Below are 57,671 nucleotides of genomic sequence, written 5' to 3'. Positions count from 1 at the left end.
AAAAGTTAGTGCTATTGGTCACGAAACTTTTGATACGGATGCAGCAGCTGATTTTCGTAAAAACGGTAAGTTAGATGGCGAATATTTTGTGCTTGAGCAAGATACTTACCAAATTGAGCTTATGACAAATTTGGATAAGTTACCTCCTAAAGGTGCTGTTATTTTCAATATTGTACCAAAACCTGAAAAGGCCTCTGGATTCCCTGTGCGTTCATTTGCAATAGTGCCTTAAAAATAGCAATAGGTCTGAATCAATCCATGATAGGTATTGATTCAGACCCTTTTTATTTAGGTGAATTCCTTTTTTTAAAAATAAAATAAACGATCAAAATTATTATGATGAACAATGCTATAAGATACATACTGTAGCGGGATAAATATAACCCAACATAACGCCATTCCTCCCCAAGTACTTCTCCTAAGGTAATAAAAGTAAATGTCCATATAATTGCTCCCGTATAAGCAAAGAAAGCAAACTTTTTAAAAGGATAATTATTAATAGCCGCAATATATGCTGTTAGATGACGTACACCAGGAATAAAATACCCGACTACTAATAATATCGGTCCTATTTTTGCAAATAATTTTTTAGTAACGTCAATTTTCTGTTCAGTAATATGGATTTTTGGACCGTATTTTCGCAATAATGGTAGCCCGAATCTATAGCCTATATAGTAGCTTAAGGTAATTCCCCCTGCCGCACCTACCACAGCGCTGATTAGAGCTGGAATATGCGAGAGAGTTTCTCGATATACGCTATACCCTACATAGGTTAAAAATATCTCATCAGGAAGTGGCAGCCCGACAATCCCTCCAATTAGGATAAGAATAATGCCAAAATACCCGTAATGTTCAATAAGAGATTGCACATGATGCGCCATAAATCCATCCCACCTAAAGCATAATGTTTTCTTTTCAATGTTAGCTTTATAATAACTCAAAGTAGACAATATTATGAGTATTATAACGTTCATAAAGTTTTCTCCAACGTATAGTGGCTAGTCCATGCTATAAATATAGTTTTCTTAAACTATTATTTGTAGCTCACGTAGAGCAAACTCAATACCACCATCAGTTGATTTCTTCGTTATAAAATCAGCGACATTTTTTAAGGCTTCACTACCATTGCCCATGGCAATACCAAAGCCAACCTGTTCCAGCATGTCGATATCATTATCTCCATCCCCAAAAGCAAGTGCTTCCTTAGGACTCAAGTTGAAATAATCTAGTACAGCTTGAACAGCAATCGATTTGGAAACATCTTGCTGCAAAACATTTGTAATGTACGGATGCCATCTTTTAAACAATAACTGAGGAAATTGTGATGCATATCTTCTCTCTATCTCCTCATCGGCATATAGACACATTAAATATACCTCTTGCGTTAAAATATCTTCATTAATAACGGGAAACTCTAGCAAAGATAATGTCTCTTGCATAGCTGTTAATGTCTCTTTCTCTTGGACGTTATTCATCGATAATTGTTCTGTAAAAAACGAGAGACTTTGTTTATGTTCTTCAGCAAAAGCCTTAACTACTTGGACAATTTCTTTTGCAATAGGTATTTTATGTATTACTTGATCTTGATGCTTAACATACGCGCCATTAGCCGTAATAAACGTCTCTATTCCTATGTTTCTTAACTGTTGGCACATCGATAAAGGTCTTCCTGTAGCAGCAACAATACGAATTCCTTTGTTTATTAATTGTTGTATAGCCTTCCTTGTACTTTCTTCAATACAGCCATCTTCATAATTAACAAGCGTTCCATCTACGTCAAAGAATACAATTTTATAATCCATCGTTCGCTCCTTATCGTTTTATATAATTTTTAACCGGGTGTGTAAATTTATTATCCATTTCCATTAATCAGAGGATCATCAACATAACGTGTGGTTGATTTCCGTTCCGACTGGGCGCTTTGTAGCTGTCGCTTTGCTTTCGCTACAGATAAAACATTTGCCGCTGACGCTTCGCTTTCGCGCAGATAAAACATTTGTTGTTGCTGTCGTTGCACTTTCGCACAGATAAAACATTGTTGCTGTCGTTGCACTTTCGCACAGTTAAAACATTGTTGCTGCCGCTTCGCTTTCGCACAGACAAAACCCAGTTGCTGCAGCTACGTTAGCACTACGCTTTCGCACAGAGCAAAGCTTCCTGGGGGCGTCCGATGAGCCGCTTCGCTGCGCTCCAGGGTCTCGGGGCAACAGGATGTTGGTCACGAAGGCGTTATCACAGGACGTGATGCTCTTAGCCTTCGTTCCTCTATCGCTAATCCCCAAGGAGTCGCCCAGTCTCCACTCCAATCAACTTATATACATGGCATACGCTTCCCTACTTTTGTTGATGATTCCAATTAGAAAATGCAAGACAAGTTCAAGCTGCTTCATTGTCACTGTCTCTTCACTTAAGAATCCTTTTTTAGTAAAAAACATCCCTATATTTACCTAATCAGCATACCTCTAATTTTACATGAATAATTGAAAAGAAGGCATTTTTCTTCTTACATTATAGATAGTTAATTTAACCTATATAAGCTATTGTAAAATATAACAATTAGCAGCAATTTAGTTGAACAGTTGTACATAATATGACAAAAAGAAAATAAAGGTATAACTTATTTTAACTACACCGATTAATACTATTAAGGATACATATCGACTTTTCAATTACCTAAAAAGTAATGATGATTTTTATTTTAATAATTCTAAAGGAGTATACCAAAGAACACAGAATTGTTAATATAGAAGATAGTTAATTAAACATATTGAACGATATAATCATCGTATACATAGAACAAAAGAAATAATAACCTAATTGGATGTAAAGGAGTTGATTCTTATGGCATTTAACATTTACTACTATGAAAGTAGTGTGGATTGCAAGTTTTGTAAAAAGCATTTTACCACATATAAAGTACGTCCCAATCGTTATAAAGTAGTCGAAGAGCAAACAGACTTCATGCCAGTCTATGAAGGTTTAAATCCGCTGTTATATGAAGTTGCTGTTTGTCCGCATTGTGGGTATGCCTACCACAAATCTATGACAAGAACTTATGGACCTTTTATGCTTCTTATTGATGAGCTGTACATAAAAGAACTCCAAAAACCTATGGATATATGTAAGGAACGTACTATCGATGATGCCATTATAAGCTTTAAATTAGCTTATCTTGTATCAAGAGCATCAATGGAAGAATCACTTCTTATGGCCAATTTCGCACTGAAAATAGCCTGGCTCTATCGCTTAAAAAATGATTATGCATCAGAAATGCACTACCTCTTTGCTGCTAGAGACTTTTACAGTAAATCTTTTGCTTCCAATCAAGAGGGCGGAGAGCGAATTCAATTTTTGCATGCTGAATTAAGCCTCCGACTCAGTGATATTACTGAAGCGAAAAAAGGATTCTCTCGATTAATTGCGGACCGAAATGTTTCCAATAAATATCGAAAAATAGCACGTAATCGTTGGGAAAACTATAAATATGACGAGCAGCCTATTAATGTTAATGAAGGTGTAAGCGAAATCATCTGAAGTAAACGAGGAGAGGAATAGACATGCAGCTATTTACAAAAAGAATTGATGTGAGAGAAGAAGATATTTTTTCAGAATTACATCATTTTTTACTAAGAAAAAATAATCGCTATTTAACGAATGATGAAGTAGTTGCAATAACAGGGGTTTCATCCGAGCTACTTTATAAATGGGTGAAATCAGGGAAATTAAAAAAATCAATTTTTCCTAATTTAGGCGCACCTTGTGAACGATGTGGACAGATTACTCAAGCAAAAATCTGTGTTAGCTGCTCGTCAACCATCGTTAATACATTACAGCAAGAGGAAAAGGATCGTGCATGGTTCAACCAAATACAACGAAATAATGTAAGAGCTAGCACGTATCACTATAAATAATAAATAGCATCTCCATAGCGTGATCTACCATCCTTATCTTGCACATATGGAAGTGCTCTATCATTGCACTTACTTAATAGATTTAAGAATGGTAATCAACCCAAAATTAGGCTCATCACCAAAAGTTGTGGATGACATTTGTTAAAACATATACTATGTAAATAAGTTGATTGGAGTGGAGGCTGGGTGACTCCTTGGGGATCAGCGTCACAGATGAGACCCTGGAGCGAGCAACGCGAGTGAAGCGGCTCATCGGACGCCCCCAGGAAAGCGCCCAGTCGGAACGGAAATCAACCACACGTTTTGGTGATGAACCCAAAATTATCACAACAAACAAAATTTAAACAAAATTTAAACAAATACCCCCTTTACTTTAAACTTACCTACTTATAATTAGTCTTAACATAAAGAGAAGGACTGATAAAAAGTGTCAAAAGGGAAGAAGCGTAAGGTTTTATTATCATTAAGTATTGCGTTAACAAGCTTTGCAGCGTTCAACGGCGTATCAAATGCATCAACAGCAGTTCCGGCATTAGAAGAGCGTGTAGCCGTAGAGAACAATTCGGAAGTAAAGCAAGCCCGCACATCCAATGAGACATTACAAGATTGGAAAAAGTGGACAAACGACCATGCCTATAGCTTAACATCTATTCAGCCTGAAACAGTTGGTCAACAAAAAATTCCATCAGATAAATTTGAAGATTTAGAAATGCTTAAGCCTTTATTACACGATAAACGTATCGTTTTTTTAGGGGAAAGTTCTCACGGTGTGGCTGAATTTAACCTAGCAAAAACACGTATTATTCAATTTTTACACCAAGAAATGGGCTATAACGTTCTTGCCTTTGAAAGTGGTATGGGGAATGCCATGAATGCCCAAGGTCAAATTGATAAACAAACAGCGCAACAAACGATGAAGGATTCTATTTTCCCCGTATGGTGGTCGAAAGAAACACTACCGTTATTTGAATATACTAAAAAAACACAGAATACAGATCAACCATTAAAATTAGCAGGCTTCGATATTCAACAGCAAAATCCATTTACGAACGGTGACTGGCTACAAAATAGTCAGCTTGCGAAACAGTTCAGTGAAGCAGAGAAGCAACTTGCAGAATGGAGCTTCGGTAAGGATTTAAAGGGCTATCAAAAGGCAAAACCAAGCATTATCGAAGTATATAAACAAGTAAAATCACAAGTACCGCTTAAAGAAAAAGAGTTAAAAGCGGCTTATCCGAGCGAGCCTCATATTGTAAAGCTTATGGAACGTACTTTAGCTGACCGTATCCGTTTAGCAGACGAATATGTAGAACTATCCATTCAATCAAATATTGATCTAGAACAATATAACCCTGAGTCTTTTTATAAGACAATGGAATGGCGTGACCAAGCAATGATGGAAAACTTACTTTGGTTAGCAGAGGAGGTTTATCCAACTGAAAAGTTTATCGTCTGGGCGCATAATGATCATATTCGTAAAGCACAATCCGAAGTAATGGGTTCTCCTTATCCGGTAAAATTAATGGGTGAGCGTCTACCAGATATCTACAAGAAATATAGCTATGTGCTTGGTCTTTATATGGCTGGTGGCGAAACAGCAAACAATCTGGGTGAACCTATGGCCGTTTTACCGCCAGTGAAAGGATCTATCGAGGATATTCTTTCATCGACAAATAAACCATACACATTTATCGACTTACGCAATCGTCAAAATGAACGAGGAAACTCATGGATGTTTGAGCCACGCTTATCGTATAGCTGGGGATCTATGCAAGAAAGCCTTGTTCCACGCGATCAATATGATGGCATTCTTCTGATTGATAAAGTAAGTAAACCAAATTATATAAAGTAAAACTTGAATCAGTGGGGTTCTCTTCATCCCCACTGATTATTAGTCTTTACCAATCGGGCTTTTACGGGCAGTCCTTTCTTTGCCTTCATTGATTTGGAGGTGCAGTCTTGTACCCGACGTTTCGCTTTCGGTACAGACAAATTACTGCCCGTTAATGCGGGACAAAATAAGAATATAAAAATAGCAAACTAGTTCATTCTTCTAGTTTGCTATTTTTTTAAAATTTAAGTATCCATCGAAATTGTATCCCAAGCTTCATCGCGATGCCCTATCATCCAGAACAAGCCTCTGCGTCTTTCCATGACAATACTTTCGTTCATACCAGTAGGAGCTGTCTGTTCTTGTATACGACTATCTACACAAGCCCAATGGTATCTGTAAATTTTGTCGGCCTCATCCAAAATCTCTTCCTGATTTCGCATTGTAGTTTCTTGATAAAATTGTTCAAACGTCTCGTAGTTAGAAACAACTTGGATGGCATGCTCGCAATCACATACTTCATCAGGAACATCCAGCTTTTCAACAAAGCCAAGTGCCCAAATAAGCGTCCAATAAGCCTCATATTGCCATGAAATATTAATGGCTTCTTGCGCATCTGGTTTAGAAGCTTGTAAAAAGTCTCTTTCATTGTTAGTTAGATCGTCTTCCACTTCATATTTACGTAACATATTGATGAAAAAGTCTCGCGATTCTTCCACGTTTCCACCTTGCGCCACATCACAAGCAAATTGAATGACAATTAACAAGGCTACAGCTCTTCTAGCAATGTCTTCTTGGGTTTTAAACTGACAAGCCTCTATTGGTGGAAGCTGAGGAAGAGACGCTGCATATGGGATCGCGTTTTCTTTTAGAAACGCTATCGTTTTATTTTTTCTTTGCTCGCCTTCTTCTGATGACACCGCTTGTCCCATTATCTTTCGTGTACAAGCGTGGGGTCTAAAGTCAGATGGTCCTGATTGCCCGTCAGGATAAACAATTACTACCCCCTCATCATCCAATAATGTGCCATTCGGTAAAAAGCCAATGCCACCTATAGTTGATAACAACCTCGAAAATAACAGCAACTGTTCTTCAGTTATCTCTTTTTCTGATTCAATAGCAATCACTGTATTTAAAACGGATATTTGAGTCAACACTAATTCTTTTAAATTGTCATCTTCAAAAGGAATATTATCGTAGTAGCCCATCATTCCAGGAATGTTTTTAGTGAAGTAATCTGGATTCGTATCTTCAGACATAACCCTAATGATAAATTTATGTTTTTTAAACAATGCTTTGGATTTTATCGAATACTCATTTTCACTTTTAACAATAGCAAAGCCCTTTGCAAAGGCGTCTGAAATTTTTAACTCGACATCCTCTATGTCGTTCTTAGAAGCAAATATCGTGAAATGGTTCAATCTTCTCTCTCCTTTACAATGAATTATCCAAACCTTCGAGAGCTTGGCTAAATAGCTGTTTATTTTTTCTTAGTATTTCATTTTCTTTCCAAAAGCTAAGCAATTGTCGCCATTGCTCCTGGCTACAAGAGTATTACTAATATTTATAGACTCTCTACTATATCGTCAGGAAATCATTCACTTATTAGGATTAGACTTCAATTTGCTTTAAAACACTAGGATTTTACTTCCATCAATGCTCAATATACATGCTAAATTGCTTACCTTTACTAGTTCTTTTCTAATTGTTTAGAGTGACTCTTTCTAATAGTAAGTTGTTGATAAGCAAAAACCTTATCAACAACCCTTTTTAATTTCCACCATAATTTTCGCTACATATTCCTCCTCACGATTTTTAATAACGGCGTCATAAATATATTCCTCATAAACGTACTGCCCTAATTCGTAACCTTTTTCTCGCATTACTTTAAATAATCGCTCGTATGTTTCACCAAGTGTAGTGGCCAGTCCTACGTGATAACCAACGATAAAATCTCCTTCAATCGCTTTAAAATATGGATGGCCCTCTCTCGGCTGTGGCTGCTCTATATATAAGTAACTATAATTATCATAGTTTCCGGCTAATACTTGTTCTCTTCTTGTCATACCCCCAATAGGATAACCTGTGTCTAATTGAGAACGATCTAACTCATCTATAAAATCTGAAACAGCCTTCGTAAACTGTTCTTCCGTCGAATCCTCGATATTTTTACTTAAATATAATGTGGCCTCTGGTAGGTGCTCAATCGTAATGCTATCAAAATCAAGGTGTAAGGCTTCCTCTGTTAAATCGATTTTTACATCGATAATGTTTTCAATCATCTCAAGCTCTCGACGTTTTTTCGCTACAATGTCCTTTTGCTGTCGCATCAAGTCTAAGAAATTTTCAGGTGATTTTTCTGCCATATATGTTTGAATATCCTTTAAAGACATACCTACCGCCTTCAATAGCTCTATCACACTAAAAAATTCATATTGCGCAATGGAATAATAACGATAGTCCTTACCATCCTTCATGATTGGTGATAATAAACCAATTTGGTCGTAGTAAATGAGTGTTTGTTTATTCACCTTACAAATTTTAGCGAATTCACCAGTTGTAAAATATTTTACATTTTTATTAAACATTTTTAAGTTTCCCTTCCTTGACTATATAGTTACTATATACATTAAATTGTAGCTATTCACAACCAATTATGCCACGGCAAAATTGCGCCCAGAATCGTCTATTTCAGCGGAATTCTAGACATCTGCTGAAAGAAATTAATAACAGAAAGGTTTTGACATTATGTTCACGGAAATTCGTGACATTACAGCTTTAAACAAAAAGGAAATTTTATCATTACGCATTGCAGATAATCAGCAGGATTTTATTGAGAGTACCGTGCAATGCTTGGCGGAGGCAGAAACTGATACACGTTTTATTCCAGTCGGATTGTATAGAGAGGACATTGCAGTTGGCTTCGCCATGTATGGTCTGTTCCCATATAAGAACAATGCGCAGCGTGTTTGGTTAGATCGCTACTTCATTGATGAACGCTATCAGCACCAAGGATTGGGAAAATACTTCTTACAGCAACTTATTAAATATTTAGTGGCTAACTTCAGCTGCCAAAAAATATATTTAAGCGTTTATGACCACAATATAGTAGCCATTCAGCTATATGAAAAATTTGGGTTCGTTTTTAATGGTGAACTAGATGAAAACGGTGAAAAGGTAATGCTATTGGAGGTACATGCCCATGACAACCATTAATCCTATTGAAACAAGACCGCTGAAGCCGTTATTTTTATCATACTTATTCCCAGCGATGATTGGCATGTTGCTGATGTCGGTCAATATTTTAGTAGATGGTATTTTCGTAAGCCACGGAGTTGGAACAACCGCTCTAGCTGGAGTAAATATCGCCGTACCAATTTTCTCTATATTACTATCCATTTCCCTTTGGATTGGTATGGGTGGGGCTACACTATTTTCAATTTCTCTTGGTGAGGGCAATAAAAAACGGGCGCATCAGCTCTTTACATTAGCATTTACAACCATGGTCATTGTGGTTATGACGATCGTCCTATTACTTTTATTAAATTTAAAGGAAGTTTCCTATATATTCGGGGCAAGTGATGCAACCTATCCTTATGTCCAAGAGTACCTACATGTTATTTTAGTATTCGGTGTATTTTATACGATTGAAAACCTATTAAGCATTTTTATTCGAAATGATGGCAATCCAAAGCTCGCCATGATGGGCTTAATTACTACATCTGTTTTAAACATTATTTTAAACTATATCTTTATTTTCGTGTTCAATTACGGCGTAACAGGCTGTGCCCTAGCTACAGCACTCTCCACAATGATCGGTATGTCCGTGCTATGCCTTCATTTCTTCAGAAAGCAATCCGAATTAAAATTTGTGCGTAATTTTTTCAGCCTATCTGATTTAAAGAAAATATTTGCTATTGGGCTACCAAGCTTTATCGTTGAAGCCTCTGTCGCTGTAATGGTCATTTTATATAACGTGACATTTTTACATTATTTAGGACCAAATGGAGTTACTGCATACGCCATGATTAACTATATTCATACGGTACTGTTAATGGTATTCCTTGGTATTGGTATGGCTCTACAACCTCTAGTTAGTTATCACCACGGGGCAAGATTAACAGAGAGGTTAACAGCGCTGTTGAAAATCGGTATTGCCACTGCCCTTATTTTAGGTTTAACTACTGCCATCATCGCTATGTTATTTCCTACACAGCTAATAGCACTATTTGGTGATAGCACGCTGGAAATCCGCAACATGGCGGCGCAGGGCTTTGCATACTTTGCAATTGGCTATGTATTCCTTGGTATGAATATGGTGTTTGCAGAATTCTTCCAATCGATTGAAAAAATCCGACTTGCAACTACCATTATGTTATTACGGAGCATTATACTATTTATCCCTACGCTCATACTGTTACCTAAATTGCTTGGCCCACAAGCTATTTGGTGGACCTTCCCTGTCGCAGAAGGCATTACTGCATTGCTCATTTTTATCTTTATGAAGAGAAAATCACATACGATTTTCTCAGAGACAAGCAGCTTAAATTAGAGCTATAAACGAAGAAGAAAACCCCTTTCGATTTTGTTTCGAAGGGGTTTATATTGTTTAACTTCTATTTTTCACAAGCCCATCCATCTTTATCTCTGTCAAGCTTATCTTGATAGGCAGGATGATCTTTTTTCACACCTTTAGGGTATTTTTTGTTTAATTCTTTACAGTTTTTAAATGTCTCTTTCGCTTGTACATCAGCATTAAATGATGTGACTGAGAATACTAAAGTTACTGTTAATAAAGTTATAAGTAGTTTTTTCACTATAACACCTCCTAATGGATAATATTACAGAATATAGAATACAGAAACAATACTAAAGTAATAGACTTACTGAAAGAAAATTCAAAAAGGACCTTAAATAGGCCCCTTTTATATTATTATAAATATTTGATGACGGCCATTTCTTTACCAAAGCGATCACCATAATCTTTAAATCCCAAGCTTGAATATAAATAATGTGCACCTTTATTTTCTGGATGATAACCTACTATAATTTTTTGCGCATTTGGTAATTTAGCTATTTCTGCAATCATTAGCTCAGTAGCTACTTTCCCTATACCCTTACCTTGAAAATGCTTATCTATCATAATTCTATATATCCAATAGCCATCAAGCTCTTCTATTACAGAATTAAACATTAAGAAACCTACTACTCGCTCTTCAAAATAAATAACGTATGGTTTTAATGTTGGCTCAAACTTTGATTGTGCTATTGAAATAGCGTTTGGTTCAATATAATCTCTTTGCTCTTCTGATATTTGTAATAGGCAACACTCATACCAATTTTCTGCATTGACTTCTACAATTTTCACAGCATTCTTACTCATACATTTTTCCCCTTCCGAATTCAGGGAAACGCTTCATATCATTGTTAATTATGCGTTATCCCCCAGTATTTCATTATAAAAACAGTTTTGTTTGTCATAATGACCGCCCCCTTTAACAAATATTCACCATAATATCATATCATATTTTTCCATATATTATCACTTTTTATTAAAACTGGTTTATCACCAAAACGTGTGGTTGATTTCCGTTCCGACTGGGCGCTTTCCTGGGGGCGTCCGATGAGCCGCTTCACTCGCGTTGCTCGCTCCAGGGTCTCGGGCCTACACGATGTGGGTCACGAAGGCGTTATCACAGGACGTGATGCTCTTAGCCTTCGTTCCTCTACCGCTGATCCCCAAGGAGTCACCCAGCCTCCACTCCAATCAACTTATTTACATAGTATATGTTTTAACAAATGTCATCCACAACTTTTGGTGATGGGCTTTAAAACTTCAAACAAAAGCCATAACTACCTAAAGATAGATATGAAAGCCAGATTTAATAACATAATTGTTCTTCATATATTGACAGCAAGAGGTCTCCAAACCACGGATCTAAATAAGTACCTCGGTAATTTGGTGGAGTAATTCTATATACTTGAACATAACAAAAAAGCACCTTCAAAAGAGAGATGAATTTTCTCATTTAAGGCTGCTTTGTTAAGATTCCTATTTTAAAATTCCTTGTTTTCTTCAATATTACCATCCTGCAAAAACTACCTTCGTAAAAATCTTTTAATAGTTCTTTTTTAATTCCATATATTCATCTCGAAGTATACTCATAATAATCTCATCAGAATACTTCCCGTTCATAAGTAAGGACTGTCTTAATACGCCTTCTTTTTTGAAGCCCACTTTCTCGTAGGATTTCATTCCACGGATATTATGAGAGTAAACCTGTAATTCTAAACGATTAAGCTGTAGCTCCTCGAACGTAAATTTTTGAACAAGCTGAACCGCTTCGGCCCCATACCCTCTCCCACAGTTTTCTATACTGTGCAAAGCTATGCGAAACATTGCCTTTTGATTGTCTAAGTCTATTTCCATGATAGCTAAATCACCAATAATACGGCTATTCTCTACTAAGCAAATGGCAAAATCATAACGTGTGGAATCTTCGCTAAATCGATTCAAAGCCTCATTAATCTGATCTTTCGTTAAAAGGTTACGAGTGCCCGTCATATACATAATTTCTTCATTTTGAAAGCACATGAATATACTATCTACATCATTTTCAGTAATTGGTCTTAAAAATACATCTTGTCCTGTAATTATCATTAAAAACCCTCCCTTTAACTATATTAAACAGGATTTATATTAGAAAGAATATGCCTAGTTCCTTTAAGAAACGTTTTAGACATACGAAAAGCACCAACATTTCAGCTGTTAGTGCTTCTATGAGTTACCTTGTATAAACAATTTTTTTAATCGTTTCTACCGCTAGATGATGCTGGGTAGATAGTTTTTCAATTGAAGTTCCATTCTTAAACGCTTCTTTTATCGACTTATTTCTACCTTCAATATATTTCTTTGTGCCTGAACGTGCACCCCACTCTAAATAAGTGTTTTCTATTTTAGGAATATAAATCATTTCACCTTGAACATATTTTTGGATTTCTAGTAAAAGCTCTTTCGGTAAGATAACTGAAGCCTTCTTATAAGCCATATTGCCAACCCCTCATTTTTATTTTGAAAATAAAATAAGGTAGCAAAGCTAATTTTATAAGAAATACTTCGAGGCAAATAATCAATTATGCCTCACCACCTATAGAAGTGGGAGACTTTTGCTGAAAGAAGTTAAAATTTACCCCATGCAAAGTATTGCCATATTAAAATTAAGCTTTGCATGGGCTGCTTCCGTATCTAGGAACTTACTATATTCACTCACTTCTATCCCCCCTTACATTGTAAATTTATTCAAGTTTATCTTAGCATATATATTTTTTTCAATTAACAAAGACAAAAAGGAATCATACACACTAGATTCCTTTTTGAACAAAAACTTTATTCACTTTACTTACCTGGCACTGCCGTGGCATGTTGCTCTTCACCCTCTGAGGACGTAACCCCCAGAATATCGAGTAAGAACATAAATAATGGGATACCGATAATTAAGCCCCACACACCGAAGAAATGCTCTGAGAAGAGAATAACGATAAATGTATAGAAAATCGGTAAATCTGTCTTCGCCGACATAAGCTTTGGATTTAAGAAGTATGCCTCTATTGCATGTAAAATCATAACAATAATCAAGATATAAAAAATGTACATGAAACCACCGATACTGTATGCAATGATACTTAGAGGAATCAAAGACATAATGACCCCTGCGACAGGCACTAATCCTAGTATAAAGAGCATAATCCCTAATGCAATCAAATGTGGGAAGCCCATAATATATAGGGCAATAACAGATAAAACACAATTGACGGCTGCAATTATAAATTGTGCCTCAATCACTTTACCAAAAGAACGAATGAATATTCTTGAGAAATATTGTAACTCATAGTAAAGGTGACTCACTTTGCTATCCTTAAATTTCGCTGTAAATTCCGTAATACGTTTCTTCTCAAGTAAAATAAACAAGCTTAAAATTAGGGCGATGAACACATGTAAGATGATTTTACCAATATTCGTAATATTTTTAAGAGTTAGGTCCACACCCTGCTCTAAATATTTGCCAAGTTCAATTTTCTCAAAAGTTGGAGCTAAATACCTTGTAATCTCGTTATCATCTGGATCGAGACTAAAGCTAGCAATAAGGTCAAAAAGCTGCGTAATTTGTTGGGTTACGACAGGCAAATACTTATAGATAACAGCCACAATCCCTGCAACAAGTAAAAGATAGAGGGTAACTGTCACGGCTTTCTCGTTCATTGGTACATACTTTCTAATCTCTTTTGTTGTCTTTGTGGTAAGCTGATTCATCAAGTAAGTAATAATGAACGTGAGAAGAACAAGATTAATCATACTTCGCATCAAATATAGTGCAACAGCGATCCCGACTAGAATTATAAATCGTTTAAATCCATTACTTCGAAAGAAATTACTCATGTATTCACTCCTTCTACAATACGGCTTCGCTGTCTTTACTGCCTGGGTGTCGCTATCAAATGAACATAAGCAAGTAAAAAATTGATGTAAAACATTACGTATCATCCTTATGTAAATCCCCTCCTTCATTGGAATATTATTTCCATTACCACTTAAATGCATGCGCTTTTTAAGTCTTATTAGAAAATAATTAATCCAAGGAGCGAAAAGAATTGTATGCCTTATCATAATAAAAATTAATGACACTACTTTTGTACTTTATTGAAAGCTGTATCAGCGTTATAAGCCTTGATTCTATTATTCTATTATAACCTTTTGAACCATCATATCCAATGTAAGTTCTTATATGATGGTAGTAAAATTAGAATTAGTTTTAGTATGATATTCTCATTACAATTTTCACCATAATAGAAAGGATTGATTATATGAAAGTTGCAAGAAACCCGGAGGACATTCATCTACCAGTTGCTCCTTATGTACATCAGATTGAGGTGACAGGACCACAGAGATGGTTAACATTATCTGGACAAATAGGAATGGAGAAAGACGGGACTGTACCTGAAGAGCCATTAGCTCAAATGAAGTTAGCATTAGAAAATATCCGAAAGAATCTTGAAAGTGCAAATATGGAAATTCATGATTTAACGAAGCTAGTCTTTTATTGCGTTGGGGAAATGAATGCGGATCAAAGAAAACAAATAATAAGTGATTTTCTTGGTGATCACCTTCCATGTACGACATTAATTTACGTAGTAGCACTTGCTGCCCCTACCCTAAAGGTTGAGATTGATGCCTGGGCATGTAAGGAAGTTTAAACTTAGAATATGTTGGTATGAACAAGAATGTGCGTCCAGCTCTGTATGTAAGTTAGTTATAGAAACACCCCTTTAGAACCAAAGGGGTGTATGTCACATTTATAGATTTTCATTTTTAGCGTTCATTTTAGCATGTTTGTATCCATAGGCAAAATAAATAACTAAACCTATTGCCAACCATAGCAAAAAGCGTAGTATCGTAAATAATGGGAGACTAAAAATTAATACAAGACATCCTCCAACACCTACAGTTGCTACAAGCCATAACGCTGGTACTTTGAATACACGTGGTTGATCTGGTCGTGTATAGCGAAGAACAACAACACTAACTGTTGTTAAAGCAAAAGCAGTTAAACCGCCTATATTAGCAAATTCCGCTAATTCTCCGATCGATAAAAATCCTGATAAGAGAATTCCTGTTCCAACCACAATTAAAGTTGATAATACAGGTACTCCTGTTTTCTTATTTGTTTGTGCAATACGTTCTGGTAGAAGTCCATCACGGCTCATTGCAAACAGCACGCGTGTCGCACTAGTTGTATTGGCAATCATCGTAGCAAGCAATCCAAAAATAACTGATACTGCAATGATAGCACCTCCCCATTGAATACCAACAGATTGTAGTGCATATACAGTAGGATTTGGAACATCTAACTCAGGGGATGGTACAATACCTGTTAATACTAGTGCAACAAGTGCATAAATAAGCGTTAATACACTTAAACCACCAATTAAAGCTTTTGGTATTGTTTTTTGCGGATTTTTTACTTCTTCCAGAACAGTTGTTACACCATCAAATCCAGTAAAAGCAAAGAACACTAATGCTGCTCCCGCCATTACACCTGACCAGCCAAATGGTGTAAATGGTGTCCAGTTTATAGGGTTAACGTGAAAAGCCCCAATAGCAAGGAATAAGATAATCGCGCCAACCTTTGCAGCTGTAAATAACATATTTGATCGGCCCACATTTTTAATTCCGCTTAGTGCAATCCAAGCCACAATAAGCCAACCAGCCACAGCAGGTAGATTCACAATCCCACCATGAGCAATATCCTTTGTTAAAACTCCTGGCAAGTGAATTCCCACAGATTGTAAAAACGAATTGACGTATCCACTCCAACCAACTGCAACTGTACTAGAAATAACGATAAACTCTAATAGTAAGTCCCAACCGATTATCCAAGCAATAATTTCACCTAATGCAATATAAGAATAAGTATAAGCGCTCCCGGCGACAGGTACCATCGCTGCGAATTCGACATAAGCAAGTCCAACTGCAATTGTTACAAGCCCCCCAATTAAGAAAGAAACAACGACACCAGGACCTGCATGTAAAGCAGCTGTAGTTCCTGGCAGTACAAAAATCCCCGCTCCAATTGTGGCTCCTAGTACATACAGCAATAATTGCAACGATCCCAGTTCACGTTTAAGTTTAAAGCGTTCAACTTCAGTTATTTTATTGGCTTGCTCGATTGACTTTGTTCGTAAAAAATTTGCCATAATAACCACTCCATATTCAATAAAGATAGTAAACATACTATTTATACATTTTTTTAAATAATTATTATATTATCTATCTTTTAGAATAGAGTCAATAATAAGATTATTTACTCTATTTAAACCTTGCTAAAAACCGAGCTACTCGACACATTCTTTTATATGGAATTTTCCAATCTCAGATTACTAATTTACAGGGAAGCACGACGATAGAAGATGATTCAATTTCCATATGTGAGGTTTTCTAAAATAACTTAATCTGTACGTGTGAATTATTAATAGTTACATTTTTACACTAATGTCGCATTGATTTTAATTGAATTTTCTGTTTTCTATTTCTTCCGTTTTTAAAGAAAATGAAAGATACTTAAATAGAGATAGTAAACATCCATTTTTTTACTATAACCTTTGACTGGGGCAACTGACAGTTCTAAATCCTTATGGTACCGTAGTTCCTTCGATTTCCCGAAGCCAAATACGTGCGGGCTTCCATAGTGTTGCTTTTAAGTACCTACTAATTTGTAAGTACGTCAGTGAACTGTTTGTGTAAAGCTGTGCTAGCACGTTTAAGCAGTAAACGATCATCGCAATGTACACCTGATTATGCACAGCTAGCTCGCTTTGCCCGTAGAACTTTTTAATGTTCAGATGCTGTTTCATCCACTTGAAAAACAGTTCGATTGCCCAGCGTGACTTATACAGTTCAGCGACTTCATCTGCGCTTAAATCAAAACGATTCGTAATCAGATGTAGCTCTTTACCGTTTGGATCTAGTACTTCGATACGGCGAAATACATTTTCAGCACGATTTTGCGTGTTGCCAATCAGAATCATTTCATCCGATAACACCGATGACTGTTCAGGTACTTTAAATGATTCAATCACACGTGTTACGGCGTTTTTTCGTAAGCGTGAGACAAAGAAAAGTCCGTCATCTGTCATGCGGTCAAAGCGCTCATAATCTAAGTAGCCTCGGTCAAACACGTACATGCACTCCTTGTCATCAACGAGAATTTCAAGCTGACCACGATCATGTTCTTTCGCATTCGTCAGCACCGCTTTATCAGGGTACGAACAACCTTTTTCTAGGTAAACAAGGCGCAAATGTAACTTCACACCTGATTTTGTTTTACGGAATTCAGCCCATCTATGGTTGTTTAAGTTCAATGGCAATGTGCTAGAATCAATGATTTTTAGTGGTGTTGTGGTTTTTCGGCGCTGCTCAAAATGCGTTTTCTCATGAATTTGCCCGACTAAGTCTAGAAAAATTTGTTGGAAAAACTCAGTTGGCACTTGGTTTAATCGCCGACCTAACTGCGAAAAGCTGATGGACTCTAAATACGTTGCTTTTTGTAAGTCGTCTGATAACAGCGTGTCACTAATGGCACGTAGACTTTCGGTTTCATTCAGTTGCGCAAACAGTAATAATTTCAAGAATGAAGCGATGTGAAGCTTCTTTGTATAGTAATTTAATTGATGAATTTCAACTAATTTCTCCATTTGTGTAGAAGAAATAGGTGAAAACCATTGTTCAAATGAAGTTTTTCGTGTAAACTTATCCATGCTTATGTCCTTTATTTTGGATTTGGATGGTTTACTACCACCCAACCATTATAAAGGCTTTTTTTATGCACGGATAATATTGCGGAAAATTCAGTTTTTTAAAATCCGTTGAATTATTTTAATGCGACGCTAGTGACATTTTTAATATTATAAAGGCAATCATTTATTTTTTAGCATAAGCAAAACTCAAATTTGTAAAGGAGTAGACAATTAAAGCAAGAAACCCCATTATTCATAAAAGTTAGGACCGGGCAAAATGGAGTCCTATGAAGTATCGACATTAAAAAAGGGCATTTTGATTTTGGATCTATTACGTCAAAAACATTCTCTTACATTAACTGAAATTATGGAAGAATTATCAATAAACAAGACATCCGTTTTTCGCATGCTTTATACACTAGAAAAAATGAACTATGTGATTAAATATAATAAGTATTATCAATTAAATCCGCATATTTTTAGGGATGAACATTTATTTTGGCATAAAGATATCCAGTGGACATCTCTCGTAGCGCCCTATCAATTAGCCCGGCAAGAAGAAATAACGACTTATATTGGTATTTTGGAAGATTGTGAGATGGTGATAAAAAATGTGATCAGGGAGCCTTTTGAACAGCCTGCTTTTCACGCAATCGATACTCGAACACCCATGTATTCAAGCGCACTTGGAAAAGTAGTATTAGCTCATCTGTCACCTAAAAAACAAGTAGCTACCAATGTAAAAGCAACCGATGTCCTTTTAACAAAAGGAGATTTACTGAATATAGAAGGAATTTTAATAAAAAAATAAAACAAAAAATGCGAAAATGCTGTTATATCAACATTTTCGCATTTTTTATTGAGGACGTTCTAGCGCAAATATGTCTCCAATTTTTGCGTAATTTGAGCCAGCCAGTCTGCTAACCGCTTTTAATTCCCTCGGGTCAATACGACCTTCATTATAAATGGTCTCATCTATATGAAATTGTACAACCTGACCAATGAACAAATCACCTGTCTGTTCGTCACCATTCATCAAAGGAATCGTCTGTACTAAGCTGCATTCCATTCGAACCTTTGCCTCTTTAATACCTGGTACAGATATACGCTGGCTATCGGTTAATGTAAATTGAGCTCCATCAATTTCACTTTCAGTTACAGGTAATGAAGCTGCCGTTTCATTCACCTGCTTAACATTATCCTCATCTACAATATGCACAACAAATTGTTGCTGATGATGAATATGTCGAGCGGTATCTTTTAAGCGCTCCTGTGGTCTTTGAACCGCTAGAGAAATCATAGGTGGATTTGATGACACAATATTAAAGAAACTAAAAGGTGCGCCATTGATGACTCCTTGCTCTGACTTCGTCGTAACAAAGGCAATTGGTCTCGGAATAATACTGCCAATTAATAATTTATAGTTTTCACGCTCAGTATTTTTCGTAGGATCAATCGAAATCAAACGACTCATCCTCCTTAATCAAGCGCACGCACTTCGATTGGAATTAATGTTCTTTCTAATTGTTCACGATGCTGTTCATATTGAGCTGGTAACATTAATTGGCTACCCATTGTCTCAGGTGTTTCATCATGAGCAAATCCAGGTGGATCTGTCGCAATTTCAAATAAAATCTCACCAGGTTCACGGAAATATATCGCATTAAAATAATTACGATCTTTCACTTCAGTTACATGTTGTCCATGATTCATTACATACTCTTGCCATTCTAGGTGGTCCGCATGATCTTGGGCTCTCCAAGCAATATGATGAACTGTTCCGACTCCCATTTGACCACGCATACCAGGAACAACTTTTAAATCTACTGTATTACCAATATCTGCGCTAGATTTGTAACGAGTATACTCACCTTCCGTTGCTACTTTTTCAAGTCCCATGACTTCAGTTAAAACTTTTGCTGTTTCTTCAGGATGACTTGAATAAAGTGTTGCTCCACCAAATCCTTTAATCGCAACCTCAGGAGTTACTTCACCAAATGTCCATTCATTCAATTCGCCTTCTGGACGTGCCACTAATTCAATATGAAGTCCGTGTGGATCATCAAATTGTATTACTTGTTCACCAAAGCGTTCTGTTTTTTGGAATGGAATAGCGAATTTTGCAAGGCGATTAATCCAATAAGTTAGTGCTCCCTCTTGTACAACATAAGTAGTTACACCAACTTGACCATCACCAATGCGACCTTGATAAGCATTCGCCCATGGGAAGAATGTAATAATTGTCCCCGGCTTACCACCTTTGTTACCGAAGTAAAGATGATATGTGCCTGGGTCATCGAAATTTACCGTCTGTTTAACTAAACGAAGGCCTAAAACACCAGCATAAAAATCAATATTTTCTTGTGGATGCCCTACAATGGCTGTGATATGGTGAATACCCGCAGTATGTTTTTTCATGTTAACAGTCCCTTTCATGATAAATGTATTTCTCACCTATACTTTATCCAATACCGTTCTACCTCAATCTTTGAACAAAAATCAATTATGCCTTGGCATAATTGCGTCTGGAATCGGCTTTGTGCTTAGGCCTGCGTGAGGGCCGACACGATGTCGGTCATTTCGGTAATGCCACAGGACGTGGCGTTTTTTCCGATGCAGGTCAGTTAGCCGTTATCGCATGGATGCGATGAATTTAGGCTAACATCCTTTATTGAACTCCTTTCCGATTCCATGACATCCGCCGGAGGCTTTGGGCCAACGTGATGTTGGTCACTCAGTCGTCGCCACAGGACGTGGCGTTCTTAGACTGAGTTCCTCTATTTCAGCGGGCGTTTGGACACCCGCTGAAAAACAGCTTATATTCGCATTCAATTCACCACCTATAGAGGTGGGAGACTTCTGTACCTGTCGCTACGCTTTCGGTACAAAAGACTTTTGCTGAAAGAAGTTAACGAATTGTATATAAAGCTTTTGACCAAGGAATTAATTGGTCTAACATTTGGTTAACAGAATCTGTTTGCACCTCTTTTGGTTTAAAATCAGTACCATTTTCAAAGTCTGTGAATAGTGACAATGCTGGATGTACACGGACATCTGCAATTAAAAGCTCACCCATAATACCACGTAAATGTTCAGCTGCACGTGCACCACCTACAGAACCATACGATACAATACCTGCAGCTTTGTTATTCCATTCTACACGCAAATAATCTAGTGCATTTTTTAGAGCACCTGTAATAGAGTGATTGTACTCTTGTACGATAAATACAAATCCATCTTGTTTTGCAATAATTTCTGACCAACCTTGAGCGCCTGAAGCATCTTGCCCTGGTTCACCTAGTAAAGGTAATTTGTAATCCGCAATATCAATAATTGTATAATTAGCATCTCCTCGTTGATCTGCGATTTCTTTTACCCATTGTGCTACTTGTGGACTAACACGCCCTTCACGTGTTGATCCGATAATAATCCCGATATTTAATTCTGCCATTGTTTTTTCCTCCTCTTTTTTTGAACTGAAAAATTTATTTAAAAAACCCATTATGATTACCTCCTTATGATGTGAAAAGTTAAACTTTCCACCCGGATTAAAAGGTTAGAATTCAATTATCTCGAATTCAGTTATCTTGAATTCGAGATAATAGTAACACGCTGGTTTAATTTACGTCAACAAGTTTGTTTAATGTTAAAAAAAGCAAAGATGTTATCTTAACAACATCTCTGTTTAACTATAAACAAAAGAATATTGAGCATCATTGGTATCTTGAAAAGCCTCTTCTCTGCTTGAACAAAGGTCTTGATATTCGAGGTTGTACGAAAACTGCTCTTCTGTAAAATCTCTTCTTTCCCCTGCGAGCATATTATAGAAATGCCAGCCTTCATCAAGCCATGTTTTATAAATCTCGCCTCCAAGAATATCATTTACAACTAATGCAGTAACTCCGCATTGTCCTCTTGCTGGATTATCTAGACTCCATTTTGAACTTGATTGACTTGACCAGGATTTTTTTAAAGCTCTTAGCAAATCTTTTTCTGTGTACATTTCACAACACCCTTTTCTAACCTAAAATTTTTAATAGGGTACATCATCCATTTTTATAGGCGTTGTTCTACCTAACATCCAATCATCTTTAATTGCACCATATAAGATACTATCTGTCACAGTACCATCTGCATTTTCCCAAGCATTTCTTAAATAACCTTCTTTCACAAAACCTGCTTTCGTAAAGCATTTTCTCATACCAATATTATCAACTCTCGTATAACCTTCGATACGAATTTTACCTTTTTCTCCAAACAGGTAATTTTGTAACCAGAGGAGTGTCTTTACTCCGTATCCTTTTCCTCTATAACGTGCATCTAAACGGATATCGAATAATGGGATTGTGTCATTTATGTCATGAATTATGATAATCCCAACCTTTTCTTCATTATCAATGATCCAATGCGTTTCGCGATCGTTGTGATAGTATCCTTCTGCATACGCTTTTCGAATAGATTCCTCTTTTAAAATTTGGTCAATATGATGAATCCACTTATTTTGAGTTAATAATTCCACTAAATTTTCAATTTCGTCTACTAATAGTTTATATTCCATTCATATAATCCTCCAATGAATAAAATTAGCGTTCTTGACCTTAAAATACCACTTTATTCCTTTCTACTGCATAATATATGCTTTGAAATTCTATGTCCTCCCAAAAGTATTCGTAACAAAACATATACTTGAAAGAAGTATATACTTTTGTTAAAGTCAATTTATGGATAGAACAAGTTTAGTAAAAGGTCATTTAGAAATGTGCGTGTTGTCTATATTGTCGCAGAAAAAAAGTTATGGTTATGAAATTATGAAGGAGTTAGAAAAACACAACTTAAAACTGAAAGGAGTAGGCAGCATTTATCCCATTTTGACTAAGCTGAAGGATCAAGAATGGGTTGATACTTACCGTGAAATGACGGACAACGGGAAGGTTAGAGTTTATTATGAAATCAATGAAAAAGGAGAAGTGTATCTTCAAAAAAAAATCAACGAGTGGTTGGAGTTACAACAAGATATAAAATCCCTACTGCAAAGTGGTTTGAAAGGAGAACTTTTTGAATGACTATGGAATTGAGTTTAGCAGAAAAGCAATATTTAAACGAAGTCCTAAAGGAATTAAAACAGTATCGTATCAGCACAACAGAAAGAAGAAATATCAAACAGCAGCTGGTAGAACATATTCAAGAATGTCGTGACTATGGAATAGATAGTATAGATGAATTGGGAGATACTACGACATTTATTAAAGATTTTCTAGAGATTAAGGGGATCGATCTTCATTCGGAAATACAACAAATACGGAAAAGTAGACCAGGATTATCATTAATTATTGGATTTTGTACTTTTATTGTTGCCTATCTTGGCTCCCAGCTAATACTATCGATGTTTTTAACGGATTCCTTCAATCCGCAAAATATGAACGCAACATTTGATTATCATATTGTCTACCAAATTTCTGATAATGCTTGGTGGAATTCCTTACTGATGTTAATGAGTATTTCTATTTCCTGTTCAATATCTATACTCACAGTAAAATTTATTGGAAGAAATAGGTGAAATTACGATGAAAACATTTCCGATATTTAAAGTTTTATTAGTATGTTTATTATTCATTCCGTTCAATCTATTTCTCCCAGTCTCACAAATTTCCGCACAACAAGACATCAAGAGTACTCTAGATAATTATGTCGAAAACTTTTTAGAAGAACAGCGGATTCCTGGGGCATCTATTGCCATTGTTCATAATAATGATCTTTTTTACTCCAAATCGTGGGGCGTAACGGGAGAATCTGCTGAAAAAGTAACTACTGACACTCCATTTGCAATTGGCTCTATTAGTAAATCATTAACAGGCTTAGGCATATTGAGATTAATTGATGAAGGCAAGGTTCAATTAGATGATCCAGTCCAAAAGTATATTCCATGGTTTACGCTTAAAGATAAAGAAGCAGCATCCCAAATGACCATCAAACATTTACTCACACAAACTAGTGGGATAAGCACTTATTCTGGCTTATCTATTTCAGATAAAGAATCTAAAGATTTAAGTGCTATAAAGGAAAATGTAGAAAGTTTATCGAATGTTAAGTTGACTGCTGCACCTGGGGAAAAACACCAGTACAGTAATGCTAACTTTTCTATTCTTGGTGCTCTCATCGAAGAAGTTACCAATCAAACCTATTCTGAGTATATGGAAGAACAAGTTTTTTCACCATTAGGAATGAAAAATGCAGCCGCTAATGAAAGCATGGCCTATAAAAAAGGGTATTTATCTGGCTATCAGTCATGGTTTGGTCTTCCAAGAAAAAGCTCAGTAACCTATGATAATGGCGGGGCACCATATGGATATATAACAGCAAGTGCCACAGATATGGTCCAATACATTAGACTTCTTAGTCAATCTGACAATAATAATTTTTTAAGCAAAAATGCTATGGACCTTTATGTATCCCCTCTCGTTCAAACTAGTAAAAATCGATATTATGGCCTTGGTGTACGAATCACAAATCCAAACTCAAAAGAAGAGATGATATGGCATTCTGGTTCAAACCCTGATGCACGTTCAGAAGTATTTTTTATACCGGAAACAGGTTGGAGCGGTGTGATTCTCACTAATAAAAGCCATATATTAGAAGAAGAGGCACTTCTATATCTTAAACAAGGGATTATCAATATTTTAAACGGAGAAGAACCGGTTGATGTACCTAAATATAAACCAACTATTCAACTCATAACAATTGCTCTATTATGTTTACTTTTCGCGATGTTTATTTGCCTACTAATAAAGGCTAAATCAAAAAAATCGAAAAAAAGACGTATGTGGCGTATTTTCGGTATGATACTTTTAGTTTTGGCAATTATCACCATTCCGTTATTAAATTACAGTACAGGATCACCTTGGAACACAATTAGATCCTTTTCTCCTGACATTGCCTTTTTGACTATATTAACGGTTACTCTTTTAACATTGAATGGCTTATTATCTATTTATATTTCATTTAAACGACATCAAAAAAGACAACTTCTCTAAGTAGGAGTTGTCTTTTTCATTAAACCTTAATCACCTGCAGCCATCGCATCTGCTTTCGTAACATGTACAGTGCCAAATGGGTGGTTTGGCGGAGCATATATCGTGTAAAGCTTTAGGGGTATATTCCCTGTATTCGTTACGTTATGCCACGTACCAGCCGGGACCATTATTGCGAAATTTTCATTTACATTTCTTTGGAAGTTTAAATTGTCTTTGCTAGGACCCATCTGAGTGACTCCATTGCCTTGTTCAATACGTAAAAATTGATCAACATGGGGGTGCATTTCTAAGCCAATATCTTCTCCAACATTAAGACTCATAACTGTAACCTGTAAATTTGATCCCGTCCATAGCGCAGTACGGTAATTATTGTTCTGCTTAGTAGCTTCTTCGATGTTAACGACAAAGGGCTTTGGTCCATAATCCTTTAGCTGGGGATTGTTGTTGCCATTGTTGACATAATAGAAGGAATTCGGTCCGTTATCATATGCTACATTGTTAGGATAAGCCCAGTACGCAGGTTGATAACCATAATTATACACCGATGTATTTCCGTAATAAGGATAGTACATTTACTTCAATCCTCTCACACATATTATCAATTTCGCCTTGGCGTAATTGTAGCTGACGCTTCGCTTTCGCTACAGATAAACAATGCATCCGGATTTTGACCTGTGCCTAGGCCTGCACGAGGGCCGACACGATGTCGGTCATTTCGGTAATGCCACAGGATGTGGCGTTTTTACCGATGCAGGTCAGTTAGCCGTTTTCGCAGGATGCGAAGGTTTTAGGCTAACATCCTTTCATTCATTCCTTTCAAAATCCGTGACATCCGCCGGAGGCTATATCTTCATTCAGTAGATGTTTGGATACCCTGAAAAGAAACCACATCCGCATTCATCCCAGCTTCTTCAGAAGTAGGGGCTTCGCTTTCATTACAAACCATTTGCTGAATGTAGATAAAATTATCGTATGCAAAGCACGGACGAAATGTACTTCATTTTCATATGTCAGAGAGGATTACCCGTAGTGGAAATAGAGCTTTGTGATGGATAAAAGTGGTTAAACAACACACCTGCAGTACTATACAAGAATTTTATATCTCGGACAATTCTTTTTTTAGTTGCATACGAAACTTCTCTTCTTTTAAAAATTTCAATTGAAAACCATTCAGGTTTTTAGATAATTTTGCTTGTTCTATCATATTTAAGTTATTAGCAAAGAAAGCAATCTCCGTCTGATTACCATCTTTATCTTTTGCATAGAACGCTAGTGTCAAAACAAATGCAGTAGAACCACCCTTTTGACCTGCATGAGTTAGCCATTCGCGATTTTTAGGATTTTGCATTAATTGTTCCAAGACTGGATCAAGATATTTATGTACATCTTCATGAAAGTATTTTTTACTATTGAGCTTTTCTAAAATAGAAATGTAGTCCGCTGTAGTTGCTTTTACCAAACGATCAGACCATACTTTTTGTATATCCATATTTAGAGTTTTTAATGACTGTTTTTTCTCCTCATCAGTAAGAGGATTCTTTAACCAGTTATTATGAATATTCAGCGCTCGATCCCGATATTCAGCCATATCCATATCTTTCATAACTTTTAATGTTTCTTCTTTAGTTATATTCTTTTCATTCATCAATTGAGTAGGAATATACGTTGCACTTGTGCTTGGATATAAAAGTTCATGATCTACTAGATCCAAACTCTTTAGAACCTCATTAATATTTTGAAGCCCTAGTACTCGCATTAAATATTCCGTATTTGCATTAGAACTGTAAGCAATCATTCCATTTGCTACTTCACTTAAAGGTACGCTATCAATATTTTTGCTTTGATTTAACTCAGAGATCCATGCTTCATGTGCCCCACCGTCTGTTTTTGGAATATAAAATGTTTCTAATTCCTTTAAACTAACTTGTTGTTGAGGATTTATACGTCCGTTTGCTGCCTGTTGTGCATATTCTATGGCTATAATAATTTTAACCGTGCTGGCTAAAGGAAATTGCTTATTCGTATTAACATCTACCCATTTCTCATTATTGTAATTAATCGCTAAGGATACATTTTCACTAGCTATATTGTCCTTGATGAATTGTACAATATAGTCAGGATTCTCTTCATTTATTTCTTTCTTAAACATCCAAAATCCAATTCCCATCACTAAACCACCGCAAACTAATATACCTGCGATAATCCAAAGTACTATATTCAAATTAATACCTCCATTATTAATAAGCCTCTTCCTGCAATGCTGTAGAGTTAGCATTATCCACACGCAATGCTATCTGGACTTTTAGTAGCTCCCCACTTCAATGCCTCCGAGATGTTAAGAGCCTAGACCTCCTAAATAGTGTAACTTACTATATCTACATAGGCAATTTTTAAAAAATACTCCAATTCACACCAATATTTCCGGCATCGCCATTGGTAATCTCTTCTACGCAAATATATATTTAATTTTCTCTCTGACAAAGGACATACTAACAATTACAGATTTATCACAAATGAACATTCCAAAAAGTATATAATATGAATAGAACTTGATATAGTATGTTCTTTAGGAAAAAATCAATTTTTTATGGTGGTGTGTGTATGAAGAAATACATTATGGATATTTTAATGATTATGGTTGGGTCGCTCCTTTTTGCGCTGGCTGTAAACTTATTTGTTATTCCTAATGATTTAGGTGAAGGTGGCGTAACAGGTATAACAATTATCGCGTATTATCTGTTTGGTTGGTCGCCAAGTATTGTAAGCTTTTTGCTAAACGCAGTTTTATTAGTGATTGGTTATAGATTCTTAAGTAGACAAACGACGATTTATACGATTATTGCCGTATCCTTCCATTCACTCTTTTTACATTTGACAGAATCATGGTCTATTTCTTCAAATGAAATTATTGTGAATACTATTTTTGGCGGGGTTTTTGCTGGCGTTGGTATAGGCTTAATTATAAGAGTTGGCGGAACAACAGCAGGTTCAACAATCTTAGCTAGAATGACGAACAAATATCTAGGCTGGAGTATTAGTTACGGCTTATTATTCTTTGATTTAATTGTTGCTTTTTCATCTTATTTTATTATTGGGGCAGAAGCATTAATGCTCACTATTATTATGCTATATGTCGGAACGAAGGTAATGGAATTTGTAATTGAAGGTGTGAACCCTAAAAAGGCAGTTACGATCATTTCGAAAAAGCCCGAAGAGATTGCCAGCCATGTGAGTGGTTTTATGAATCGAGGCGTCACAGTCCTATCAGGTCATGGCTATTATACGAAAGAGCAAAAAGAAATTCTTTATATTGTCATTAGTAAACAGGAAGTTGTAAAGCTAAAGAAAATCGTTAAAGAAATAGACAAGGATGCCTTTATCGCCATTCACGATGTAAGAGATGTGTTTGGACAAGGATTTATTGAATTATCGAAAGCTTAGTTTATAAGAACTGAATTTGAAAAACACCTTTTGTTGAAACAGGGATTATCACCTGTTAACGTAGAGGTGTTTTTTTATTATGCATACTTACTCGCTTTTCCTAACCTTTAAGGAGGATTCAATTATCATATCCAACAATTTCGTATAACTGATTCCAGCCGCAAGTGCACTTTTAGGTAGCAAGCTATTTTGGGTCATCCCTGGCAATGTATTGACCTCCATGACATACGGGATTCCATCCTTCACCATCAAGTCAACTCTGGCATAAACACTGCATTTTAATGCGTTATAGCAGGCTTTTGCGGCTTTAGCAACACGTTCATGGGTTGCAGGCGGTAACTCAACAACCTCTTCAATCGTTGCTTCATCATCATACTTTGCCTTATAGTCAAAAAACGCTGCTGTATGGCTGATTGAGATGATAGGTAAAAGCTTGCCATCAATAATGGCACATGTTATTTCATCGCCCTTAATATACTTTTCAATAATGATTTCAGAGCCCCATTTGAATACTTCAGCAACAGAGGCTAATAAAGATTCACTATCATGTACTATTTGTACGCCTACGCTAGAGCCACCCGAATTTGGTTTTACGACTAGAGGATAGCCCATTTTTTCTACTTGATCTAACTGAAGCTCTTCTCTATTTGAAAAATGAAGCCAGTCTGGTGTTTCAACGCCCTCATAACGAAGAATTTTTTTTGATATATTTTTATCCATACAAATACTGCTTGATAGTATCCCACTTCCGGTATATGGAACACCCAACGTTTCTAGGGCACCTTGAATCGTTCCATCTTCTCCAAATTCACCGTGAAGGGCTAACAAGGCTATATCCAGGTTTTTCACCTTTTCTATAAGCTCTTTTTTGTCATGTAGTTCAATTGCTACAACTTCATATTTACTCTGATCTAAATGAGCAATCATTTCTTGCCCTGTCATAATTGAGACTTGTTTTTCTGAGGATACCCCTCCCATAACAACGCCAACTCTCATTTTTTCAACTCCCCATGTCATTTTTTAAAGTATCACCAATGATTTGAATACCACGGACAATATCCTCGTCCTGTAACCGAGAAAATCCTAATCGAAATGTGTTACTTCCCCCACCATTCGTGTAAAAAACATCTCCAGGATAAAAAACAACTCCCTTTTTATAGCACTTTTCTAATAAGATCCGAGCGTTTATTCCTTCCTCTAACTCAATAAAGAGATGAAGTCCACCATCTCCCGTCATTCTTTTAAAAGGAATGTATTGCTTGCAAGCTTGACGGGCTAGTTCATATTTTTTCTTATAGACTGATCTGGCCTTTTTTAAGTATTTTTCAAAATAGCCGTCCAGCAAATATTGGTAAAGGACAGCCTGATCCAGTGTTGATGTATGAATAGTCCGCGCTCTTTTCATACTTTCTAAACAGTGGATGAGTTGCTTATCTGCTAAAATCCAACCAACACGTAAGCCTGGGAATAAAATTTTTGAAAAGCTACTAATATAGACAATACTGTTACCTGCTCCAATGAAAGTCATAAGCGGCGCTAAATGGGAGCCTGAATAACGTAATTCCTCATTAAAGCCATCCTCTACAATAGGGATTTGGTGTTTCGAAAAAAGTCGAATGATTGCATTCCTTTTTTCAGAGGAGGTAACGATCCCTGTCGGATTATGATAGGACGGGATTAAATATGCAAAATCATAATCCTTTTCTAATAAGCTTTTCTCTACTTGATCAATATCGATCCCATCATCCTGCATGTCAATTCCGTGTATTTCAAGTCCATGTAAGCGAAAAAGCTTTAATGCAGCATGGTGTGTAGGGTTTTCACAAAGCACTCGGCCGGATTTTTTAGCTAAGGAGGATATTAAAATATCCAGTCCCTCCGTAAAACCATTCGTAATCAAAATGTCTTTATTGGAAATATCGACGCCCTTTATTTCCATATAGTGCAGGAGGTACTCGATTAGAGGTTTATAGCCCTTCGCATAGCCATAATTCAAAACGATATCCCCTTCCATGGACATCCGCGTCAAAAAAGCTCTCTTAAAATTTTCAACATCAAATAGCTTTTCTTCCGGAGCAACACTATTGAATGAAATCATCCCTTTTTTCCAATGAATATCTTGCCTTATTAAATCTAATTCATCAGCTAACAAGGTAGCCTTATTAAGTCTTTCCTTCCAGTTCAATTCAATGGATGGTGTTTTCAATGTTGTGACCTTTCCTACAAAATTGCCTTTTCCCTTCACCGCATAGATGATGCCCTCTTGCTCTAAATCTGCATATGCATTCAGTACCGTATTTCTGCTGACTGCTAATAATTTACTTAGTTCACGGGTAGAAGGAAGCTTCTGATGCTCCAGCAGATGTCCCTTCATAATCATTTCCTTTAAATAATCCTTTAATTGCACATATACCGGACGATCATCTACAAGCTTAAAATCATTAAACACTCCCTTGACCCCCTTGCTTCATTTTTGCATAACTACATTTAACCTAAAAGGTCCACACCATATGTATTTTTCTTTCATAGTGGTTGCTCAAAGAAACCACATTTATTGCAAGCGTTGTGTTTATAATAAAAGAAAAACTCCCTTTTTGAAAAAAATAGATCAAAATGGAAGTTATATTCATTCATAAAGTTATTTAAAAATAATAAATTTCTATTCTATTTTATTATGATTCCATTCAATCAGATTGAGGGTTTCTCTCTATCAGGACATAATAGAGATGAGCTCTGGTTTCAGAACATATTCATAATCAATTTCACTTAAAGTATCTATGAAATTTGGCACTTCATCTGCTTATTTCTTTTTAAATAAACCTACTATAAATCCTTCTAAACCGAAATATGGCTCTTCATTAGACATGGCTATCATTTCTCGTATTTCAAGTGCTTCTAATGACTGAAATATTTCTCTTAGCTGATTTTTTGTATACCCTAATCCACCTTCTAAACTACGTTTAATATAAACTTCTTCATCTGAGATGGTAGAACCACCATATACACCTTGTTCTTCAAACGAGCATAAAGCGAAGTATCCATTAGGTTTTAATAATGTATGAATCAATTCAATATACGTCACACGTCGGTGAGGGGCTATGTGATGGAAACAGCCTGAATCATAAATAAAATCAAAACTCTCCTCTTCTAGATCCAGCTCAAAGATATTGGAACCAATTAACTCTACATTTATGTTAGCTTCATCAACCCTTTCTTGCGCCAATTGTAATGCTCTATCCGATACATCCACACCAACAACTGAACAACCTTGCTTCGCTAAGTAAATGGCATTTCGTCCTGCACCACAGCCTAGCTCTAAAACTTTACTAGGCTGAATCATCTTTTTTTCTAAATAACTGACTAGATTTTCATCAGGTTTATTAACAAAGAAAGGTATCTTTTTAAATGTTTTATCATAAAATTCATTCCAAAAATTTTGTGGTTCACGCAATAAATTATCCAGTAAAACAAGCAATTGTTCATTCGACTTAATTAGCATTTTACGCCTCCATTTATTACTTATTTATCCCATTCGAAATTATAAAATTGCACCCGACTGGGAGTGAACTAGTTTCATTTTATCACAAGGATCATTGTCCCTTTTATATGCTACACTATATTCATGGATATATTTACTAAATAATCCACACTTAACATAAGATACACAGAAAGGAGCTGCAAAATGGAAGAAATCTTGACGATTACCAATTTAACAAAGAGCTATGGCAGTAAGGAAATATTAAAAGGAATCGACTTGCACGTTTCAAGAGGTGAGATTATTGGCTATATCGGTCCGAACGGCGCTGGTAAAAGTACGACTGTCAAAATCATTTTGGGAATTGAAGGCGAATATGGCGGAGAAATTAAGCTTTTTGGAGAGAGTATTGGGCAAGATCGCGTTGATTATAAACGAAGAATTGGCTATGTACCGGAAATAGCCGATGTGTATGATAATTTAACAGGCTACGAGTATTTAACCTTCATCGGCCAGTTGTATGGGCTAGAATTAGAGGTTGCTGCTGATAAATCAAAAACCTTAATGGAATTGTTCGGTGTTGGAGAAGCGTATCATGCTAGAATTTCTTCTTATTCAAAAGGGATGCGGCAAAAGCTATTAATTATTGCTAGCTTGATACATAATCCTGATCTTCTATTTTTAGATGAACCCATAAATGGATTAGATGCAAATAGTGTCATGATTTTTAAGGAGATTTTGACTCAACTAGCTGCCCAAGGAAAGACTATATTCTACTCATCACATATTATGGATGTGGTTGAAAAAATCAGTAGCCGTATCATCCTGTTGTATGATGGAAAAATCGCAGCCGATGGAACATTCGCCCAGTTACAAGCGGAAAATACCGAGGGAACTCTGGAAAAGATTTTCAACCAATTGACAGGCTTCCATGATCATAAGGAAATTGGTGAGAAATTCGTTTCTATTGTACAAGAGGTGCGATGATGACAGACTTCAAAACCTTACAACTGCTTGATAAATTTCGAATTGTATTTGTCAAAATGGGCATCGATTATGAAATGATGAGAAAAATCCTCCATATTAAATTAACAATGGATGAACGCAAAGTACCGACATTATTTAACCAAGCAAGAAAAAAGGACGATCAAAAATATGGCTATATTAAATCTTTATGGATTTATACTTTATTCGGACTCGTGCTTATTCCGTTTATGGGCTTTGGCCAAAACTTTCTGTTCCAAATGAGCATTTCATTTGCGATGATTATTTTTTTAATTATGACATCCTTGATTTCTGATTTTTCTTCCGTTCTGTTGGATGTTAGGGATAGAAGCATCCTTTCTACTAAGCCTATTTCTGCTAGAACGATTAATGCGGCAAAATTTATGCATATTTTTATCTATCTGACGTATTTAACCGTTGCATTAACAGCAATCCCACTTTTAGTCGGCTTGTTCAATCAAGGAATTGCATTCTTTATTTTAACAGTGCTTGAGCTAATCTTACTCAATCTATTTATTGTTGCTCTTACCGCCATTTTATATATTGTTATTTTACGATTCTTTGACGGAGAAAAGCTGAAAGATGTTATTAATTATGTACAAATCGGCCTATCATTAATGCTAATGATTGGCTATCAAGTCCTTATCAGATCCTTTGAATTTGTTAATTTTGATATGGTCGTAGCGTTTCATTGGTGGAGTATTTTTCTCATCCCGATGTGGTTTGCCGCTCCTTATGAGCTATTGCTAAATGGCGATAAATCTTTATTTACAGTGCTATACTGCATTTTTGCCATTGTCATACCACTACTATCGATATGGCTTTATGTAAAACTGATTCCAACCTTTGAACGTAATCTGCAAAAACTATTAAGTACAAGTAAATCGAAAAAAGAAAAGAACAATCGACTAAAGGCACTTTTATTAAAAATCATTTGTAGAACGAATGAAGAAAGAGCTTTCTACCGTTTCGCCTCCCTTATGATGAAACAAGAGCGAGAGTTTAAACTGAAAGTATATCCATCTTTAGGCTTTTCTTTTATCATTCCATTTATTTTTATGTTTACTTTTTCAAGGCACGAAGATGTTGATTATTCTGTTAGTATGGGCTATTTAAATATTTATTTCAGCATGCTCATTATTCCGTCAGCTGTACTTATGCTTGGTCATTCTGGAAAGTATAAAGCAGCTTGGGTTTATAAAATATTCCCACTTAAAGACTACACAGACTTACAAAAAGGTAGTTTAAAAGCATTTTTAATGAAGTTGTATATTCCTTTGTACGTGGTGCTAAGCATCATCTTTTGCTTTATTTATGGCATTAGAATTATCCCTGATTTATTGACTGTTTTAGTAACAAGCTGTTTGTACACTGTGATTTGTTACATCGGTATGAGTAGCACAATTCCGTTCACAAAGCCCCATGATGAAATCGGTGATGCCCAAGGCTGGAAAGCGCTTTTGTTTTTCATTCCATTAGGTATGCTGGCAGGGCTACACTATTTAATAGCTAGTCAATTTTCTTTTGGGTCCATTTTTTATTTAATGGTTCTTGTGATCATGAATTTTGGTATATGGAAACTAGTATTTAAGCGTACACAATAAAAATCAAAAACAGCTTCAACCTCATATTTTTATGAGATCAAGCTGTTTTTTGGAGCATTTTATTAAAGAGGTGCAACTCCGTCTTGAATCATTATGTATAAATAACTTGGTCTAATTGGATCAAGTTATTTTTCATTTGCTGGCTTTTTACTAGCTAAAACAAAAATCAAATATAATACAGAGATCATTACAGCAATACTCGCACCAATATTATAAGCTTCTATATTGTATAAATTTATAAATGTAATGCCTACATTATCTAAAGTTCCAGATAGATTATCAGTTCCCCTTACATCCAGTTCCCCTTACATCCAGTTCCCCTTACATCCACTTCGATTTTATCCAATAACCAAAAAACAATAAAAACCCCAAGTAAGGTCACTAACGTAGAACTAAGAGCTTTAGATTTTCCACAATTCCCCTCCGTTAAACTACATCCCTAAAAAGCTTTTCTCTCATATATACGAATAGACAGTAGCCACGATCCAATATATAAAATAACCGTTGTAAGGATAGCTACAAAATACATTTGCGTTTCTTGTAAAGTCAGGAAGTTCTGAACAAACCCTCTTAATATATCATGGAGATTAGGAAGTAAAATGGTGATTGTTACTAGATAGAGACCAACTAAAGCACCTAAAATCATCACTAAATGTTTGCTTTTGAATTTATAAGAGATTGGCAGTATAAAAGATATTGTAACCATAACAAGCCCCATAATAAGCAGTATTTCTCTCCATAAAAACACTTCTCCCATTCCATTCAAGAAGAAATCGCCAAGATATATGATAAAAATAATAACGGATGTAAATATTAATGCACCCATATATTTAGAACTGACAACTTCCTTTCTTGTATATGGAAGTGAATTTAGAAGAATATTCGCGTTACCTTTTTCATCCGTAGAAAAAGCAGTCATGATAAATACGACACTATATAAAACTCCTAAGAAGATTGGCGAAACATCTACCAACAAATAGAGTATAATTGTAGAAATGTAGAATATTATCGTATTCTTTTGTATTATAATATCCTTAAGTATAAGGTTAGCCATACCATTACCGTCCTTTTTTCGTATAATACATAATATCTTCAAGCGTTGGCTTTTCCACAATAACAGTATCTCCAAATATGTTTATCACACGATTTTTATCCGCCGTTAATGCCTCAAAGCCTGTGTTCGTTTTTCGAATTGAAATAAACTCCTGTTCCGTTTCACGATCCAATAAATCTAATGTCCCTTTTACAATGGCATATTCTTCTTCAATTTTATAAAATTCTTTCGTGAAAATATGTTCCCCATTATGAACAAAGGTAATATAGTCCGCAATGCGATCTAAATCTGTTGTTATATGCGTCGAGAAGAAAATCGTTCTATCTTCATCCTGCATTAGTTCATGTAGAATATTTAGTAACTCTCTACGAAATATTGGATCGAGCCCGGCAGTTGGCTCATCCATAATAATTAATTCTGCATGATGAGCTAGTGCAATCGCTAACGAAGCTTTCATCTTCATTCCCTTTGAAAATGTTTTCATACTTTTGTTTAGGGGCAGTTCGAATTCGTTAACATAGCGTTGAAAAGCGTTATCATCCCAGTTTTTATAGGCTGGTTTAATAATCCTTTTCATATCCTTTAACGTTAAATTTTCATAAAAGATATTTTCATCATAGACAAAACCAATACGTTCCTTTATTTCTTTTTCATGCTTCTTATAATCCATGCCAAACACTGAAACAGTACCACTATCTTGCTTAAGTAAGTTCATAATCAACTTAATCGTCGTTGATTTACCTGCACCATTTCCTCCGATAAATCCAGTAACAAAGCCTTTTTTCACATTAATAGAAAAATCCTTTATCTCAAATCCTTTAAAAGATTTATGAATATGCTGTAATTCAATAACATTTTCCATCATGCATCCTCCGTATACAATAATGTAAGCATTTCCTTAAGCTCTGCTAAGCTTAGGTTCATCTCTTTAGCGTTTTGAATAGCAATCAACAAATTTTCTTCGATTACCTTTATTTTTCTTTCTCTCATCATTTCCTTATTTTGTTCAGCGATGAATGAACCTTTTCCAACAATCGAATAAATAAATCCGTTTTTTTCAAGCTCTTCATAAGCGCGTTTAGTTGTAATAACGCTAATTTCTAAATCCTTTGCAAGCTGTCGCATAGAAGGCAATGCCTGCCCTTCTTGTAATTCACCTGTTAAAATAAGCTTTTTGATTTGAGCATAAATTTGCTCATAAATAGGCTCTTTTGAGCTGTTTGAAATTATAATTTGCATGCAAATACCTCTTCAATAAATATTGTATATATACTTTATATACAATATATCTACATTTTTATTATTTTGCAAGTAAAATTAGTTTTGAACACAAAAAAGAAAACATGAGATTGTAAAAAACAAACCTCATGTTTTCTGTATTTAAATATGTTGTTAACCTTGCCTATTCATCATCACAACTCGTTGAAAAATTTGAATCACAAACCACCTAGTCATAAATTTGACAGACAGCTAATGATTAGAATCTTTCTTCCAAAGGTAATGTATAAACTGCAATATTTGACCATTCATTTCGAACATATCATCGCTTATACAGATTTGTTTAAAGCCACTTTTTTCAAGAACCTTTTGAGATGCAATATTATTTGTTGTTGTTTTTGCCTTAATCTTTTGTACATTGATTTCTGTTTCTAATAGTAGTTTTAAGGCTTTAGCCCCTATCCCTTTGCCGCCATATTCTTTACCTACTCTATATCCAACTTCTGCAATATTATTGGTTATATCAATATCTACTAAATTTATTCTTCCAACAATATGGCCTGAGTTGTCCCTTATTAAATAGAATTTTGATTTTTCTTCTTGTTGTTCTGCTAATAGCTCTCTATGTTTTAATTGAAACGTTTCAAACTTATAATAATCTTCCCCACGACTAGGTACCATTTGTTCAAAAAATAGTCTATTATTCTTTTCAAACTGATACAATTCTTCTGCGTCACGTTCTTGTAAACTATTAATTGCTATGTCCAAGCTAAATTGCCTCCACATCTTCAATTCTAAATTCTCTTAGTAATACTTCACCACAGTCGATTGTAAATAAATTGTTCATAGCCATCCCCTAGTCCTTATTGATATAAGTGAAATAATCCAGATCAATACTCGTCATGCTTCTTCGAAAACTCTGTATGCAATAAACTATAGATCAACATATCTTTGCATTCTCCCGTAACACTATGGCATTCAAATTGTCTTAAGCAGCCTTCTTCCTTAAAGTTGAATTTCGTCAATAACTTCTTTGAAGCTATATTTTCTTCTGTAACAATTGCCTGTATTCTAGCTAAACCTAACTGATTAAATCCTATTGATAATACTTCTTTAACAGCTTCCGACATAATACCACGATGCCAATATTCTTCAGATAATTCATAGCCAATTTCAGCTCGTTTGCCTGCAAATTCACTCAAGAAAATGGTACCAATAATGTCATCAGTTACTTTGTTGGCAATAGCAAAACGTAAAATCCAACCTTCATCATAGCCTTCGTTCCAAGCATTAATTACTTCATAACTTCTTTCTAAACTTTCTGGTCCATTCCAATCGAGATGACGATATACATTTTCATTTGAATAATAATTGAATAATGTAGTGGCATCCTCCAATCTCAACTTTCTTAATTTAATTTGTTCAGTTTGTACTGTTGGAAAAGGGGTTCCTAATAATTTGGAAAAGTTCATTTTTTTCTCTCCTATTTTTTGAATAGAAATCAAAAGAAGCTGATTAGATTATAGCTGACCTATATTACTAGAAAAAACCTTATACATATTTCATAAAAGAGAATAAGCCATTGCAGTCAAAAACCACACTGGCTTATTCTATTCTTCTTCTTTTCTCTTTTAGTACAATTCTTTGAATACTCTTTGAGGACAAATAGTATTTTTCACCTAAAGTAGCCGTGTCCACTCCCGATAGATAATCGTTATAAATAGTAGCATTTCTTACTTCCAATTCTTTTCTTGTCACAGTACTAGATCCCCAGGTCTTTTTATGTTCTGTTCTTCGCGGTATATAAATATATTCACCATCAACATATTCTTGTATCAACTCAAGTAACTGCACTGGTAGAATATGCTTTGCTTTTTTATAGCTCATATTGCACTCCTAAACATTAATATTTTTTAGGAAGAGCAAAGGCCATTTCATCTTATTTCAATAGCCTTTGCTATGCAGAAATAGTATACCTTCTCATCAAACAATCCCCCTTGTTTTTCGTAAGTTAAATCCATATTATACCATATAATTTGAAATATAGGCTCATCACCATAACGTGTGGTTGACTTCCGCTTTACCAACTTACTATATATTTTAAACAGGCATTTTCGACCTATTCAAAACTTCAAAACTCAATAAACAACAAAGGGACTTTTACACCTTAACTTCTTATTTATTAAGTAGTAAGCCTTATATAATCTGTTATTGACAATTCGTCTTTTTTGCATAATACTAAAGTTGAAAATTAAGCATTTATTGAGTTTTCATAGGCATAAAGAACCTCAATAACTGAATTTACATATAAATTATTTAAAAGGGGGAAACTATTTGAAAAGCAAAAGTATTAAGCGTCGATTATTGTTATTTACGTTAGGTTTGCTGTTATTGTCATCTGTGGTCAATTCTTTATTTGGAGTATGGTTTGTTGGAAAAAACAGCAAAGAAGTTTTAATTGAAAAAGCCAACGAACAGGTCTTTGAAATGGCAAAACAAGCGGAGACTATCTTAAATTCAGAAAGTGACCCCATTCCATCTTTACAAGATTTTGTGGAAACAAAGTCAAAGCAAGATAATGTGACTTATGCTGTTGTCATTGATACAAACGTTCAAGCGGTGGCACATAGTGATACAAATAAATTAGGAAAAGTGTATGAAGACGAATACACGATTGATGGAGCTAAAAACGGGAAAAATCAATTTACAAGATGGTACGCTGAAGTTCAAGGTATATGGACATATGACATCATGGAGCCTATATATAAAGATGGCAAGCTTTATGGCGTGCTCGACATTGGGGTGCCTGAAAGCGGCATTCAATCAATTACAAACTCTGTACTAACCTATCAGATTATTACTGGTGTAGTAAGCTTTTTAATTATTGGTGCTTTAATGTGGTGGATTATTGGTCGCATTGTCGCTGCCATTAAAAATCTTGAAAAGGCCATTCATCAAACAGCAAGTTTAGACTTTACAGAAAACCCAGAATTAGAGAAGTTATTAAATCATCAAGATGAAATTGGGCTTATGGCAAAAGGAATCTCTGGCATGCGATTGGCATTAAAGGATGTTACCGTCAATATACATAAAACCAGTTCTGAGTTATCAGATTCTTCTAATATTTTATCACGAATTTCTGAAGATTCAGTACGTACAACTGATGAAATTAGCTTAGCCATTAATGAAATAGCAAAAGCTACCGAAGAACAGGCTCATGATACAGAAAAAAGTGCTGAACAATTAAATCAGCTTTCTGTAAATATTGACAGCGTTATGGAGCGTACAGAGAAGATTGCTTCCATGACAGAGGATATTGATCATTTAAGTAATCAAGGTGTGGAAACCGTCAACCAACTCTCTATTTGGTCAGAGAAGAATCGCGTGTCTTCACAACAGGTAAGTAGCATCGTTCAAGAAGTAGATAAAACATCTTCTGATATATCAAGTATTGTCAATACCATTACAGATATCGCAAATCAAACGAATTTATTGGCTCTAAATGCCTCCATTGAGTCAGCTCGTGTAGGCGAAGCAGGAAAAGGTTTCGCAGTTGTTGCTGATGAAATTCGAAAATTATCAGAACAGACATCTAAAGCAACTGAAGTTATTAAAAATAAAATCACCGCTATTCAGGATATTTCTAAAAGTGCTGTACAGGAAATTAGTACGAGCCTTAGCATTGTTGAACAAAACGCTAAAGCTACAGAGGATACAAGTGAGATCTTTAATACAATAAAGGCAGCTCTAGATCAAACAAGTGAAGTAGCACAAGAGGTGAAACATTTATCTTATGAGATGAATGAGCGCAAAGAGCAAATCATTGGTGTGGTTCAAAACATATCTGCTTCTGCAGTCGAAACCTCTGCAGGGACAGAACAAGTTTCTGCTTCCGCAAATGAACAAATTAACAGCATCGAAACTGTTTCTGAAAAAGCTAAGGACCTGAATGCTATTGCTGATGCTTTACGAGGGGAAATGAAAAAATTCACTATTTAAGGATAAGTTAATTATATTGAGTTCTATAGTAAACAAGCTGATTCATTGAATCAGCTTGTTCTATGGATGTATGATAGATCAACTTTTTTAAATATAGTTTGATGTTACAAACACTTCATAAAAAAGGATCTATCTACGCTATTGAATTAATGGTTTTTCCAATCTTTTGTTTCTTTATTTTAAATCGTTTTTCAATACCAAGGTAACGGTCTAAGCTTAAAACATAGCTACGATTTAAAAATAGCAATATACAAAATGCACTAGTATAAAGAGTTAAACTAATTAAATTCATATTTCCGGAAAGAATAAAATTAATATGCATAAGAAGACAAATGATAACGGAAGGAATAATCATTAATCCCATTATTAAAACAATACCAATTATAATCTGAGTAATTGGAATCGTGTAATTAAAAAACATAATATGTTTTAATGCGAAATGTGCAATGAAGTACTTATAAAATTCTGGCACATTTGGTTTATCAAGTGCCATTATTAAATAGTTTTTTATAAATACTCCAGGTTCACTAAACCAATTTTTCTCCGTAATTTTCGTTATACCAGCAAAAAGCCACCCAACCCCAAAAAGAAGACGCATTAAAGTAACTAGTAATTGAAAGACTTGTTCTCCAAATCGTTTTGATAATAATGTCATAAGCTTAATTATCCCCTATTATTAAAATTCTAACTTACTATTTTTTATAGACCTATCAGACTTAATTTATTGGTTCGTGGAACTCTTCCACATTTTCAACGTGACGAGCTCAGTCATCTTCCCTCTTTTCCTTTAAGGGTATATAAACAGCCTTAATCTCCATTCCATTTTCAGTCCTATGAATTATCATTACATCTCCATCCATTCCTTCGTGGTGTTTAGCAACTGATACTATTAAGATCGTATCTAGTGCAAAATTGTCATGATTTTTTCAATGGATTCACCTTTTTTAATTGATAATGATAATCATTACTGAAAGATAATATCAATATTAATTATCATCGTCAATGGTATATTTAGGAGAGATTTATAAGGTTTACTAGTTATAATAACGAATTCAAATCTCCATAAAAAAATGGAGTGGTTGCAACGGAAAGTTGACCACTCTTCTTACCCCTTATTTTAAAAATCTTATAAATCGTTTCTTCCCTATTTGTAAAACCTCCCCATTCATTAAAATTTGGTCAGTGTCATCTACTGTAATTTTTTCACCATTTAAAGAAACACCATTTTGTTTAATTAATCGCATAAATTCACTTTTACTTTTAATATAGTTTTTTGCAATCAATGCTGGAATAATATCTAGCACCGATTCTTTTCCTATTTCAATTAACATTGAGGGAATGTTATCAGGGATTTGTTTCTTTTGAAAAGCTGTTTCAAAAAATTGTTTCGCTTCCTTCACAGCTTCTTCACCATAATATAAAGTAGTAATAATCTCTGCCAATTCTAGTTTTATATCTCGTGGATTTTCCCCTTTTAATAATCGATTTTCCACTTCCTTAATCACTCTAGGATGCTCATCTGTTGCAAGTTCAAAGTATTTAATAATTAATGCATCAGGTATTTCCATAACTTTTTTGAACATTACTTCTGGTGCTTCATTGACTCCAATATAATTCCCTAGGCTTTTACTCATTTTTTCAACACCATCTAATCCTTCTAATAACGGCATGAAAATGGCAATTTGTTTTTCGAGCCCTAAATGCTTTTGTAATGTACGCCCCATTAAAATATTAAATGTTTGATCGGTACCCCCTAATTCAATATCAGCTAAAATTTCAACTGAATCATATGCTTGCATTAATGGGTAGAAGAATTCATGAATGCCAATTGGTACTTGGTTGTTATAGCGTTTCTGGAAATCATCCCGCTCTAAAATACGCGCTACAGAAGTTGTCGCAGCTAATTTAATGACTTCTTCAAATGTTAATTTTGATAACCACTCACTATTAAAACGTACAGTTGTTTTTTCTTCATCTAAAATTTTAAAAATTTGCTCACAATATGTTTTAGCATGTTCCTTAACAATTTCATCACTTAGTGCAACGCGCCCTTTTGCTTTTCCTGTTGGATCTCCTATACGGCCTGTAAAATCGCCAATAATAATGACAACTCGATGACCTAAATCTTGCATTTGTTTAATTTTCCGTAGAACAACAGCATGCCCTAAATGAATATCTGGCGCAGAAGGATCTAAACCAAGCTTAATCGTTAAAGGCTTTTGTTCCTTAAAAGATTGCTCCAATTTTGCTAATAACTCTTCTTCATTCACAATCTGGTCTATACCCTTTTGAATAATCTCTAATTGTTCCTCTGGTTTTAAAAACATACAATACAACTCCTTAAATATTGAATTAATATTGCAAGTTCTATAAGAGCAAAAATCAAGTTCGCCTTGGCGTAATTGCGTCCGGATGCTTTATCTTCATTTAGTAGGTATTAGGACACCTACTAAATGAAGATAAAAAACGTCCTTTAGGAATTAACCTAAAGGACGTTTATGAACGTGTTACCACCTTAATTTAAGAGTTATTTACATAACCCTTCTCAATAGGTACGGCAAAATTGCGATACCTTTGCATTGATTACGGATGCAAACCCGTCGTAGCCTACTAAAGTTCGGTACGCAGCTCCAAGATGTATTCATTTTAACTTTCCTTGCGCCTCTCAGCATCCGGCTACTTTCTGTAAGGTATTCAATCAATTATGCCTCGGCATAATTGCGTCTGGAATCGGCTTTGTGCTTAGACCTGCAGATGTTTTTTGCGCGAAAGCATAGCGGCAGCAGCACCGATGCAGGTCAGTTAGCCGTTATCGCATGGATGCGATGATTTTAGGCTAACATCCTTTGTGAACTCCTTACCGATTCCGTGACATCCGCCGGAAGCTTTAGGCCAACATGATGTTGGTCACTCAGTCGTTGCCACAGGACGTGGCGTTCTTAGACTGAGTTCCTATATTTCAGCGGATGTTTGGACAGACGTTGATTGAAGTTAAAACTACTCGTTCTCTTCAATGCTTTTACTCTTATACTCCAAACTGTTATCAACAATTCTTTGTTATGCAAATCTTGATAATTATCATAGCACCATTATTAGAATTGTCAATAAATTTATTCATCACCATAAAATGTGATTGATTTCCGCTACGCTTTCGGTACAAAAAACACTTGCTGAAAGAAGTTAAATTAACGATTACAACCCGCTATTTCTCCCAAAGCTCGATCAGTCGACCTTCAGGATCTTTTATCCAAATAAACTGTCCAAATTCACTAACCTCTTTTTTCTTTACAAGAGGTACACCAATATGTTCAAGATGCTTAATAGTCTCGTCTAGATCATGCACTTGGAAATTTAACATCACTTGTTGTTCTGTTGGAAAATAACTGTCATTCTCGCTAAAGAAAGAAAAGATAGTCTCATTTCCTAATTGAGGTTTAATCACAGTCCCATTCCAATCACCCATTTCAATCTTCAGCACTTCACTGTACCATTTTTTCACAACATCCAGATTCTTAGTTCTCCAAAATATTCCTCCAAAACCTTTTATCATCGTATCTAACCCCTGTCTTTCTTTAAATTTAATCCCTTCTTTTACTATACTACTCCGTTCGTATTATAAGGTCAGCCAGATATTTCTGGTTGACCATTTTTTATATGGTTTTATTATAGCAGTAGCCAAGGTAGAACGTAACTGCTCGTGGGGCTTGACCCCGTCAACTAAACCGTTCGCCCCCTACTTGTAGAAACATGATTGAAGCTGGTTGGGGCTTAGATCCCGTATAACAAGCGAAGCTATGACACTGCATGGAGGATTAGGCGTAACTGGCTAGCGATCTTCAATAATAGCTTATTACTTCGGCTACGTTTAGAAACAGATCGCCGATTTTGTCACCCAAAATTTTGTCGATGAGTATTTTTTTGAACTTATCAATTTTTGTTCTATTTATTACAAAAATTGATAAAAATCAAAGAAGGTGGAAAATATGATTTAAATTGGGAACTATTTTCATGTAGATATGAACACAAAATATTGATCAAGTGAAAGATAGTAACTTATTACACTATAAAAACAAGCAAAATTAAAACAAATTTATCGGAAGTAATAGATAATTTACTGACTTTTCTCATTTTTTGTTCAATTATCAACAAAACTTGATTTCTTAATATTCATAACTAATGATATGTTATTAACATACCTAGGGAAAAAGTAAAAAAAGATTTTAATAAAAATTATTCCGAAATGCCTGAAGAAAAAACAAACGATTTAAAGAAAGAATTACTTACATTAATTAAACAAGGAACTATTAAATTACAGTCAAATGGTGAACTAGATTTCAAAGACATACAATCAAAGCAAAATGGCGAGAATAATGTGCTATATATGCCTATAGAATACAAAAACATAGAATCTACGCTAAACATTTCGGCCCTTACAGTTATCTTTGATAACAAAGGAGAACTTGTTAATTATGACGAAAGAAAAATTGTAGCAGATGATAAAAATTATACTTCACAAATAGAAATCTATACTGATGGAGTATTAACTAAATCAGAAAATGTACAATTAACAAAAGAAGATTTTATGATTACACCAGAGAAAGAAAAAAATTCAGATTCAATCTTATCATTTTTAAAACCTGATACTGCAGAAGCTGCAAGTTGGGCATCCAAATTTTTTAATTGTTTAGATGATCAAGGTGTTCCAGGCTGGGTTTATAAAACACTACAGTAGTTTGTGGAATTGCTTGTGCTACAGCAGTACTTTGTGTCCCATGTGCTGTAGGAGCTGCATTAGTATTTGAAGCAGATATTATGTATTGCGTAGGTAAAGCAAACGGAAACTACTAACGAAAGGAACGATAAATTATGCTTAAAAAAATAAGACTAATGTTATCAGGAGTTTTAGGCATAATGGCTTTTTTTTCGCTTCTAACCTTTTTAAAAATAATTGATATCCCTGATTTTATTTCAAATATCCCTTATTCTATTCCCTTTGTTTTTATTATCGTTTTATTATTAATTGTTTCATTATTGGAAAAAAATCTTAATAAAAATATGTAATTTCTAAAAAGAGTAAAGGAGTAGCATTCGCTACTCCTTTACTCTTTTTCCATTCGGTTTAACAGTTCTCTTCGCAACAAAGCAATATAGTCTTGTTCTTCTGGCGACCGCTGATAGATACGGTTATAGTGACTGTAAGCTTCCAGCAATTCTTTATTGACCATTTCACTTGGATGTTTTCGTTCCTCTTTTATTATATCAATTGCTCCTCCTAACAAATGAAATAATTTTGCGCCTTCCAGTTCCACTGGGTAACAATCGAATACGCTTTTTCTTCAACATCCGAATCCTCATCATCCACCCGTATCAAATCACCAACTTCGATGTCACCCAAGTTCAATTGCTTATGTATTTCTTTCAGCAATCCGCCATATGAAACCATACGTTTTCAATACAATCCTTCTTCCAAGTCTTTTAGCGGACGTTCCAACGAAAGAACGAACTAACGTTGATTCTAAGATGATTTAAACGAACCAATAAAGGAACAACGAGATTGTTCTTGTTTGTACGATTCGTTTTATTTACCTATGGCTCTTAATAATTCTGATTCAAAAAAATGAGCTAATTTAAACTAGTTTAAACTAATTTACTTTTTCTAATTATCATATTTTCCGCAACATGGGGTCCCGTCAGATTTATGCGTATAACGTTACAGAAATATACAGGATTTTATGCAAAGTGAAGAACAAACCAAACAAGTAAAAATACTGCTACATCAACCGTTTGCGCCACATGTATAAAAAGATGTATAAAAAGATGTATAAACAATGTTCATAATAAAAAGCCACGAAACGTTGATTTAACAACATTTGTGGCTTTTTGATGTGTTTCCACTTTGATTTGGGAACGTTATTTAGATTTATTTTGCATACTTTATAAATCTTTAATGAACTAAGATAATCTTAAATTTAATAAAAATAAAGATGCTCCACAATCGCGCCCGATTGTGGAATATCAAAATAATAATTTATGATTGCTGCCTTTAGCTTGTTGAACTAACGTACCCCACTAGTGCAATATCATAACCTTCATTAATACTTAATTTCAATTCCAGCTTGTTTAAATGGCTCTAACACTTTTGGATAACACATTGCAATATAATCTACTGTTTTTAGATTATTTAGATTCTGAAAACCTTCAACAGATACTACATCAAATAAATCATCCTCACCATCCCAATCTGGCTTTAGGATATGATAAATTTCATTACCTCCATCAAAGCAAAGGTCCTTAACTTTTTCCAAGTCACTTGCTTCCAAAGTTAACCCTTCTAAATATTCCCTGATTTCAACAATTGGACCATTTCCAGAATACCAATCAAAACTATTTATATACTTATTTTTTAAGTCTGTTAATTCCTCTAAAAATAGTGGTTCTTTATCTAATATAGCTTCGATTACTATTAATTTAAAATTAAAATCTTTAAACATCCCACTTTTATCCATTATCCTACCTCCAATTTTATTTCTGCCTTATACTTTTAACCTAACCAGTTCTGGTTGATCAATGATAATTATCCTTAATATTGTTATTTTTCACAATAATATCTTTAGGTTAACCGCCTAATAGTTTAAGTGAAACCTTCACAATATCCACTTTGCTTTAAAATTCATTGAGATTCTTTTATATGTTATCGTCATTCAGAACAAGTCGATCGAACAGTCTTCTTTAAAATTATTTTTCGCAGCGTCTCAGAGCGTTATTTTCTAATAAAAACAGCGACAAGCACTGTTAAATCAGTGTTTGTCGCTGTTTGAAATGTTACAGACCTTTCATTTGGGAACGTTATTTATTTTCATATGTATGATGTATTCATAGTTACTGTATACATCAGACTTAACTGCATCAACTGTCTTGAGGCAGTTAAACTTTTAAATATTTTAAAGGTTTTTTCTTAACAAAATTATTTTCGATAGATTGAAGAACCTCTTCATTACCAGGTAAACTTACAACCGCTTTTGCTTTTGCAAAAGGAATCCATTGATATTCACTATGTTCATCGTTTAAAACGACAGATTGTTCTTCTTGAACAAAACCTACAAATACAGGTGCAATGTAAATGTAATTCTCTTGTGGAGAGAAAATTTGGTCAAATTGATTTGAGGAATACAATACGAGTTCTGTAATACCTGTTTCTTCTGCAATTTCTCTATAAACAGCTTCTATTGCCGTTTCTCCATCATCAATACCGCCTCCTATATAGCACCAAATATTATTTAAATTATGAGATGTTCTTTTTAGTAATAAAACATGATATGTGTTATTTATTTCTTTTAATAATACAGCAGCGATGCCAGTAGACTTGATAGGAATAGTGTTCATGTAATGTACCTACTTTCATCTTTAGTATCAGAGTTTATTTTTCATTAGCACCTGATTTCTGTTTGTTATATTTCCTATTTTTTAATTTAATAATGATAAGAATTATGACTGAAATCATCAGAAATAGACCTAGATAGAGTAGTCCTGTTCCTAAGGGGAAATTTATTGCATACTCTTTTTGAAAATCCAATAGCTCTTTACTACTTAAAGAATTAATATCTTGTACAGGGATAAGGACGATTTGTAATATAAATCCAATTACAATTAAACAAAATGATAAAAAACTTATGCTGAAAAGTGTAATCTTATTGAACAAAAATCGCATAATAACACCTCGATTTTTTCACTATTTCTTACATAGACGTTTTCACTTAATAAAAGTTGTTAGACACCAAAAATTTACCAAAGTGTGGTTTTTGGAAGTTTTAAAAAGTTACTTCAATCTTACATTTGGAAACATTTTTAAATTAACGTTGTAAATCCTTATAAATTCAAATAAGTAATTATTTTTTATTTTTAAGTTCTAAAAGTATAGGTGCTATATTTAGTAAGATAGAAACAATTGTCAAAAAACACTATGCGCTTCCAAAATTAGGTACTTCTCTTAAAGCTGACCAATCTTCACCTTTTATCCAATCAGATACAAGGCTATGTTCTGCACAGAGTGTCAATACTGTAAATGATAATCCCATTGCCATTGCCAATTTATAATCTTTGCCTGTTCCATACATATAAAGATTTATAAAAGTTGCTACTATTGCAATAAGACCTAATATTAACCACATAATGATGCCTCCATTATACTTCTGTTTTTTTAATATAGACATGAATTGTAATTATATGGTTCCCGAAGATGTCCTTTGGTAACATTTCATTGAGATTCTATTTATATGTTACAGCTATTCAGAACAAATGGATCGAACAGTCTTCTTTAAAATTATTTTTCGCAGCGTCTCAGAGTGTTATTTTCTAATAAAAACAGCGACAAACACTGATTTAACAGTGTTTGTCGCTGTTTGAAATGTGACCAAGCTTTTATTTTGGAACGTTATTTGAATAGGATATAAAGAAATTAAAGAAAATATTTTTTTAGATTCCGAAATGTTCGTATTTAATTTGTTTGTTCTTTGATGTCTTCTTGTGAATTAATTATTCCAAAATAAAATAAATCTTCATATTTCCCATCTTTTATTACTTGTTCTCTCAATAAACCTTCTTGTTTCATACCGATTTTCTCCATTATTTTACCTGAAGCTGGATTGGACTTAAAATAACGTGCGAATACCTTATGTAATTTCTTTTCTTCAAATGCAAAATCAATTAATGCTTTTGCTGCTTCAGTACCATAACCCCTGCCCCAATATTTTTCACCAATCCAATAAGCAATTTCTCCATTATTAAACTTTTTGTTATTAGATAATGAAATGGCTCCTAATAAATTGCCGCTTTCTTTATCCGTAATAGCAAACTCATACGAACGGTCTTCATCGAAATTTTTCTTATGGCTTTCCATCCATACCAATGCATCATTGATAGTATATGGATACGGTATGTATAGCGTAGTTTTATAAATATTAATATTATTACAAAGTTCTTTAACCGTTTCAGCATCATTCTTTTCAAAAAGTCTCAAATACAATCTGTCAGTATGGATTGAATAATTCATTTTATCGAATTTCATTATAGTTCACTCCTAGATTATTAATTTATAAATGTAGTTTTATAAGGTGTATTTCTCCACGCATTACTGATATTCCTCTAAATAAGTTACCAAAGCGTCGTTGGTAACATTTCATTAAAGGTTGTTATTCAATAATATGGCCAACTTGTTGAACAACAAGTTAAACAACACTCTTCAACTAAACTGCTCCGTTAGCCATCCATGAAGCGCAATAAACAGCACTTCATCACAGAAAATGAAAGATGATTAAGTTCTTTCATGGGAGTTTAAGTACACTTCTTCACAATCTTTAGAGTGATATTAATGTAAATTTCCAACAAAAAACCATCTCATCTTTAAAATCTATAAAGGTGAGATGGTTTTAAAAAAACTTTATTACAATTTATCAATCTTTATTCTAAACGAACAAACTATATTACAAAACCACACCAAGACCTTGTTCAATCATAGACTTAATTGGATAATTATCAGGTTCGGTAATGTATGTTAAGCTCAAGGCTGAAGGAGCGGAAGGTTACCTTATCAAATATGGTAATATCCACCACACTAAATAAGAGCATGTTTTGATCAATCTTTTTCAAAACATGCTCTTTAGATTTGTTCTCACATATAAAAGGTTAATATCATTAATTTAATCAACTTTATTTAAAAATCTAAACTAATTATTTTTATATTTTCCACAAATTTTCACATCACGACTAAGTTGTACGCATCACGTTTGAGTTGAGTATGGACAATAGTAGCGAACTCTAACTAATCAACTACTCAACAGTTACCGATTTAGCTAAGTTACGTGGTTTATCTACATCACAGCGGCGGTGTAAAGCAGCATAATAGCTAATTAATTGTAATGGCACTACCGATACAAGAGGTGTTAGTAATTCATGCACATGAGGGATTACTAAACGGTCACCATCTTCATCTACGCCAGCCATTGCAATAATGCATGGGTATGCTCCTCGTGCAGCTACCTCTTTGACGTTACCACGGATATTTAATGCTACTGCTTCTTGTGTTACAAGGGCAAACACTGGTGTACCTTCTTCGATCAAGGCAATCGTACCGTGTTTTAGCTCGCCACCTGCAAAACCTTCTGCTTGGATGTAAGAGATTTCTTTTAGCTTTAAGGCACCTTCAAGGCTTACATAGAAGTCGATGTTACGGCCGATGAAGAATGCGTTGCGTGCGATCTTTAAGTAGTCCTCTGCGATATCCTCTAAGACATCTTTTGAATCGATAATTGTTTGGATACCGTTTGCTGCAATCGCAAGCTCTTGTTTTAAATCGAACTCTAAGCCTTTGCCATTAGCTTTCGCAGTTACATATGCTGCTAGAGCAAGTACAGCTACTTGTGCTACATACGCTTTTGTTGAAGCTACTGCAATTTCTGGGCCTGCATGTAATAAAAGCGTATGATCCGCTTCACGTGATAGTGTAGAGCCTGGTACGTTTGTGATTGTTAACGTTGGGTAGCCTAGCTCTTTAATTTTCACCAGTACTTGACGGCTATCTGCTGTTTCACCTGATTGTGTAATAAAGATGAACAATGGTTTTTCTGATAGTAATGGCATATTGTAGCCGAATTCACTTGAAATATGAACTTCCACTGGAATACCAGCCATTTTTTCGAAATATTGCTTACCGATTAAGCCCGCGTGATAGCTTGTGCCGGCTGCAATAATGTATAGACGGTCTGCTGCTCGTAATGCTTCTAAAATATCAGCGTCAATTGTTAATTCGCCATTTTCGCCTTCGTATGCTTGAATAATTTTACGCATAACTGTTGGCTGTTCATCCATTTCTTTTAGCATATAGTGAGGGTAAGTACCTTTTTCAATATCGCTCATATCAAGCTCTGCTGTATATGGTGCACGCTCTACTACTGTACCGTCTAATGTCGTAATTTCAACGCCAGCTTTGTGTACGATTACGACTTCTTTATCGTGTAGCTCCACATATTGATCTGTTACTTGTAGCATCGCCATCGCATCTGAAGCTACAACATTGAAGCCTTCACCAACACCTACTAAAAGTGGAGATTTGTTTTTCGCAACGAAAATTGTATCAGCTGATTCTGCATCTAAAAGAGCTAATGCATAAGAGCCGTGTAATAAAGATAAAGTTTTGCGGAACGCCTCAGTCGTGCTTAGACCTTCTTTCACAAATAACTCTACTAATTGCACGATGACCTCTGTATCTGTATCAGATTTCATCGGAATGCCTTTTAAATAAGTTTTTTGTAATAAATGATAGTTTTCAATCACACCATTGTGTACTAGCGTAAAGCGTCCTGAAACACTTTGGTGAGGGTGCGCGTTTAAACGGTTCGGTACACCGTGAGTTGCCCAACGTGTATGACCAATACCTACTTTAGCGGCAACGTCTTCGTCTACAGCTTCACGTAAATCTGCAATACGTCCTTTTTCTTTGAAGACTGTTACACCCTCTTCATTGCGTACTGCAATACCTGCTGAGTCATAACCACGGTATTCTAGTTTCTCTAAACCTTTTAATAAAATTTCCTTTGCATCTGATTCACCAATATATCCTACAATTCCACACATAAATTTCTTGTCCTCCGATATTGTCAATTTGACGCAATGACAAATTTGACCTCAGCCTACCGAATTTTTTTATGAACGTAAAAGCTATGCTTATTTATCATTTTGCCTCGGCATAATTGCGTCCGATTTAGCATGTGTTTGGACACCCGCTAAAAGAAAATAAACATACAAATACATACATATTATCAACACTCATTCAGCCGTCTGAAGAGTTATCATTCGATACGAGAGGTTCTCTATTTATCTATTGCTTTAACTATACCTTCTCCATTTTCTGTACATTCAATCACTCAAATGCTTTCAAAATGAAAAGTGACAATCGGGTATGTCGATCGGGAGGCATCCGCCGAATTTTCGATAAACCTCCACCTCGTCTGCTGAAGATACTTTCGTCCAATTTCTTCAGCTCAGGCGCTATAATTGTTTTCCGCTTTTGCGCTTCCTTCCCTCCTTATGATGCGCTCGTTAAATGATAAGGTCGGACCTCATCTTCAACTTCACTATCATACTCAATCATATGCTGTACGTCAAATTTTCGTTATAAAAAACACCTAATTACCCTTCTTTTTAGTGACAAAATGTAGACAAACATCTGATATAAAACAATAACTGGAAATTCTATTAGAGATATAGCTCATCACCATAACGTGTGGTTGATTTCCGTTCCAACTGGGCGCTTTCCTGGGGGCGTCCGATGAGCCGCTTCACTCGCGTTGCTCGCTCCAGGGTCTCATCTGTGACGCAGATCCCCAAGGAGTCGCCCAGCCTTCACTCCAATCAACTAATATACAGGGCAAATGTTTAAAAAAATGTCATCCACAACTGTTGATGGTGAGCCATAAATATGATACCAATCCTTGTTATTGCGACTCTTTACTACATGCCCCATTCAATTCGTCGACGAGCTATCAATCTCATTAAAAGTTCTATCCATCCCATTAGTAGAAGTACAACAAAAACTTGCACCTAGTTTTTCAGCAAAAATAACGGAGCGTTAATAACCGCCTTTAATTGTACAGATACTCCAACCAATAGTATGGAACCTAAAAAAAACTCGACCTCCTTGTTTAAGGAAATCGAGTTATAGACTGTTTATTCTGTTAAGCCCATTTCAGCACGGACAACATCTGCAATACGCTCTACGTAACGTTCACAGTCTGCCTCTGTAGCCGCTTCCACCATTACTCGTACAAGTGGCTCTGTACCAGAAGGACGCACTAAAACGCGACCGTTTCCAGCCATCTCTGCTTCTACCTCAGCAATCACTGCAGCAACCTTTGCATTCTCCGTCACAGCATGCTTGTCTGTTACACGTACGTTGACTAAACGCTGTGGGAAAATTTTCATTTCAGAAGCAAGCTCTGACAGTTTTTTACCTGTAGCTTTCATGATGTTGACAAGCTGAATACCTGTTAATAAGCCGTCACCAGTTGTATTAAAGTCTAGGAAAACAATATGACCAGATTGCTCGCCACCTAAATTATAATCATTGGCACGCATCTCTTCTACGACATAACGATCACCTACAGCTGTTTGTACACTTTGCATATCATGATCTTCAACAGCTTTGTAGAAGCCCATATTACTCATAACCGTCGAAACAATTGTTTGCTTTTTCAAACGACCAACTGTATTCAAGTGCTTCCCAATGATGAACATAATTTGGTCACCATCAACAATATTACCTTTTTCATCTACTGCGATTAAACGGTCACCATCGCCATCGAATGCTAGACCAACATGAGCACCCTTTTCAGTAACGAATTTAGCTAAGCCCTCTGGATGTGTTGAGCCAACACCGTCATTAATGTTTAAACCTGTTGGTGAGGCACCCATCGTTGAAATATCAGCTTCTAAATCTGCAAATAGGTGTGTAGCTAGTGAAGACGTAGCACCATGCGCACAGTCTAATGCTACATGGATACCATCAAATTCTTCATCCACTGTTTGTTTTAAGTATTGAATATATTTTTGTCCACCCTCGAAGTAGTCGCTTACAGAGCCTAAATCTGCTCCGATTGGACGTGGCAATGTATCCTCTGGTGCATCTAGTATCGCTTCGATTTCGGCTTCTTGCGCATCTGTTAGCTTAAAGCCATCAGGACCGAAAAATTTAATACCATTGTCTGCAACTGGGTTATGTGAAGCTGAAATCATGACGCCTGCATCTGCGCTCATAATTCGAGTAAGATAAGCCACACCTGGTGTAGAAATAACACCAAGACGCATTACCTCTACGCCGATTGATAAAAGACCCGCTACAAGTGCACCTTCAAGCATTTCACCTGAAATACGTGTGTCACGACCGATTAGAACCTTTGGACGATCAGTTGCATCCTTTGTTAAAACATAGCCACCTACGCGACCAAGCTTAAATGCAAATTCCGGTGTTAATTCACTATTCGCGACGCCACGGACGCCATCTGTTCCAAAATATTTACCCATTTTGATTATTCTCTCCTTCAATGCAAGACGGTGGTCATGCTTGTCTACACTGACAACTAGACCGCTCATCTGCTTACTTTTGGAAAAGTCTATTTTCGTTCATTTACTGGTAACTATTAATTATGCCCCTATGCAAATTTATCTGGGCTTGTAATGCGTTACACTTTTTAGTCAGCACAGATTAATTTAGCATAGGGTATTTTGATTTTAGCCTGAGTACCTCGTTTTCGTTAGTGTTTCAAATTCGAAAATGAATACCCTTACCGATAGAGAACGAAATCTCTACTGAATCAAAATAAAATTATAGTCAGTTATTGTTTAAGAATCAACATCTTCTGTTTTCTCTGTAGTCGTGTTGTCCTCAGAATGGTCGTTAGATTCCTCTGAAGGAGGCGACGGATTAGGATTAGGATCAGGCTTAGCATCAGGCTTACTATCAGGATTAGTATCGGGCTTAGCATCAGGTGTAGGTGCAGGAGTCGTTGTTGTAGTCGTTGTTTTTTCCTGCTCTACCTTGGTAATATCTGCTTTCACTTTAATTTTTGAAGCAGAACCACTTGTGACACCTTCTGGTAATTTTACATCAAATTCATAAGTTTTTGATTCTGTAATTTTTGATAGATCCACCTCTATTGGTATGGCCGTTAAAGTATCTATGATAGATTTTCTACCATACACTTTCACCGTTGTAGGATTAAATGTTAATTTGTTGACGATAATACCGTCCGCCACTTTCCCTACTTCTTTAAGCACAACGGGCAGCTCTCTGCTGTATGCTCCAATATCTACTTGTACCTTCACAGTTTCTGGTTCAATCTTCACATCTAACTTATTTAAATCACGATCGAGTACTTTAACTGTCGCTACCTGTGAGAACGGTTCTTTCATGCCTTTCTCACCCGTTACAGTAGCTTTTACATAACTAATGTTTTCAATAACACTTTTGGGACCTGTAACATACACCGTAGCTGGATTAGCAGTCATGCCTTCTAATATATAGCCTTGTTCAATTAAACGATTATTCATCTCAGGGTCAACACGAAATTCCTGCGTGACCTTTTCCTCAATACTTATCTTTACAGTCGCTGGGTCTAATGTAACTTGCAACTTATCAGAAATATTCTCGTACTTCAGCGCTACGGTGTGTTCACCAATCAGTAGTTTACTTAAATCTACGAATACGGAGAAATCCTTCGATGTCTGTGCTTGTATAACAAGTGGCATCGGTCCTTTTATTGTAACATCCACGGTCTTTGGTATCCCTGTAACAATTAGGTTCTTATCGTCATAAAAAACATCTACTGGTACATCGCGAATTACCGTTGTTTGCTCACTTGTTATTGTTTTACTTAAAGGAGATAATTCAGTACGAACGGAGAAAAATAACAAACAAGCTAGAATTAATGCGATGATTCGTAATACCCAAGGGCTATCCATCATTTTATCCATTCTTTTTCCCCCTCCAAGTCAACTTAGAGGCTGCATTTGATTCTTGTGTTGCTCCGAACCACATCTTACGTAACAGCCCTTCGAATTCCTCTAGAGAAAGATTTCGGTGTAGATTCCCATTCAGTGTAATACTGATGGCACCAGTTTCCTCTGATACGACAATAGTAATGGCATCTGTCACTTCACTTAAGCCAAGTGCAGCACGGTGGCGTGTCCCAAGCTCTTTTGAGATAAACGGGCTTTCAGAAAGCGGTAAATAACAGCCTGCTGCCGTTACTTTATCTTTCTGCATAATAACCGCTCCATCATGAAGTGGTGTATTAGGTATAAAAATGTTGATCAGTAACTCTGATGAAATTTCAGCATTTAGACCTATGCCTGTTTCGATATATTCATTTAGACCAGTTTCCTTCTCAATAGAAATTAACGCCCCAATACGACGTTTGGCCATATAACTAACAGATTTCTTCATGGCCTCAATAAGTCTGGTTTGCTCTTCCTCCACTTGACTAGTTGAACGTTGGAATAACTTACCTCGACCAATTTGTTCAAGACCACGTCTTATTTCAGGTTGGAAAATGATAATAATCGCCAAGAAACCGAACTCGATGACTTGATTTAGCATCCAACCTAAAGTTTGTAACCCTAAATAATCAGTAGCGATGCGCGCAATAATAATCACGAAAATTCCTTTTAATAATTGGACAGCCTTCGTACCTTTAATGAGGGTTAAAATTTTATAAACAACGTACCAAACAAGCAGTACATCTATGAAGTTAATAACAATATTCACGGGTGTTAAATCTGTGAATTGTTCGATAATTTGCATGTGGCATCCCCCACTTTTCATTGCGAATACATACACATTTTAGTATAGCACATCCTTAACAAATGTAACTTTTTTCAAATAAAAAGTCTACTCAAAAGAGTAGACCTTTCAGCCTCTCACGTGCACTATCTTTTAGGACGTATAGAGTGTTATTTAGTTTCTTGGTTCTCTTCGAATGTTATGGCATCCTTTACTGAATTTTTGATCGTATACCAGAGCCATTCGAATGCTTCGTCAATTTCCTCTATTTTACCTGAAACAACTGCTGAAGATGCCATATACTGTCCGTTAATAACTGTGACATTGCCATCCACTTCCCCTTCAACAATTAAATCACCATTTTTAACAACAATGTCGCCTTTTACAACTTCTCCCTCCGGCACAATAACCGTCTGCCCTTCAACAACTAGGTTTGGTTGTTTGGTCACGGAGAAATGCTGGTCATCCATAAAATTACCAA

At 35.4% G+C, this 57,671-nt stretch carries 57 protein-coding genes and 2 pseudogenes (2 of these 59 cut by a window edge); 17 read left to right on the top strand and 42 right to left on the bottom strand.

Annotated features, from left to right (window positions below; all coding sequences use genetic code 11):
• Nucleotides 1–232 carry the 3' end of a cyclase family protein gene (locus ACB089_RS00695; RefSeq protein WP_374964736.1) on the top strand. It extends 506 nt beyond the left edge of the window, so only the last 232 of its 738 coding nucleotides appear in the window; its start codon lies beyond the left edge, outside the window; it ends in the stop codon at nucleotides 230–232.
• 52 nt (nucleotides 233–284) lie between these two features.
• Here ACB089_RS00695 and ACB089_RS00690 read toward each other — a convergent pair whose 3' ends face one another.
• The 3 genes from ACB089_RS00690 to ACB089_RS00680 form a co-directional block, all read right to left on the bottom strand.
• Nucleotides 285–881: a DedA family protein gene (locus ACB089_RS00690; RefSeq protein ID WP_374967630.1), complete on the bottom strand. Its 597-nt coding sequence runs from the start codon at nucleotides 879–881 to the stop codon at nucleotides 285–287.
• A 144-nt stretch (nucleotides 882–1,025) separates the two neighbouring features.
• A complete protein-coding gene (locus ACB089_RS00685; RefSeq protein ID WP_374964735.1) occupies nucleotides 1,026–1,802 on the bottom strand; it encodes a Cof-type HAD-IIB family hydrolase in 777 nt (258 codons plus the stop codon).
• 50 nt (nucleotides 1,803–1,852) lie between these two features.
• On the bottom strand, nucleotides 1,853–2,053 hold the full coding sequence (locus ACB089_RS00680; RefSeq protein ID WP_374964733.1) for a hypothetical protein: 201 nt from the start codon (nucleotides 2,051–2,053) through the stop codon (nucleotides 1,853–1,855).
• Nucleotides 2,054–2,841: 788 nt separating this feature from the next.
• On the opposite strand from ACB089_RS00680, the gene ACB089_RS00675 reads away from it, so the two are divergent.
• The 3 genes from ACB089_RS00675 (at nucleotide 2,842) to ACB089_RS00665 (ending at nucleotide 5,763) form a co-directional block, all read left to right on the top strand.
• Nucleotides 2,842–3,534, top strand: coding sequence for a DUF2225 domain-containing protein (locus ACB089_RS00675; RefSeq protein ID WP_374964731.1), 693 nt, complete (start codon nucleotides 2,842–2,844; stop codon nucleotides 3,532–3,534).
• A gap of 23 nt (nucleotides 3,535–3,557) precedes the next feature.
• On the top strand, nucleotides 3,558–3,911 hold the full coding sequence (locus ACB089_RS00670) for a hypothetical protein (protein WP_374964730.1): 354 nt from the start codon (nucleotides 3,558–3,560) through the stop codon (nucleotides 3,909–3,911).
• 427 nt (nucleotides 3,912–4,338) lie between these two features.
• A complete protein-coding gene (locus ACB089_RS00665) occupies nucleotides 4,339–5,763 on the top strand; it encodes an erythromycin esterase family protein (RefSeq protein WP_374964728.1) in 1,425 nt (474 codons plus the stop codon).
• Nucleotides 5,764–5,987: 224 nt separating this feature from the next.
• Here ACB089_RS00665 and ACB089_RS00660 read toward each other — a convergent pair whose 3' ends face one another.
• The gene (locus ACB089_RS00660) at nucleotides 5,988–7,163 is read right to left on the bottom strand and encodes a DUF4272 domain-containing protein (protein WP_374964727.1); all 1,176 of its coding nucleotides are present in this window, start codon (nucleotides 7,161–7,163) and stop codon (nucleotides 5,988–5,990) included.
• Between the two features lie 336 nt (nucleotides 7,164–7,499).
• The gene (locus ACB089_RS00655; RefSeq protein WP_374964725.1) at nucleotides 7,500–8,330 is read right to left on the bottom strand and encodes a MerR family transcriptional regulator; all 831 of its coding nucleotides are present in this window, start codon (nucleotides 8,328–8,330) and stop codon (nucleotides 7,500–7,502) included.
• Nucleotides 8,331–8,490: 160 nt separating this feature from the next.
• On the opposite strand from ACB089_RS00655, the gene ACB089_RS00650 reads away from it, so the two are divergent.
• Both ACB089_RS00650 and ACB089_RS00645 read left to right on the top strand, forming a co-directional pair.
• Complete coding sequence (locus ACB089_RS00650; RefSeq protein ID WP_374964724.1) at nucleotides 8,491–8,958, top strand: GNAT family N-acetyltransferase; 468 nt, start codon at nucleotides 8,491–8,493, stop codon at nucleotides 8,956–8,958.
• Entirely contained in the window at nucleotides 8,945–10,294 is a 1,350-nt protein-coding gene (locus ACB089_RS00645; RefSeq protein ID WP_374964722.1) for an MATE family efflux transporter, read from the top strand. The genes ACB089_RS00650 and ACB089_RS00645 overlap by 14 nt, the downstream gene beginning before the upstream one ends.
• 64 nt (nucleotides 10,295–10,358) lie before the next feature.
• Here the strand turns inward: ACB089_RS00645 and ACB089_RS00640 are convergent.
• The 5 genes and pseudogenes from ACB089_RS00640 to ACB089_RS00620 form a co-directional block, all read right to left on the bottom strand.
• Nucleotides 10,359–10,478, bottom strand: a pseudogene (locus ACB089_RS00640) (excalibur calcium-binding domain-containing protein); the annotation flags it as partial.
• Between the two features lie 197 nt (nucleotides 10,479–10,675).
• Nucleotides 10,676–11,125 (bottom strand): GNAT family N-acetyltransferase, encoded by a 450-nt coding sequence (locus tag ACB089_RS00635; RefSeq protein WP_374964720.1) that lies wholly within the window; start codon nucleotides 11,123–11,125, stop codon nucleotides 10,676–10,678.
• A gap of 735 nt (nucleotides 11,126–11,860) precedes the next feature.
• A complete protein-coding gene (locus tag ACB089_RS00630) occupies nucleotides 11,861–12,403 on the bottom strand; it encodes a GNAT family N-acetyltransferase (protein ID WP_374964719.1) in 543 nt (180 codons plus the stop codon).
• Nucleotides 12,404–12,527: 124 nt separating this feature from the next.
• Nucleotides 12,528–12,791, bottom strand: coding sequence for a CD3324 family protein (locus tag ACB089_RS00625; RefSeq protein ID WP_374964718.1), 264 nt, complete (start codon nucleotides 12,789–12,791; stop codon nucleotides 12,528–12,530).
• 347 nt (nucleotides 12,792–13,138) lie between these two features.
• A complete protein-coding gene (locus ACB089_RS00620) occupies nucleotides 13,139–14,179 on the bottom strand; it encodes an AI-2E family transporter (RefSeq protein WP_374964716.1) in 1,041 nt (346 codons plus the stop codon).
• A 425-nt stretch (nucleotides 14,180–14,604) separates the two neighbouring features.
• Between ACB089_RS00620 and ACB089_RS00615 the strand changes: the two genes are divergently transcribed.
• Nucleotides 14,605–14,994, top strand: coding sequence for a RidA family protein (locus tag ACB089_RS00615; RefSeq protein ID WP_374964714.1), 390 nt, complete (start codon nucleotides 14,605–14,607; stop codon nucleotides 14,992–14,994).
• A 99-nt stretch (nucleotides 14,995–15,093) separates the two neighbouring features.
• On the opposite strand, the gene ACB089_RS00610 is transcribed toward ACB089_RS00615, so the two are convergent.
• Complete coding sequence (locus ACB089_RS00610; protein WP_068985052.1) at nucleotides 15,094–16,494, bottom strand: amino acid permease; 1,401 nt, start codon at nucleotides 16,492–16,494, stop codon at nucleotides 15,094–15,096.
• A 435-nt stretch (nucleotides 16,495–16,929) separates the two neighbouring features.
• Nucleotides 16,930–18,054 (bottom strand): IS4 family transposase, encoded by a 1,125-nt coding sequence (locus ACB089_RS00605; RefSeq protein ID WP_374963085.1) that lies wholly within the window; start codon nucleotides 18,052–18,054, stop codon nucleotides 16,930–16,932.
• Nucleotides 18,055–18,310: 256 nt separating this feature from the next.
• On the opposite strand from ACB089_RS00605, the gene ACB089_RS00600 reads away from it, so the two are divergent.
• On the top strand, nucleotides 18,311–18,844 hold the full coding sequence (locus ACB089_RS00600; protein ID WP_374964712.1) for a helix-turn-helix domain-containing protein: 534 nt from the start codon (nucleotides 18,311–18,313) through the stop codon (nucleotides 18,842–18,844).
• 45 nt (nucleotides 18,845–18,889) lie between these two features.
• Here the strand turns inward: ACB089_RS00600 and ACB089_RS00595 are convergent, their stop codons facing one another.
• The 5 genes from ACB089_RS00595 to ACB089_RS00575 all read right to left on the bottom strand — a co-directional run bounded on the left by ACB089_RS00595 (nucleotide 18,890) and on the right by ACB089_RS00575 (nucleotide 22,591).
• Complete coding sequence (locus ACB089_RS00595) at nucleotides 18,890–19,498, bottom strand: flavin reductase family protein (protein WP_374964711.1); 609 nt, start codon at nucleotides 19,496–19,498, stop codon at nucleotides 18,890–18,892.
• Between the two features lie 14 nt (nucleotides 19,499–19,512).
• On the bottom strand, nucleotides 19,513–20,451 hold the full coding sequence (locus ACB089_RS00590; protein ID WP_374964709.1) for a ring-cleaving dioxygenase: 939 nt from the start codon (nucleotides 20,449–20,451) through the stop codon (nucleotides 19,513–19,515).
• Nucleotides 20,452–20,941: 490 nt separating this feature from the next.
• Nucleotides 20,942–21,535, bottom strand: coding sequence for an NADPH-dependent FMN reductase (locus ACB089_RS00585; RefSeq protein WP_374964708.1), 594 nt, complete (start codon nucleotides 21,533–21,535; stop codon nucleotides 20,942–20,944).
• A 183-nt stretch (nucleotides 21,536–21,718) separates the two neighbouring features.
• Nucleotides 21,719–22,036, bottom strand: a complete 318-nt coding sequence (locus tag ACB089_RS00580) for a hypothetical protein (protein ID WP_374964706.1) — start codon at nucleotides 22,034–22,036, stop codon at nucleotides 21,719–21,721.
• 30 nt (nucleotides 22,037–22,066) lie between these two features.
• Complete coding sequence (locus ACB089_RS00575) at nucleotides 22,067–22,591, bottom strand: GNAT family N-acetyltransferase (protein WP_374964704.1); 525 nt, start codon at nucleotides 22,589–22,591, stop codon at nucleotides 22,067–22,069.
• A gap of 163 nt (nucleotides 22,592–22,754) precedes the next feature.
• Here ACB089_RS00575 and ACB089_RS00570 point away from each other — a divergent pair, with 163 nt between their 5' ends.
• The 3 genes from ACB089_RS00570 to ACB089_RS00560 are packed head-to-tail and all read left to right on the top strand — an operon-like array spanning nucleotide 22,755 to nucleotide 25,064.
• Nucleotides 22,755–23,096, top strand: a complete 342-nt coding sequence (locus ACB089_RS00570) for a PadR family transcriptional regulator (protein ID WP_374964703.1) — start codon at nucleotides 22,755–22,757, stop codon at nucleotides 23,094–23,096.
• Nucleotides 23,093–23,590: a hypothetical protein gene (locus ACB089_RS00565; RefSeq protein ID WP_374964702.1), complete on the top strand. Its 498-nt coding sequence runs from the start codon at nucleotides 23,093–23,095 to the stop codon at nucleotides 23,588–23,590. The genes ACB089_RS00570 and ACB089_RS00565 overlap by 4 nt, the downstream gene beginning before the upstream one ends.
• A 7-nt stretch (nucleotides 23,591–23,597) precedes the next feature.
• Nucleotides 23,598–25,064, top strand: coding sequence for a serine hydrolase domain-containing protein (locus ACB089_RS00560; RefSeq protein ID WP_374964700.1), 1,467 nt, complete (start codon nucleotides 23,598–23,600; stop codon nucleotides 25,062–25,064).
• Between the two features lie 26 nt (nucleotides 25,065–25,090).
• On the opposite strand, the gene ACB089_RS00555 is transcribed toward ACB089_RS00560, so the two are convergent.
• Complete coding sequence (locus tag ACB089_RS00555; RefSeq protein WP_374964699.1) at nucleotides 25,091–25,636, bottom strand: cupin domain-containing protein; 546 nt, start codon at nucleotides 25,634–25,636, stop codon at nucleotides 25,091–25,093.
• A 524-nt stretch (nucleotides 25,637–26,160) separates the two neighbouring features.
• Nucleotides 26,161–27,285 carry a serine hydrolase gene (locus ACB089_RS00550; protein ID WP_374964698.1) on the bottom strand — a complete coding sequence of 375 codons (1,125 nt, stop codon included), beginning with the start codon at nucleotides 27,283–27,285 and terminating at the stop codon, nucleotides 26,161–26,163.
• 380 nt (nucleotides 27,286–27,665) lie between these two features.
• On the opposite strand from ACB089_RS00550, the gene ACB089_RS00545 reads away from it, so the two are divergent.
• Nucleotides 27,666–28,505, top strand: a complete 840-nt coding sequence (locus tag ACB089_RS00545) for a YitT family protein (RefSeq protein ID WP_374964696.1) — start codon at nucleotides 27,666–27,668, stop codon at nucleotides 28,503–28,505.
• A gap of 87 nt (nucleotides 28,506–28,592) precedes the next feature.
• Here the strand turns inward: ACB089_RS00545 and ACB089_RS00540 are convergent, their stop codons facing one another.
• The 3 genes from ACB089_RS00540 to ACB089_RS00530 all read right to left on the bottom strand — a co-directional run bounded on the left by ACB089_RS00540 (nucleotide 28,593) and on the right by ACB089_RS00530 (nucleotide 32,004).
• A complete protein-coding gene (locus ACB089_RS00540) occupies nucleotides 28,593–29,501 on the bottom strand; it encodes a D-alanine--D-alanine ligase (protein WP_374964694.1) in 909 nt (302 codons plus the stop codon).
• Between the two features lie 4 nt (nucleotides 29,502–29,505).
• Nucleotides 29,506–30,954: a PLP-dependent aminotransferase family protein gene (locus tag ACB089_RS00535; RefSeq protein WP_374964693.1), complete on the bottom strand. Its 1,449-nt coding sequence runs from the start codon at nucleotides 30,952–30,954 to the stop codon at nucleotides 29,506–29,508.
• A gap of 351 nt (nucleotides 30,955–31,305) precedes the next feature.
• On the bottom strand, nucleotides 31,306–32,004 hold the full coding sequence (locus tag ACB089_RS00530) for a class I SAM-dependent methyltransferase (RefSeq protein WP_374964692.1): 699 nt from the start codon (nucleotides 32,002–32,004) through the stop codon (nucleotides 31,306–31,308).
• Nucleotides 32,005–32,187: 183 nt separating this feature from the next.
• On the opposite strand from ACB089_RS00530, the gene ACB089_RS00525 reads away from it, so the two are divergent.
• Together ACB089_RS00525 and ACB089_RS00520 are read left to right on the top strand one after the other, a co-directional pair.
• Complete coding sequence (locus ACB089_RS00525; RefSeq protein WP_374964691.1) at nucleotides 32,188–32,967, top strand: ABC transporter ATP-binding protein; 780 nt, start codon at nucleotides 32,188–32,190, stop codon at nucleotides 32,965–32,967.
• A complete protein-coding gene (locus tag ACB089_RS00520) occupies nucleotides 32,967–34,589 on the top strand; it encodes a hypothetical protein (protein WP_374964689.1) in 1,623 nt (540 codons plus the stop codon). The genes ACB089_RS00525 and ACB089_RS00520 overlap by 1 nt, the downstream gene beginning before the upstream one ends.
• Nucleotides 34,590–35,028: 439 nt before the next feature.
• On the opposite strand, the gene ACB089_RS00515 is transcribed toward ACB089_RS00520, so the two are convergent.
• The 6 genes from ACB089_RS00515 to ACB089_RS00490 all read right to left on the bottom strand — a co-directional run bounded on the left by ACB089_RS00515 (nucleotide 35,029) and on the right by ACB089_RS00490 (nucleotide 38,748).
• Nucleotides 35,029–35,643, bottom strand: coding sequence for an ABC-2 transporter permease (locus ACB089_RS00515; RefSeq protein WP_374964688.1), 615 nt, complete (start codon nucleotides 35,641–35,643; stop codon nucleotides 35,029–35,031).
• A 4-nt stretch (nucleotides 35,644–35,647) separates the two neighbouring features.
• Nucleotides 35,648–36,505 (bottom strand): ABC transporter ATP-binding protein, encoded by an 858-nt coding sequence (locus ACB089_RS00510; RefSeq protein ID WP_374964686.1) that lies wholly within the window; start codon nucleotides 36,503–36,505, stop codon nucleotides 35,648–35,650.
• Entirely contained in the window at nucleotides 36,505–36,882 is a 378-nt protein-coding gene (locus ACB089_RS00505) for a GntR family transcriptional regulator (protein WP_068985070.1), read from the bottom strand. The genes ACB089_RS00510 and ACB089_RS00505 overlap by 1 nt, the downstream gene beginning before the upstream one ends.
• A gap of 231 nt (nucleotides 36,883–37,113) precedes the next feature.
• Entirely contained in the window at nucleotides 37,114–37,629 is a 516-nt protein-coding gene (locus ACB089_RS00500; RefSeq protein ID WP_374964685.1) for a GNAT family N-acetyltransferase, read from the bottom strand.
• A gap of 122 nt (nucleotides 37,630–37,751) precedes the next feature.
• A complete protein-coding gene (locus tag ACB089_RS00495) occupies nucleotides 37,752–38,333 on the bottom strand; it encodes a GNAT family N-acetyltransferase (RefSeq protein WP_374964684.1) in 582 nt (193 codons plus the stop codon).
• Between the two features lie 133 nt (nucleotides 38,334–38,466).
• A complete protein-coding gene (locus ACB089_RS00490) occupies nucleotides 38,467–38,748 on the bottom strand; it encodes a CD3324 family protein (protein ID WP_374964682.1) in 282 nt (93 codons plus the stop codon).
• A 447-nt stretch (nucleotides 38,749–39,195) separates the two neighbouring features.
• On the opposite strand from ACB089_RS00490, the gene ACB089_RS00485 reads away from it, so the two are divergent.
• Nucleotides 39,196–40,860 (top strand): methyl-accepting chemotaxis protein, encoded by a 1,665-nt coding sequence (locus tag ACB089_RS00485; RefSeq protein WP_374964681.1) that lies wholly within the window; start codon nucleotides 39,196–39,198, stop codon nucleotides 40,858–40,860.
• A gap of 133 nt (nucleotides 40,861–40,993) precedes the next feature.
• Here the strand turns inward: ACB089_RS00485 and ACB089_RS00480 are convergent, their stop codons facing one another.
• From ACB089_RS00480 to ACB089_RS00470, 3 genes are all read right to left on the bottom strand, one after another.
• Nucleotides 40,994–41,515 (bottom strand): hypothetical protein, encoded by a 522-nt coding sequence (locus tag ACB089_RS00480; RefSeq protein WP_374964679.1) that lies wholly within the window; start codon nucleotides 41,513–41,515, stop codon nucleotides 40,994–40,996.
• 457 nt (nucleotides 41,516–41,972) lie between these two features.
• Nucleotides 41,973–43,187 carry a tyrosine--tRNA ligase gene (tyrS, locus tag ACB089_RS00475; RefSeq protein ID WP_374964677.1) on the bottom strand — a complete coding sequence of 405 codons (1,215 nt, stop codon included), beginning with the start codon at nucleotides 43,185–43,187 and terminating at the stop codon, nucleotides 41,973–41,975.
• A gap of 875 nt (nucleotides 43,188–44,062) precedes the next feature.
• Nucleotides 44,063–44,410: a VOC family protein gene (locus ACB089_RS00470; RefSeq protein WP_374964676.1), complete on the bottom strand. Its 348-nt coding sequence runs from the start codon at nucleotides 44,408–44,410 to the stop codon at nucleotides 44,063–44,065.
• Nucleotides 44,411–45,100: 690 nt separating this feature from the next.
• Here ACB089_RS00470 and ACB089_RS00465 point away from each other — a divergent pair.
• Both ACB089_RS00465 and ACB089_RS00460 read left to right on the top strand, forming a co-directional pair.
• On the top strand, nucleotides 45,101–45,592 hold the full coding sequence (locus tag ACB089_RS00465) for a hypothetical protein (RefSeq protein WP_374964674.1): 492 nt from the start codon (nucleotides 45,101–45,103) through the stop codon (nucleotides 45,590–45,592).
• 134 nt (nucleotides 45,593–45,726) lie between these two features.
• Complete coding sequence (locus ACB089_RS00460; RefSeq protein WP_374964673.1) at nucleotides 45,727–45,921, top strand: hypothetical protein; 195 nt, start codon at nucleotides 45,727–45,729, stop codon at nucleotides 45,919–45,921.
• Nucleotides 45,922–45,959: 38 nt separating this feature from the next.
• On the opposite strand, the gene ACB089_RS00455 is transcribed toward ACB089_RS00460, so the two are convergent.
• The 11 genes and pseudogenes from ACB089_RS00455 to ACB089_RS00405 all read right to left on the bottom strand — a co-directional run.
• On the bottom strand, nucleotides 45,960–46,169 hold the full coding sequence (locus tag ACB089_RS00455; RefSeq protein WP_374967664.1) for a hypothetical protein: 210 nt from the start codon (nucleotides 46,167–46,169) through the stop codon (nucleotides 45,960–45,962).
• A complete protein-coding gene (locus tag ACB089_RS00450; RefSeq protein ID WP_374964672.1) occupies nucleotides 46,133–46,303 on the bottom strand; it encodes a protein rep in 171 nt (56 codons plus the stop codon). Before ACB089_RS00450 ends, ACB089_RS00455 begins: the two co-directional genes overlap by 37 nt.
• Before the next feature lie 649 nt (nucleotides 46,304–46,952).
• On the bottom strand, nucleotides 46,953–47,366 hold the full coding sequence (locus tag ACB089_RS00445) for a ybaK/ebsC family protein (RefSeq protein ID WP_374964670.1): 414 nt from the start codon (nucleotides 47,364–47,366) through the stop codon (nucleotides 46,953–46,955).
• A gap of 418 nt (nucleotides 47,367–47,784) precedes the next feature.
• Entirely contained in the window at nucleotides 47,785–48,243 is a 459-nt protein-coding gene (locus ACB089_RS00440; RefSeq protein ID WP_374964669.1) for an NUDIX pyrophosphatase, read from the bottom strand.
• A gap of 503 nt (nucleotides 48,244–48,746) precedes the next feature.
• Nucleotides 48,747–49,028 (bottom strand): annotated as a pseudogene (locus tag ACB089_RS00435) (hypothetical protein).
• 326 nt (nucleotides 49,029–49,354) lie between these two features.
• On the bottom strand, nucleotides 49,355–49,924 hold the full coding sequence (locus ACB089_RS00430; RefSeq protein WP_374964667.1) for a GNAT family N-acetyltransferase: 570 nt from the start codon (nucleotides 49,922–49,924) through the stop codon (nucleotides 49,355–49,357).
• Between the two features lie 761 nt (nucleotides 49,925–50,685).
• Nucleotides 50,686–52,488, bottom strand: coding sequence for a glutamine--fructose-6-phosphate transaminase (isomerizing) (glmS, locus tag ACB089_RS00425; RefSeq protein WP_374964666.1), 1,803 nt, complete (start codon nucleotides 52,486–52,488; stop codon nucleotides 50,686–50,688).
• Between the two features lie 1,092 nt (nucleotides 52,489–53,580).
• Nucleotides 53,581–54,933 (bottom strand): phosphoglucosamine mutase, encoded by a 1,353-nt coding sequence (gene glmM / locus ACB089_RS00420; protein ID WP_374964664.1) that lies wholly within the window; start codon nucleotides 54,931–54,933, stop codon nucleotides 53,581–53,583.
• A gap of 318 nt (nucleotides 54,934–55,251) precedes the next feature.
• On the bottom strand, nucleotides 55,252–56,382 hold the full coding sequence (locus ACB089_RS00415; RefSeq protein WP_374964662.1) for a YbbR-like domain-containing protein: 1,131 nt from the start codon (nucleotides 56,380–56,382) through the stop codon (nucleotides 55,252–55,254).
• The gene (gene cdaA / locus ACB089_RS00410; RefSeq protein ID WP_374964661.1) at nucleotides 56,375–57,211 is read right to left on the bottom strand and encodes a diadenylate cyclase CdaA; all 837 of its coding nucleotides are present in this window, start codon (nucleotides 57,209–57,211) and stop codon (nucleotides 56,375–56,377) included. The genes ACB089_RS00415 and cdaA overlap by 8 nt, the downstream gene beginning before the upstream one ends.
• Before the next feature lie 149 nt (nucleotides 57,212–57,360).
• On the bottom strand, nucleotides 57,361–57,671 hold the end of the coding sequence (locus ACB089_RS00405; RefSeq protein WP_374964660.1) for a zf-HC2 domain-containing protein. The gene runs 316 nt beyond the window's last position; only the last 311 of its 627 coding nucleotides appear in the window; its start codon lies off the right edge, out of view; it ends in the stop codon at nucleotides 57,361–57,363.

Source organism: Lysinibacillus sp. RS10, from assembly GCF_041956855.1.
Taxonomy (GTDB): domain Bacteria; phylum Bacillota; class Bacilli; order Bacillales_A; family Planococcaceae; genus Lysinibacillus; species Lysinibacillus xylanilyticus_A.
This window is presented reverse-complemented; position numbering and strand designations above follow the sequence as displayed.

Coding starts and splice junctions, on each gene's coding strand:
- ACB089_RS00545 (WP_374964696.1), top strand. CDS start 27,666: ATGAAGAAATACATTATGGATATTTTAATGATTATGGTTGGGTCGCTC.
- ACB089_RS00570 (WP_374964703.1), top strand. CDS start 22,755: ATGGATAGAACAAGTTTAGTAAAAGGTCATTTAGAAATGTGCGTGTTG.
- ACB089_RS00650 (WP_374964724.1), top strand. CDS start 8,491: ATGTTCACGGAAATTCGTGACATTACAGCTTTAAACAAAAAGGAAATT.
- ACB089_RS00565 (WP_374964702.1), top strand. CDS start 23,093: ATGACTATGGAATTGAGTTTAGCAGAAAAGCAATATTTAAACGAAGTC.
- ACB089_RS00490 (WP_374964682.1), bottom strand. CDS start 38,748: ATGAGCTATAAAAAAGCAAAGCATATTCTACCAGTGCAGTTACTTGAG.
- ACB089_RS00620 (WP_374964716.1), bottom strand. CDS start 14,179: ATGAGTAATTTCTTTCGAAGTAATGGATTTAAACGATTTATAATTCTA.
- ACB089_RS00560 (WP_374964700.1), top strand. CDS start 23,598: ATGAAAACATTTCCGATATTTAAAGTTTTATTAGTATGTTTATTATTC.
- ACB089_RS00525 (WP_374964691.1), top strand. CDS start 32,188: ATGGAAGAAATCTTGACGATTACCAATTTAACAAAGAGCTATGGCAGT.
- ACB089_RS00690 (WP_374967630.1), bottom strand. CDS start 881: ATGGCGCATCATGTGCAATCTCTTATTGAACATTACGGGTATTTTGGC.
- ACB089_RS00515 (WP_374964688.1), bottom strand. CDS start 35,643: ATGGCTAACCTTATACTTAAGGATATTATAATACAAAAGAATACGATA.
- ACB089_RS00685 (WP_374964735.1), bottom strand. CDS start 1,802: ATGGATTATAAAATTGTATTCTTTGACGTAGATGGAACGCTTGTTAAT.
- cdaA (WP_374964661.1), bottom strand. CDS start 57,211: ATGCAAATTATCGAACAATTCACAGATTTAACACCCGTGAATATTGTT.
- ACB089_RS00430 (WP_374964667.1), bottom strand. CDS start 49,924: ATGAAATTCGATAAAATGAATTATTCAATCCATACTGACAGATTGTAT.
- ACB089_RS00470 (WP_374964676.1), bottom strand. CDS start 44,410: ATGATAAAAGGTTTTGGAGGAATATTTTGGAGAACTAAGAATCTGGAT.
- ACB089_RS00520 (WP_374964689.1), top strand. CDS start 32,967: ATGACAGACTTCAAAACCTTACAACTGCTTGATAAATTTCGAATTGTA.
- ACB089_RS00675 (WP_374964731.1), top strand. CDS start 2,842: ATGGCATTTAACATTTACTACTATGAAAGTAGTGTGGATTGCAAGTTT.
- ACB089_RS00415 (WP_374964662.1), bottom strand. CDS start 56,382: ATGGATAAAATGATGGATAGCCCTTGGGTATTACGAATCATCGCATTA.
- ACB089_RS00575 (WP_374964704.1), bottom strand. CDS start 22,591: ATGGAATATAAACTATTAGTAGACGAAATTGAAAATTTAGTGGAATTA.
- ACB089_RS00460 (WP_374964673.1), top strand. CDS start 45,727: ATGCTTAAAAAAATAAGACTAATGTTATCAGGAGTTTTAGGCATAATG.
- ACB089_RS00505 (WP_068985070.1), bottom strand. CDS start 36,882: ATGCAAATTATAATTTCAAACAGCTCAAAAGAGCCTATTTATGAGCAA.
- ACB089_RS00580 (WP_374964706.1), bottom strand. CDS start 22,036: ATGTACACAGAAAAAGATTTGCTAAGAGCTTTAAAAAAATCCTGGTCA.
- glmM (WP_374964664.1), bottom strand. CDS start 54,933: ATGGGTAAATATTTTGGAACAGATGGCGTCCGTGGCGTCGCGAATAGT.
- ACB089_RS00480 (WP_374964679.1), bottom strand. CDS start 41,515: ATGACATTATTATCAAAACGATTTGGAGAACAAGTCTTTCAATTACTA.
- ACB089_RS00510 (WP_374964686.1), bottom strand. CDS start 36,505: ATGGAAAATGTTATTGAATTACAGCATATTCATAAATCTTTTAAAGGA.
- ACB089_RS00590 (WP_374964709.1), bottom strand. CDS start 20,451: ATGAAAAAACATACTGCGGGTATTCACCATATCACAGCCATTGTAGGG.
- ACB089_RS00645 (WP_374964722.1), top strand. CDS start 8,945: ATGACAACCATTAATCCTATTGAAACAAGACCGCTGAAGCCGTTATTT.
- ACB089_RS00600 (WP_374964712.1), top strand. CDS start 18,311: ATGGAGTCCTATGAAGTATCGACATTAAAAAAGGGCATTTTGATTTTG.
- ACB089_RS00615 (WP_374964714.1), top strand. CDS start 14,605: ATGAAAGTTGCAAGAAACCCGGAGGACATTCATCTACCAGTTGCTCCT.
- ACB089_RS00625 (WP_374964718.1), bottom strand. CDS start 12,791: ATGGCTTATAAGAAGGCTTCAGTTATCTTACCGAAAGAGCTTTTACTA.
- ACB089_RS00670 (WP_374964730.1), top strand. CDS start 3,558: ATGCAGCTATTTACAAAAAGAATTGATGTGAGAGAAGAAGATATTTTT.
- ACB089_RS00585 (WP_374964708.1), bottom strand. CDS start 21,535: ATGGGTTTTTTAAATAAATTTTTCAGTTCAAAAAAAGAGGAGGAAAAA.
- ACB089_RS00655 (WP_374964725.1), bottom strand. CDS start 8,330: ATGTTTAATAAAAATGTAAAATATTTTACAACTGGTGAATTCGCTAAA.
- ACB089_RS00610 (WP_068985052.1), bottom strand. CDS start 16,494: ATGGCAAATTTTTTACGAACAAAGTCAATCGAGCAAGCCAATAAAATA.
- ACB089_RS00465 (WP_374964674.1), top strand. CDS start 45,101: ATGCCTGAAGAAAAAACAAACGATTTAAAGAAAGAATTACTTACATTA.
- glmS (WP_374964666.1), bottom strand. CDS start 52,488: ATGTGTGGAATTGTAGGATATATTGGTGAATCAGATGCAAAGGAAATT.
- ACB089_RS00495 (WP_374964684.1), bottom strand. CDS start 38,333: ATGAACTTTTCCAAATTATTAGGAACCCCTTTTCCAACAGTACAAACT.
- ACB089_RS00450 (WP_374964672.1), bottom strand. CDS start 46,303: ATGGTTTCATATGGCGGATTGCTGAAAGAAATACATAAGCAATTGAAC.
- ACB089_RS00630 (WP_374964719.1), bottom strand. CDS start 12,403: ATGATAATTACAGGACAAGATGTATTTTTAAGACCAATTACTGAAAAT.
- ACB089_RS00540 (WP_374964694.1), bottom strand. CDS start 29,501: ATGAGAGTTGGCGTTGTTATGGGAGGGGTATCCTCAGAAAAACAAGTC.
- ACB089_RS00605 (WP_374963085.1), bottom strand. CDS start 18,054: ATGGATAAGTTTACACGAAAAACTTCATTTGAACAATGGTTTTCACCT.
- tyrS (WP_374964677.1), bottom strand. CDS start 43,187: ATGTTTTTAAAACCAGAGGAACAATTAGAGATTATTCAAAAGGGTATA.
- ACB089_RS00635 (WP_374964720.1), bottom strand. CDS start 11,125: ATGAGTAAGAATGCTGTGAAAATTGTAGAAGTCAATGCAGAAAATTGG.
- ACB089_RS00555 (WP_374964699.1), bottom strand. CDS start 25,636: ATGTACTATCCTTATTACGGAAATACATCGGTGTATAATTATGGTTAT.
- ACB089_RS00530 (WP_374964692.1), bottom strand. CDS start 32,004: ATGCTAATTAAGTCGAATGAACAATTGCTTGTTTTACTGGATAATTTA.
- ACB089_RS00440 (WP_374964669.1), bottom strand. CDS start 48,243: ATGAACACTATTCCTATCAAGTCTACTGGCATCGCTGCTGTATTATTA.
- ACB089_RS00445 (WP_374964670.1), bottom strand. CDS start 47,366: ATGGATAAAAGTGGGATGTTTAAAGATTTTAATTTTAAATTAATAGTA.